Source organism: Corynebacterium sp. CNCTC7651 (assembly GCF_021496665.1).
Taxonomy (GTDB): Bacteria; Actinomycetota; Actinomycetes; order Mycobacteriales; family Mycobacteriaceae; genus Corynebacterium.
In genome coordinates this window covers 567,757-622,839 of the sequence record NZ_CP071246.1, presented here as the reverse complement: position 1 = coordinate 622,839, position 55,083 = coordinate 567,757, and the positions used below count along the sequence as shown (strand labels likewise).

General features: G+C 63.9%; 57 protein-coding genes, 1 tRNA gene and 2 pseudogenes (2 of these 60 cut by a window edge). 21 read left to right on the top strand and 39 right to left on the bottom strand.

All coding sequences use genetic code 11. From position 1 onward, the window contains the following. The 4 genes in view from JZY91_RS03080 to rsmA are tightly spaced (at most 48 nt apart) and all read right to left on the bottom strand, a layout consistent with a single transcriptional unit that may run on beyond the window. On the bottom strand, positions 1-607 hold the 5' portion of the coding sequence (locus tag JZY91_RS03080; RefSeq protein ID WP_234948510.1) for an ABC-F family ATP-binding cassette domain-containing protein. The gene continues 1,205 nt to the left of window position 1, outside the view; only the first 607 of its 1,812 coding nucleotides appear in the window; its start codon is at positions 605-607; its stop codon lies off the left edge, out of view. A 14-nt stretch (positions 608-621) separates the two neighbouring features. After that, positions 622-1,293, bottom strand: coding sequence for an exonuclease domain-containing protein (locus JZY91_RS03075; RefSeq protein ID WP_234948509.1), 672 nt, complete (start codon positions 1,291-1,293; stop codon positions 622-624). 48 nt (positions 1,294-1,341) lie between these two features. Then, positions 1,342-2,319, bottom strand: a complete 978-nt coding sequence (locus tag JZY91_RS03070) for a 4-(cytidine 5'-diphospho)-2-C-methyl-D-erythritol kinase (protein ID WP_234948508.1) — start codon at positions 2,317-2,319, stop codon at positions 1,342-1,344. Continuing rightward, positions 2,312-3,184: a 16S rRNA (adenine(1518)-N(6)/adenine(1519)-N(6))-dimethyltransferase RsmA gene (rsmA, locus tag JZY91_RS03065; protein WP_234948507.1), complete on the bottom strand. Its 873-nt coding sequence runs from the start codon at positions 3,182-3,184 to the stop codon at positions 2,312-2,314. The genes JZY91_RS03070 and rsmA overlap by 8 nt, the downstream gene beginning before the upstream one ends. Positions 3,185-3,457: 273 nt before the next feature. On the opposite strand from rsmA, the gene JZY91_RS03060 reads away from it, so the two are divergent. After that, positions 3,458-4,969: an N-6 DNA methylase gene (locus tag JZY91_RS03060; RefSeq protein WP_370639249.1), complete on the top strand. Its 1,512-nt coding sequence runs from the start codon at positions 3,458-3,460 to the stop codon at positions 4,967-4,969. Positions 4,970-4,985: 16 nt separating this feature from the next. After that, positions 4,986-6,005, top strand: a complete 1,020-nt coding sequence (locus JZY91_RS03055) for a DNA adenine methylase (protein ID WP_370639248.1) — start codon at positions 4,986-4,988, stop codon at positions 6,003-6,005. On the opposite strand, the gene JZY91_RS03050 is transcribed toward JZY91_RS03055, so the two are convergent. The 4 genes from JZY91_RS03050 to JZY91_RS03035 all read right to left on the bottom strand — a co-directional run bounded on the left by JZY91_RS03050 (position 5,992) and on the right by JZY91_RS03035 (position 11,201). Then, entirely contained in the window at positions 5,992-7,176 is a 1,185-nt protein-coding gene (locus JZY91_RS03050; protein ID WP_234948505.1) for an McrC family protein, read from the bottom strand. The genes JZY91_RS03055 and JZY91_RS03050 overlap by 14 nt on opposite strands. 83 nt (positions 7,177-7,259) lie before the next feature. Beyond that, complete coding sequence (locus tag JZY91_RS03045; RefSeq protein WP_234948504.1) at positions 7,260-9,038, bottom strand: AAA family ATPase; 1,779 nt, start codon at positions 9,036-9,038, stop codon at positions 7,260-7,262. A 112-nt stretch (positions 9,039-9,150) separates the two neighbouring features. Beyond that, positions 9,151-10,305 (bottom strand): resuscitation-promoting factor, encoded by a 1,155-nt coding sequence (locus tag JZY91_RS03040; protein ID WP_234948503.1) that lies wholly within the window; start codon positions 10,303-10,305, stop codon positions 9,151-9,153. Positions 10,306-10,367: 62 nt separating this feature from the next. Next, positions 10,368-11,201, bottom strand: a complete 834-nt coding sequence (locus JZY91_RS03035) for a TatD family hydrolase (protein ID WP_234948502.1) — start codon at positions 11,199-11,201, stop codon at positions 10,368-10,370. A gap of 12 nt (positions 11,202-11,213) precedes the next feature. Here JZY91_RS03035 and JZY91_RS03030 point away from each other — a divergent pair, with 12 nt between their 5' ends. Then, positions 11,214-11,594 carry a DUF3806 domain-containing protein gene (locus JZY91_RS03030; protein ID WP_234948501.1) on the top strand — a complete coding sequence of 127 codons (381 nt, stop codon included), beginning with the start codon at positions 11,214-11,216 and terminating at the stop codon, positions 11,592-11,594. Positions 11,595-11,604: 10 nt separating this feature from the next. Here the strand turns inward: JZY91_RS03030 and JZY91_RS03025 are convergent, their stop codons facing one another. From JZY91_RS03025 to rsmI, 9 genes are all read right to left on the bottom strand, one after another. Continuing rightward, the gene (locus JZY91_RS03025) at positions 11,605-12,414 is read right to left on the bottom strand and encodes a MurR/RpiR family transcriptional regulator (RefSeq protein ID WP_234948500.1); all 810 of its coding nucleotides are present in this window, start codon (positions 12,412-12,414) and stop codon (positions 11,605-11,607) included. Beyond that, positions 12,377-13,261, bottom strand: a complete 885-nt coding sequence (gene phnE, locus JZY91_RS03020; RefSeq protein WP_234948499.1) for a phosphonate ABC transporter, permease protein PhnE — start codon at positions 13,259-13,261, stop codon at positions 12,377-12,379. Before phnE (JZY91_RS03020) ends, JZY91_RS03025 begins: the two co-directional genes overlap by 38 nt. Continuing rightward, positions 13,262-14,071: a phosphonate ABC transporter, permease protein PhnE gene (phnE, locus tag JZY91_RS03015; RefSeq protein ID WP_234948498.1), complete on the bottom strand. Its 810-nt coding sequence runs from the start codon at positions 14,069-14,071 to the stop codon at positions 13,262-13,264. Beyond that, positions 14,071-14,892 (bottom strand): phosphonate ABC transporter ATP-binding protein, encoded by an 822-nt coding sequence (phnC, locus tag JZY91_RS03010; protein ID WP_234948497.1) that lies wholly within the window; start codon positions 14,890-14,892, stop codon positions 14,071-14,073. Before phnC ends, phnE (JZY91_RS03015) begins: the two co-directional genes overlap by 1 nt. A 14-nt stretch (positions 14,893-14,906) precedes the next feature. After that, a complete protein-coding gene (gene phnD / locus JZY91_RS03005) occupies positions 14,907-15,941 on the bottom strand; it encodes a phosphate/phosphite/phosphonate ABC transporter substrate-binding protein (protein ID WP_234948496.1) in 1,035 nt (344 codons plus the stop codon). Between the two features lie 28 nt (positions 15,942-15,969). After that, complete coding sequence (locus tag JZY91_RS03000) at positions 15,970-16,641, bottom strand: HAD family hydrolase (RefSeq protein ID WP_234948495.1); 672 nt, start codon at positions 16,639-16,641, stop codon at positions 15,970-15,972. A 95-nt stretch (positions 16,642-16,736) separates the two neighbouring features. After that, positions 16,737-18,572 (bottom strand): methionine--tRNA ligase, encoded by a 1,836-nt coding sequence (metG, locus tag JZY91_RS02995; protein ID WP_370639247.1) that lies wholly within the window; start codon positions 18,570-18,572, stop codon positions 16,737-16,739. Between the two features lie 43 nt (positions 18,573-18,615). Continuing rightward, positions 18,616-20,400, bottom strand: a complete 1,785-nt coding sequence (locus tag JZY91_RS02990) for a BCCT family transporter (protein ID WP_234948493.1) — start codon at positions 20,398-20,400, stop codon at positions 18,616-18,618. Between the two features lie 87 nt (positions 20,401-20,487). Further along, entirely contained in the window at positions 20,488-21,357 is an 870-nt protein-coding gene (gene rsmI / locus JZY91_RS02985) for a 16S rRNA (cytidine(1402)-2'-O)-methyltransferase (protein ID WP_234948492.1), read from the bottom strand. On the opposite strand from rsmI, the gene JZY91_RS02980 reads away from it, so the two are divergent. Beyond that, complete coding sequence (locus tag JZY91_RS02980; protein ID WP_370639246.1) at positions 21,272-22,999, top strand: dolichyl-phosphate-mannose--protein mannosyltransferase; 1,728 nt, start codon at positions 21,272-21,274, stop codon at positions 22,997-22,999. The genes rsmI and JZY91_RS02980 overlap by 86 nt on opposite strands. Here the strand turns inward: JZY91_RS02980 and JZY91_RS02975 are convergent, their stop codons facing one another. Next, on the bottom strand, positions 23,000-23,641 hold the full coding sequence (locus JZY91_RS02975; RefSeq protein ID WP_234948490.1) for a zf-HC2 domain-containing protein: 642 nt from the start codon (positions 23,639-23,641) through the stop codon (positions 23,000-23,002). Next, positions 23,634-24,041, bottom strand: coding sequence for a DoxX family protein (locus JZY91_RS02970; protein WP_234948489.1), 408 nt, complete (start codon positions 24,039-24,041; stop codon positions 23,634-23,636). The genes JZY91_RS02975 and JZY91_RS02970 overlap by 8 nt, the downstream gene beginning before the upstream one ends. 52 nt (positions 24,042-24,093) lie before the next feature. On the opposite strand from JZY91_RS02970, the gene JZY91_RS02965 reads away from it, so the two are divergent. The 3 genes from JZY91_RS02965 to JZY91_RS11800 are packed head-to-tail and all read left to right on the top strand — an operon-like array spanning position 24,094 to position 26,417. Next, positions 24,094-24,714, top strand: a complete 621-nt coding sequence (locus JZY91_RS02965; RefSeq protein ID WP_234948488.1) for a DNA-3-methyladenine glycosylase I — start codon at positions 24,094-24,096, stop codon at positions 24,712-24,714. Positions 24,715-24,747: 33 nt separating this feature from the next. Beyond that, complete coding sequence (locus JZY91_RS11805; protein ID WP_350354601.1) at positions 24,748-25,560, top strand: thiamine pyrophosphate-binding protein; 813 nt, start codon at positions 24,748-24,750, stop codon at positions 25,558-25,560. Further along, entirely contained in the window at positions 25,554-26,417 is an 864-nt protein-coding gene (locus tag JZY91_RS11800; RefSeq protein ID WP_350354602.1) for a thiamine pyrophosphate-dependent enzyme, read from the top strand. The genes JZY91_RS11805 and JZY91_RS11800 overlap by 7 nt, the downstream gene beginning before the upstream one ends. A gap of 16 nt (positions 26,418-26,433) precedes the next feature. Here JZY91_RS11800 and JZY91_RS02955 read toward each other — a convergent pair whose 3' ends face one another. After that, a complete protein-coding gene (locus JZY91_RS02955; RefSeq protein ID WP_234948487.1) occupies positions 26,434-26,790 on the bottom strand; it encodes a cation transporter in 357 nt (118 codons plus the stop codon). 236 nt (positions 26,791-27,026) lie between these two features. Between JZY91_RS02955 and JZY91_RS02950 the strand changes: the two genes are divergently transcribed. Together JZY91_RS02950 and JZY91_RS02945 are read left to right on the top strand one after the other, a co-directional pair. Beyond that, entirely contained in the window at positions 27,027-29,162 is a 2,136-nt protein-coding gene (locus JZY91_RS02950) for a heavy metal translocating P-type ATPase (protein ID WP_370639245.1), read from the top strand. A 12-nt stretch (positions 29,163-29,174) separates the two neighbouring features. After that, complete coding sequence (locus JZY91_RS02945; RefSeq protein ID WP_234948486.1) at positions 29,175-29,471, top strand: metal-sensitive transcriptional regulator; 297 nt, start codon at positions 29,175-29,177, stop codon at positions 29,469-29,471. Between the two features lie 22 nt (positions 29,472-29,493). Here the strand turns inward: JZY91_RS02945 and JZY91_RS02940 are convergent. The 5 genes from JZY91_RS02940 to JZY91_RS02920 form a co-directional block, all read right to left on the bottom strand. After that, positions 29,494-29,566, bottom strand: a tRNA-Ala gene (locus tag JZY91_RS02940). A gap of 78 nt (positions 29,567-29,644) precedes the next feature. Beyond that, a complete protein-coding gene (gene glpR / locus JZY91_RS02935; RefSeq protein ID WP_234948485.1) occupies positions 29,645-30,763 on the bottom strand; it encodes a gephyrin-like molybdotransferase receptor GlpR in 1,119 nt (372 codons plus the stop codon). A gap of 110 nt (positions 30,764-30,873) precedes the next feature. Further along, on the bottom strand, positions 30,874-31,521 hold the full coding sequence (locus JZY91_RS02930) for a GNAT family N-acetyltransferase (protein WP_234948484.1): 648 nt from the start codon (positions 31,519-31,521) through the stop codon (positions 30,874-30,876). An 11-nt stretch (positions 31,522-31,532) separates the two neighbouring features. Further along, the gene (gene glp, locus JZY91_RS02925) at positions 31,533-32,789 is read right to left on the bottom strand and encodes a gephyrin-like molybdotransferase Glp (RefSeq protein WP_234948483.1); all 1,257 of its coding nucleotides are present in this window, start codon (positions 32,787-32,789) and stop codon (positions 31,533-31,535) included. A gap of 20 nt (positions 32,790-32,809) precedes the next feature. Beyond that, a complete protein-coding gene (locus JZY91_RS02920) occupies positions 32,810-33,781 on the bottom strand; it encodes a UTP--glucose-1-phosphate uridylyltransferase (protein ID WP_234948482.1) in 972 nt (323 codons plus the stop codon). Positions 33,782-33,845: 64 nt separating this feature from the next. Here JZY91_RS02920 and JZY91_RS02915 point away from each other — a divergent pair, with 64 nt between their 5' ends. Beyond that, positions 33,846-34,493 (top strand): 5-formyltetrahydrofolate cyclo-ligase, encoded by a 648-nt coding sequence (locus tag JZY91_RS02915; protein ID WP_234948481.1) that lies wholly within the window; start codon positions 33,846-33,848, stop codon positions 34,491-34,493. Continuing rightward, complete coding sequence (locus JZY91_RS02910) at positions 34,477-35,085, top strand: SAF domain-containing protein (RefSeq protein WP_234948480.1); 609 nt, start codon at positions 34,477-34,479, stop codon at positions 35,083-35,085. The genes JZY91_RS02915 and JZY91_RS02910 overlap by 17 nt, the downstream gene beginning before the upstream one ends. Here JZY91_RS02910 and JZY91_RS02905 read toward each other — a convergent pair. The 7 genes and pseudogenes from JZY91_RS02905 to JZY91_RS02875 all read right to left on the bottom strand — a co-directional run bounded on the left by JZY91_RS02905 (position 35,082) and on the right by JZY91_RS02875 (position 39,779). After that, on the bottom strand, positions 35,082-35,303 hold the full coding sequence (locus JZY91_RS02905; RefSeq protein ID WP_234948479.1) for a hypothetical protein: 222 nt from the start codon (positions 35,301-35,303) through the stop codon (positions 35,082-35,084). The genes JZY91_RS02910 and JZY91_RS02905 overlap by 4 nt on opposite strands. A gap of 14 nt (positions 35,304-35,317) precedes the next feature. Next, positions 35,318-35,881, bottom strand: a complete 564-nt coding sequence (locus tag JZY91_RS02900) for a molybdenum cofactor biosynthesis protein B (RefSeq protein ID WP_234948478.1) — start codon at positions 35,879-35,881, stop codon at positions 35,318-35,320. Positions 35,882-35,891: 10 nt separating this feature from the next. Then, a pseudogene (locus JZY91_RS02895) lies at positions 35,892-37,038 on the bottom strand (trypsin-like peptidase domain-containing protein). Between the two features lie 33 nt (positions 37,039-37,071). Beyond that, the gene (locus tag JZY91_RS02890; protein WP_234948477.1) at positions 37,072-38,517 is read right to left on the bottom strand and encodes a HAMP domain-containing sensor histidine kinase; all 1,446 of its coding nucleotides are present in this window, start codon (positions 38,515-38,517) and stop codon (positions 37,072-37,074) included. Continuing rightward, on the bottom strand, positions 38,514-39,209 hold the full coding sequence (locus JZY91_RS02885; protein WP_234948476.1) for a response regulator transcription factor: 696 nt from the start codon (positions 39,207-39,209) through the stop codon (positions 38,514-38,516). The genes JZY91_RS02890 and JZY91_RS02885 overlap by 4 nt, the downstream gene beginning before the upstream one ends. A gap of 102 nt (positions 39,210-39,311) precedes the next feature. Next, complete coding sequence (gene rpmF / locus JZY91_RS02880) at positions 39,312-39,485, bottom strand: 50S ribosomal protein L32 (protein WP_234948475.1); 174 nt, start codon at positions 39,483-39,485, stop codon at positions 39,312-39,314. 21 nt (positions 39,486-39,506) lie between these two features. Further along, positions 39,507-39,779, bottom strand: a complete 273-nt coding sequence (locus JZY91_RS02875) for a type B 50S ribosomal protein L31 (RefSeq protein ID WP_234948474.1) — start codon at positions 39,777-39,779, stop codon at positions 39,507-39,509. Between the two features lie 246 nt (positions 39,780-40,025). On the opposite strand from JZY91_RS02875, the gene mscL reads away from it, so the two are divergent. Then, positions 40,026-40,448, top strand: a complete 423-nt coding sequence (mscL, locus tag JZY91_RS02870) for a large-conductance mechanosensitive channel protein MscL (RefSeq protein ID WP_234948473.1) — start codon at positions 40,026-40,028, stop codon at positions 40,446-40,448. Here mscL and JZY91_RS02865 read toward each other — a convergent pair. Then, positions 40,384-41,679, bottom strand: coding sequence for a DUF418 domain-containing protein (locus JZY91_RS02865; protein WP_234948472.1), 1,296 nt, complete (start codon positions 41,677-41,679; stop codon positions 40,384-40,386). The two genes, mscL and JZY91_RS02865, sit on opposite strands and share 65 nt — an antisense overlap. Positions 41,680-41,889: 210 nt before the next feature. On the opposite strand from JZY91_RS02865, the gene rpmB reads away from it, so the two are divergent. The 4 genes from rpmB to rpsR are packed head-to-tail and all read left to right on the top strand — an operon-like array spanning position 41,890 to position 42,863. Further along, positions 41,890-42,126, top strand: a complete 237-nt coding sequence (gene rpmB, locus JZY91_RS02860; RefSeq protein ID WP_234948471.1) for a 50S ribosomal protein L28 — start codon at positions 41,890-41,892, stop codon at positions 42,124-42,126. Further along, entirely contained in the window at positions 42,126-42,290 is a 165-nt protein-coding gene (gene rpmG, locus JZY91_RS02855) for a 50S ribosomal protein L33 (RefSeq protein WP_006841072.1), read from the top strand. Before rpmB ends, rpmG begins: the two co-directional genes overlap by 1 nt. A 3-nt stretch (positions 42,291-42,293) precedes the next feature. Next, positions 42,294-42,599: a 30S ribosomal protein S14 gene (gene rpsN / locus JZY91_RS02850; RefSeq protein ID WP_234948470.1), complete on the top strand. Its 306-nt coding sequence runs from the start codon at positions 42,294-42,296 to the stop codon at positions 42,597-42,599. A gap of 15 nt (positions 42,600-42,614) precedes the next feature. Next, positions 42,615-42,863, top strand: a complete 249-nt coding sequence (gene rpsR / locus JZY91_RS02845; protein ID WP_234948469.1) for a 30S ribosomal protein S18 — start codon at positions 42,615-42,617, stop codon at positions 42,861-42,863. A gap of 109 nt (positions 42,864-42,972) precedes the next feature. Here the strand turns inward: rpsR and JZY91_RS02840 are convergent, their stop codons facing one another. From JZY91_RS02840 to JZY91_RS02825, 4 genes and pseudogenes are all read right to left on the bottom strand, one after another. Continuing rightward, on the bottom strand, positions 42,973-43,845 hold the full coding sequence (locus JZY91_RS02840) for a hypothetical protein (protein ID WP_234948468.1): 873 nt from the start codon (positions 43,843-43,845) through the stop codon (positions 42,973-42,975). A gap of 14 nt (positions 43,846-43,859) precedes the next feature. Beyond that, positions 43,860-45,443: pseudogene (gene purH, locus JZY91_RS02835) on the bottom strand (bifunctional phosphoribosylaminoimidazolecarboxamide formyltransferase/IMP cyclohydrolase). Further along, positions 45,444-46,010, bottom strand: a complete 567-nt coding sequence (gene purN, locus JZY91_RS02830; RefSeq protein WP_234949025.1) for a phosphoribosylglycinamide formyltransferase — start codon at positions 46,008-46,010, stop codon at positions 45,444-45,446. Between the two features lie 29 nt (positions 46,011-46,039). Beyond that, complete coding sequence (locus tag JZY91_RS02825) at positions 46,040-47,470, bottom strand: DUF6350 family protein (protein WP_234948467.1); 1,431 nt, start codon at positions 47,468-47,470, stop codon at positions 46,040-46,042. 196 nt (positions 47,471-47,666) lie between these two features. On the opposite strand from JZY91_RS02825, the gene JZY91_RS02820 reads away from it, so the two are divergent. Both JZY91_RS02820 and JZY91_RS02815 read left to right on the top strand, forming a co-directional pair. Continuing rightward, positions 47,667-48,413, top strand: a complete 747-nt coding sequence (locus tag JZY91_RS02820) for a M23 family metallopeptidase (RefSeq protein WP_234948466.1) — start codon at positions 47,667-47,669, stop codon at positions 48,411-48,413. 273 nt (positions 48,414-48,686) lie between these two features. Continuing rightward, complete coding sequence (locus tag JZY91_RS02815; protein WP_234948465.1) at positions 48,687-49,412, top strand: M23 family metallopeptidase; 726 nt, start codon at positions 48,687-48,689, stop codon at positions 49,410-49,412. A gap of 7 nt (positions 49,413-49,419) precedes the next feature. Here the strand turns inward: JZY91_RS02815 and pcrA are convergent, their stop codons facing one another. After that, positions 49,420-51,744, bottom strand: a complete 2,325-nt coding sequence (gene pcrA / locus JZY91_RS02810; RefSeq protein ID WP_234948464.1) for a DNA helicase PcrA — start codon at positions 51,742-51,744, stop codon at positions 49,420-49,422. Between the two features lie 72 nt (positions 51,745-51,816). Between pcrA and JZY91_RS02805 the strand changes: the two genes are divergently transcribed. Continuing rightward, complete coding sequence (locus JZY91_RS02805; protein ID WP_234948463.1) at positions 51,817-52,122, top strand: chorismate mutase; 306 nt, start codon at positions 51,817-51,819, stop codon at positions 52,120-52,122. 11 nt (positions 52,123-52,133) lie between these two features. On the opposite strand, the gene JZY91_RS02800 is transcribed toward JZY91_RS02805, so the two are convergent. After that, positions 52,134-52,505 (bottom strand): antibiotic biosynthesis monooxygenase, encoded by a 372-nt coding sequence (locus tag JZY91_RS02800; protein ID WP_234948462.1) that lies wholly within the window; start codon positions 52,503-52,505, stop codon positions 52,134-52,136. 98 nt (positions 52,506-52,603) lie between these two features. Here JZY91_RS02800 and pgi point away from each other — a divergent pair, with 98 nt between their 5' ends. Next, a complete protein-coding gene (gene pgi / locus JZY91_RS02795) occupies positions 52,604-54,241 on the top strand; it encodes a glucose-6-phosphate isomerase (protein WP_234948461.1) in 1,638 nt (545 codons plus the stop codon). An 11-nt stretch (positions 54,242-54,252) separates the two neighbouring features. Next, positions 54,253-55,083, top strand: the 5' portion of a protein-coding gene (locus JZY91_RS02790) for a glutamate-cysteine ligase family protein (protein ID WP_234948460.1). 657 nt of this gene lie beyond the right edge of the window; 831 of the gene's 1,488 nt are visible here — the first part of the coding sequence; the start codon lies at positions 54,253-54,255; its stop codon lies beyond the right edge, outside the window.

The following is a 55,083-nucleotide window of genomic DNA, read 5'->3' as shown; positions in this document are numbered from 1 at the left end:
ACACATCAACCTGCCCGTCGTGCACCTCCCACGTCAGGGTGGCCACGGTGTCCAAGAACCAGCGATCGTGCGTCACCACAACGACAGCAAGCTTGCGGCTCAGCAGATGGTCCGCCAGCCACTGCACGCCCTCCACGTCCAGGTGGTTCGTCGGCTCATCCAACACCACCAGGTCCAGGTCCTGCACCAGGGCGGCGGCAAGGTTGACGCGCCGGCGCTCGCCGCCGGAGAGCTGACCAACTGGCGTATCTAGCCCCAGCGCGGCCACGCCGGTGCCCTGCAGTACCTCGCGCACCTTGGCGTTGGATGCCCACTCAAAGGTTTGCAGCCCCAACGGTTCGACGACGGCTTGGCCCACCGTCAACGTGTCCTCAAGCTCGAAGCGCTGCGTCACCACCGCCATGCGCAGGGAGGAGTTGTGGGACACGCGGCCGGCATCCGGCGGCTCAATGCCAGTCAGCACCTCCAACAGCGTGGTCTTGCCACCGCCGTTGACGCCGACGATGCCGATGCGGTCGCCCGTCTGCACACCGAGGGACACGCCGTCCAGGAGCGTTTTCAGCCCCCAGGTTTTGGAGACATTTTCGAGGTTGATCAGGTTAGACATAGCGGCTGCTCATTCTACGTCCCCGGCGGCAGCAGCGGGTGCAGTGCATGGCTGCGCTGAAACTGGGCCACAATGTGCGCGCACGCCAACGCGTCCGAATCCGCCCGGTGATGCTCCAGCTGGTAGCCCGGCGCGCAATACGCGGTGACAGTGGGCAGCTTGTGATTCGGCAGCTCCGGCATCAGGCGGCGCGCCATCCTGGCGGTGCAATAGAACTCCCGCGGGAAGGTGCCGGTGAAAAAGTAGCGGTCCAGCCCGCGCCACACTGCCGCATCAAACGTGGCGTTGTGCGCGTACACGGGCGCGTCCCCCACAAACTCCACAACATCATCCGCAATGTCGAACCAACTCGGCGCATCCTCCACATCGCCCCGGTAGATGCCGTGGATGTGGCTGAACTCAAACGCAATATGCTCCTCCGGCGGGCGCAGATACGTGCAGAATTGGTCAACCACGTCCCCACCGCGCACCTTCACCATGGCAACTTGGCACGCGGAGGCGCCGCCGACGCGGTTCGCGGTCTCAAAATCAACCGCCACGAACTCGTCGCGCATGAGCCTGGGCAGCGGCGGGATATAGGCGGCCGGCCGTCCGCGGGCGGGTTGCGGGACCACCGGGGCATGCTGCTTATCGACGGTCACCGTGTTGCCGTCCAGATACTGCCTCAGCGCATCGATTAAAGCCATGGGCCAAACGCTAGACGATGGTTCGGAGCCACCGGCACGCTGTTCGAACTAGCGTTCCCCTTCAAGTCGTGCCCCATCGGCCGGGCCCGATGCCATGAGGAGGTCCATGGCCTCTTCGAGCTGCTCCCGGATCGTCTCGGAGGCGCGCTGGGCGTGCTCGCGGTCTTCGCAGAGCACCGCGATGGTCGGGCCCGAGCCGGAAACCAGGGCGTATCCCCCCTCCGCCGCCGCGAGGTCGATGATCTGCTTGATCCGCGGGCGCATTGCTAACGCGGCCGGCTGCAGATCATTGTGCAGCGCGGCCCCGAGCTGCTTCGCGTCTCCCGACGTGAGCGCCTGCGCAACCCTGGTGGTGTCCAGGTGCGGGACAAGCGCGGGGTTGTTGTGGCGCATATCGTCCAGCAAGCCGAACGCCTTGCCGGTGCTGATGGTGGTGCCTGGGTTGATGAACAACCACCAGTATTCCCCGCGGCCCAGCATCGCAACAAGATCGTCGCCGCGACCGGTGCCAAGCGCGTTGCCTCCCATGAGCGCGAAGGGCACATCGGCGCCGAGCTGTCTGGCAAGGGCGAGAAGTTGATCGTCGGCAAGCGAAGCCCCACCGAAGTGCTCAAGGTACGCATTCGCCGCCACCAGCGCCGCGGCGGCGTCTGCGGAGCCGCCCGCCATGCCGCCGGCGACGAAGATAGACTTGGCCACCTCGATGCGGACCGGCGGAAGAGCCGCACCGGGGTGGTCGGACCGGAACGCATCAACGGCAGCGTCCACCGCGCGCCACGCAAGGTTGGCCGGGGTGTCCAAATCCTCATCCAACTGCACGTTCAGCAGCAGCTCGGTCGCCATGCGTGCGACCACACTGCTTTCGCTCGCTCCACCGTCTTCGACGATCAACCTGACCTGGTCGCGCTGGTCCACGGCCTGAAAGACGGTAACTAGGTCGTGGTACCCGTCCGCGCGCTCCTCCCCGACACCAAGGTGCAGGTTCACCTTCGCCGGCGCGCTGGCAGCAAACACGGTCCTAGGCACGCTGCTCACCCAGCCGCACGAAGTCATCCACCGTCAGCGCCTCGCCGCGCAGGCCCGGATCAATCCCGGCGGCGCGCAGTGCCTCCTCTGCGGCGGCGGGCGAGCCGTACACACTAGCCAACGTGGAGCGCAGCGTCTTGCGCCGCTGGGCAAACGCGGCATCCACCAAGGGGAAGACCGCGTTTCGCAGGGAGCGATCGCGCTGATCGGTGACGTCGATACGCACAAGCCCCGATTCAATGTTCGGCGCCGGCCAGAACACATTCTTTCCAATGGTGCCGGCGCGCGACACGTCGCCGTAGAACGCGGCCTTGACGCTGGGCACGCCGTAAATCTTGGAACCCGGCTGGGCGGCGAGGCGGTCCGCGACTTCCTTCTGCACCATCACCAGCACGCGACGGATAGAGGGAAACTCCGCCAGCAAGTGCAGCAGCACCGGCACGGAGACGTTGTACGGCAAGTTAGCCACCAGGGCCGTGGGCTCTACACCAAGATCAGCGCGCGCGACCTTCAGCGCGTCCATGTTGATCACGGTCAGCCGCTCGGCGTACTGCGGGGCACGCGTCTCGACGGTCGCGGCCAGCCGGCCGGCCAGCCGCGGGTCAATCTCCAGGGCAATGACCTGCTGCGCGGTATCGATCAGGCCGAGGGTGAGGGACCCTAGGCCCGGGCCGACCTCGACCACGATGTCTTCCGGAGACAACTCGGCCGCGGCGACGATGCGCCGCACCGTGTTCGGGTCGTGGACAAAGTTCTGGCCGAGCTTCTTCGTCGGCGTGACATCTAGCTCCGTAGCCAGCTCGCGGATCTCAACTGGACCCAGGAGGTGCGAATCACTCCACACCCTCCCCGACCATTCACTCAATGTTTTTTCCTTCCGTTCGCGCCACTCACAACATCCCACCCAACGGCAGTTACGGCATCGCACCCGCCATAGGCGGTCTACCTTCTGCGTTTTGGCCGATCTAGCCAAACTCGATCAACCGTTCGACTCAGTTTACCTGCTCTAAAGGGTTGGTAGTAGAGTTCACTCCAGCTCTAAACCATCCCCTAGAGAAAAGGAACACAACGGGTGAATCTAGTCCAGATTGAAAGACCACCACAATGTTCCGACCGCCCCTTACACGATAGGCAAGCGATGGGCGCGGTTTACACCCCTCCGGCACTTGCGACATGGGTAGCTGAGATGGCTAAAGAGCACAACTCGGCATCTGAACCAAGAATCTACGATCCTGCGTGTGGAGATGGCAGCTTGTTGCGTGCCTGCGCTGCAATCTTTGGGTCAGATTGCGTTCTGCTTGGCAGTGATCTGTCGGATACTGCAGTCGCTCGCGCGAAAGCGTTTCTCGACGGGGAACGCTGCGAAATCCGAACAGGGGACTCTTTACTCTCCAACTACGACCTTGCCCAAAAGGCCGATATTTGTGTAATGAACCCTCCTTGGGGCGCTTCCCTACCTAATCTCGATGAGTTGCACGAGGCTGGGTTTAAGTTAGCTGGTGGTTCTCACGACTCGTGGGAAACGTTTATGGAATGGTCTTTCAAGATGCTGCGCCCCGGTTGCCTTGTGATTGCAATACTTCCGGGTTCACTCACCCAAGGGCAACGGAGAGCGGTACCCAACTTGCTGGAGAAGTCTGCGGAAATTATTGCTGTCGCAGACCTCGGCGAAGGAATTTTCGAAGACGTTTACCGTACTTCATACGTAGTGGTCTTTCGTACTCAAAAAGGAAAGCACCTGCGCGAGACCGTTAACTACCACCTAAATCATCTCAACAGAAAGGCTGTTCGCGACGGATCACAGAGCCTTGGAGAAGCCTTAAAAACAAAGTTGGCTGTACCTCGACCAGCCAGTCTAGAACAGATAACGGCTTCTCAGATCAAATGGTCTGATTTCCTTAAGGTAACTCGCGGGGTTGAACTTGGTGCAAAGGGTAGAGTGGAGCGATGTCTCGATTGCGGGCTGTACAGGCCGGCAACGAAGTCGCGTCAGCGTTGCAGCCGTTGTGGCGGATCATCATTGAAGCCCGAAACGATAGTTTGCCCCCAGCAACAGCCGGGCACGGTGCCACTAATAGTTGGAAGAGATGTCAAACGCTTTAACGCCGAGCCTGCGAATTGGTTAAAAATCGGTTTGGAGGGAATACGCTACAAACCAACTGCACAATATGAGGGTCCCAAACTTCTGATCCGCAAAACAGGACTGGGACTCAACACTGCGGTAGACGAGACCTCTTCCTTTACCAACCAGGTTGTTTTTTCGTATCGACCAAGTCTTGGCGTGCCGGATTGGTGGCTTTACTACTTCTTAGGAGTTCTAGCATCCGACGCGATGCTCGCATACCATGTCTCCAGAACAGGAGACTCAGAGTGGCGCTCGCACCCATATGTGACTCCAGCCAGTCTAAGAAATTACCCTTTACCGGTTCCCGGAGCACATTGCGGGGAAAAAGAAGCTTCGGCTGTGGCTGACGTAGCTAAAATTCTGAATTCTCTTCCCCACAATGCACCTAGGAGCGCATTCCTCGATGAGCTGAACCATCAGGTGGAAACACTCTTAGGTTTTCGCGAAACCGAGAGGACTTGGATTCAGGAAGTGTTGTCAAATACTCAGAACTTAAGTTCCTTTGACAGACGATCTAAACGTTAATGAAAGATTTTGTTGAATGGGATATCGCTATATAGGAAATAAAACCCGTTTAGCGGAAGCAATCTACGCTGTCATGGCTTCTCGGATCTCTGAGGAAACTTTCATAGCCGATCCAATGTGTGGCACAGGCGCGATGTCAGCTACGTTTCGTTCTCATGGTCACCGAGTCATGGCCTCAGATCTGATGACTTATTCTCTCCACCACGCACGGGTCCGACTCCTGCTAGGAGCACCGCCTCCCTTTAAAGGCCTAGGTAAGCCATACCCAGAGGTTCTTTCGGAACTCAACAGTACGGAGCCAGTCCAGGGTCTCTTTTACATGGAATACAGCCCAGCGGGTAAGCCAGTCTCTGGTGCCGAGCCGAGACTCTACTTCACTGCTGAGAATGCGATGCGGATTGATGGGATACTCCGTAGGCTCGAGGAGTGGGCGCCGTTTCTGACTCGTTTGGAAAACTCACTGCTCAGGCACGATTTAATTCTGGCGGTGAACCAAATTTCCAACATTGCGGGCACGTATGGGCACTATCGCTCGACGTTCGGCAAGGGGGCGCTAGCCAGACTATGGTTGACCCCGACGACGTTCTGCAATGGGCGCGTGGACCATGTGGTGACAAAAGGTCCTGCGGAACTTACTTTGCTGGGGTCCGGAACAGAGTGCGTCTATCTCGATCCCCCTTACAAAAAGCGGCAGTATGCAGCCAATTATCACATCCTCGAGACCATCGCTGTAGGTGATAGACCCACCCCGGCGGGTGCGAGTGGCCTACGAAATTGGTGGCCTCAATACTCGAATTTTTGTAGCAAAACAAAGATTAAAGATGCTTTCGACACTGTTTTCCTAAGTTCCGAGGCACCCATCTTCTTTATTTCCTACAGTGAAGATGGTCTTATCTCGGACGACCAGATGCGCGCGATCTTGGAGAACCACGGTCGAGTCGAACGAACTGAAATTTTGAATAACCGTTTTAAGTCGAATTCCGCAGGTAAAGGCGGAACGGTAGTTGAGTATTTGTACTCGGTCAATCGTGGCTAGCTGCATTATCGTTTAGCCACCGTATTAATTGCCTCTTCAAAGTCTCTAGTCCATCAGCACTTCCCATCATCGCGAGATTGTAAGAATAGGTTTCTAAAGTGTCAGGAATTCCGGGAATTCTCAGTTTCCATCGAGCCACTTTCGCCTCGTGATCGGTTCCTGGATAAACGAGGCCTACCCGCTTCGCATCCAGTAATTTTGCTCCCGCGACAACCTGGTAAACGTCAGAGTTCTTAGGACTAGATCCGAGGTTTTTGTATTTGGCGTCAAAAACCATCTTCTGCCCGTTCAGATCTACAACTAGATCGGGAGTGGAGCTGAATGATTCAAACCCGGCTTCACGACTTTCGACGAAGACGTCGCCAAGTGCGTATGACTTTTTCCCCACTTCGCCCCCCATCTCAGCTAACGCCAATTCGAAAAGAAAAAAAGTGAAATCCTCAAACAAAGGTGCGGTCGCCCAGATCAGGTCAGTTCCAATGCCATTCTCGCGAGCGTCCAAGCTCGCCAGTTGTTGGCGGTACAACATTGCCGCGACACTGAGACCTGGCTCAACGTGTTTAAACTGGGGAGCAACCCAGATTCTTTCTAAGTCAGAGGGAAGATTCTGACCAGCCACTCTGGCTAGGCGCCCGATTTGGTAGTCCATACGATGAAGAAGCTGCGAGTTTCGAACTTCGTTCCGGAGCATGTTTAGCGCCCATTTGAGTAGTCGATTCGGAGGAATGTCGGTCGAGAACTCTTGAAACCTCGTGGGCAGTAGCCCTGGGTGTGTCACGCGTTCCCATGAACGCTCAACATCGATACTCCCCCGTAGGAACGGCAGTCGCTCTGAGCGCTCGATGTAACCTCTCGGGTCTCCTAAACGCTCCGACAATTCGAGGGAAGAGACTACGATCGTGGCCGCAATCTCAGGCAGAGAGCCACCGTCGTCACCATTTCCATTCTCCCACCAAGTTGGCAACACTCCGACACAGGAGAGAATGCCAAAAAATGCATCTTTCCATCGGTCTTCACCATAGTTTGCTGATTGAAGGAATTTCGGGAGGACTTCGATCTGAACATCCCCAATCGAGAAAAAGCCAGCGATATCTCTAGCCCATAAGACCATCTGGTTATCAAGTCTTTGGACTTCGAGGGGCAACCGATTCAGGCCTAGATTAGCCTTCAAGTCCTGAGAGTATCGATTCAGAGCTTGGAACGTGGGGGGATCATACGGTATCGCAGTTGGCTTACCGTATTCGCGCAATGTGATCATTGTGGACCGTAGATCAGAAGTTTAAATGCTCGAGATACTTGGTCGTCGGTTAGTTGAGAAAGATTCCGCGCCGGATCTGGGATCCACGGCTTGTCGCTTGCTCGAAGCGGGTAATCCCGGGGCATTGTGGCTAGATCTCTTCTGAGAACACGTGCGATCAGCTCCGGTCGCCCAAGAAAACGGTCCTGTATTTGCGGAAAGATCTGAGTATCCCAAGATCGGGCAAGATCATGCCATGACCAAGCATTCATGAAATAAGAATGACCAAGGGTGGAATCCACATCCAAGAGATCCAGAATCGCGCTGTTCAAGTAAACAAGTAGACCGACGGCAGCAGTTTCAGGTCGCCAAGTTGCCGGAGAAGCTTCCAAAACGTCTCTTTGCAACTCCGCTGAATCAGTTTCTGATTGGTCGAGATTCTCATCCGCATCGACCTCAGGTTCTTCGGAAACAGGGTCCTCCGCTGCGCCGAAAAGCTCATCGACCTCTGACATATCGACCTTGAGGTGCTGTGCCAAAAATTCGAAGTCAGCGAATGCATCCACACGAACAAATCGCCTGCCGATAGCGGAATCGATCGGAGCCACTGACTTGTCCACAGAGTTCATCGTTGCGAGCAGGTAGATCTCCTTTGGAAACTGCCAATTCTCTCCGACTTCGAGTTCACGCTTGAAACTGACTCTGACGGTTTTCAGATCCCCTTCAGGAGTTCGCGCAACAGCTAGTGGCGACGTTATCGCATTGCGCCCTCCTCTCCGATAATCCTCGTCCATAAACGTAATGAAGTCGCCCAATATCCGAGGCACGTTGCCCCTGTTAATCTCGTCTACTACAACGAGCCCTGCCATTTTCTCGCCACTGGATACTTCAAGCGCAACATCCAACAGCGTGCCAGCAACAGTGACAAGCTCGAGTCCGTTACCGGTCGGACGCATCCCCTTCACAAAATCCTCATACCCGTAATCGGGGTGAAAGGTTACCCACTCGCACCTTGCTGGTTCTGGAATCGGCATATCCGCCCCCTCGTATGAGAAAGGGCTATCCACATTCTCCGGATCAAGCACTAAGGCTCTAAGGTCCGCGTTGAACTGCGAAACTGCGCGAACTACCTCCGATACTGCATGAGATTTGCCAGTTCCCGGCGGACCGTACAAGAGAACATTCTTCGAACGTTTGAAATTCTCCAGTATGCGTACGGCCAAGGGGCTCATTTCAATCGAGGATAAGCCGGCTTGGATGCAGCCAGAGTTTTTCCCACTTGCCTCGAACATGGGGGAAAGCTCAGCCGGCCAGCCGTCGTGGCTCGCATTTCCGGTCGTCATTCCAGCGTAATAATCGCCATCCACAGTCCTGACAACATAAATATATACTCCGCCAACATCGCTCAGGGCCTGCCGTGCCTGGCTGGTGTCTTTGGGCGGGTCAGAAAAAGCGGGCCACCCAAATTTTTCTGTCCAAGCCAAGGGTCTCGCACAGTCTGAGCCGCCCCGGTTTTGACGAGGGAAACTCCATCTCACACTCCCTTTTCTTTTGGGACGTTGTGCAAACTCAATGCGATCCACATGTCCTGGATCTCCAATTGTTCTTACATCAATTGGGTAGCTAGCAGCCTCGGATTGAACTGAAACCCCGAGGAACCGCTCCACAGCTTCACTCGGGGCAATATCGATGTGAATTTGCCCCTTCGGTCCGGGCAATAATTCTTTCTCAGAATTGAAAAGGTCTCCTGCCTGAACTTTTCTCCAGAAGATCCTGTCGACAGTAATTGGGCTCACTTGTGACCTCGTTAATCCGCAGCGATATTTCAACTTTTACCTTACGGTGCGGGCCTGGTCAGGGATAGCTATTTCGGATGCCTAGACCCTTTATGGCGAATTCTACGTGTAACTAGCGGATGCCAAGCGCGGACGTGCACGCCGGCCACGCGCCCCAACCCTGCGCGGCCTGGGTGCGCTGCGCGATGGCAATTTGCTGCTCACGCGTTGCCAGGTTAGCGGTGGGCGCGTACTGGGTGCCGCCGTACGCCGCCCACGTAGAGGCGGAGAACTGCAGGCCGCCGTAGTAACCGTTGCCGGTGTTGATGGCCCAGTTGCCGCCCGATTCGCAGGCCGCGATGGCGTCCCACACGGAGCCGCCGGCCACAGCCGGTGCGGACGGCGCGGCCGGCGCGGCGGGTGCGGCCTGCTTGGTGCCACGGGCGATCACGGCAGGCTTGGGCGCGCGGATCTCCTCCTCGCGCAGGGTCTCCTCCGTCTCCACCTTCCCGTTGACGTAGGTGGTGCGGTAGTAAATCACGCTCTCGCCCTGGACACCTTCCTCGCGCACCTCTTCGGCACCGGCGTCCAAGTTCGGGTCCTCGACGTACATCGGGGTGACCTCCACGGCCACGACCTCGGAGGAGCGCTTGACCTCCACGCGGTCAATCACAATCTCCATGTTCGCGGTGACTGGCGCGTCCAGCGGGTGGTTCACGCGGTCATCCGAATCCACCGCCACGCCCAGGGCGGAAAGTAGCGCGCCAACGGTCTTGGCCGGGGCGGTGGTGAAGGTGGTGTTGCCGCCGTCGGTTATAGCCACCACCTTGGGCGTGGTCACGTCCACGCTCAGGCCCTCGGTGACCGGCGCGGTGCGGTCGACGTCGGTGGCAGCATCCGCGTGGATGCCGGCTTCCTCCATGAGGTCGCCCACGGTTGCCGCGGTGGAGGTGAGGCGCTGCGCAACGCCGTCGACCACAACGGCGACTGGCTTTGCGGTGCGGACGGTGACGGTATCGCCGTTTGCCAGCGCGTCGCCCGGAGCCGGGTAAACCAGATCCTGGGCACCCACCTGCACGCCGGCGGCCTGCAGCGCGCCCTCAACGTTGCCGGAGAAGGTCTTGATCTGGGTGGCCTCGCCGTTGACGTCGATGGTGACGTTCTTCTGCGCGGCGAGCGCGGTGCCGGCACCGCCGACAATCACGGCGCCGGCAACGACGCCGGCGGCGACGCGGGAGGTGGTGGACGGGCCGGACGGGTTCAGACGCTTAGCGGTGGCGGCAGACATGCGGGTAACAATACGGTAACGGCCGTATCGCTTTCAAGTAATCGAACGATTTTTGTGGCCGGTCACACGCCGTAGACCTGCGAAAATGTCTCTCCTACCTCACGAGCAACATCGGCCACTTCCATACCGCGGGCTTCGGCGATGACCTTCGCCGTGTGCCCGATGAACGCCGGCTCGTTGCGCGCACCGCGGAACGGCTCCGGCGTCATGTACGGAGCATCCGTCTCAATGAGGTACTGCCCAGCGGGAGCCAGAGCCGCCGCCTCACGCAGCTCCTCGTTGCGCTTGAACGTCACGTTGCCGGCGAAGCTGAGCACGTAGCCCCGGTCCAGCGCCTCGCGCGCGACGTCCAGCGGGGAGGAGAAGCAGTGCAAAATCACGTGCTCCGGGCGCGGCGCGTCGGCGAGGATGCGCATGATCTCTGCGTCCCCCTCACGGTTGTGAATCATCAGCGCCTTGCCGGATGCAACAGCCAGATGGATGTGCCACCGGAACGCCTCCTCCTGCACCTCCAGCGGTGCGGTGCCTTCCGCGTCGTGCTGCAGCCAGTAGGTGTCGATGCCGGTTTCCCCCACCGCCACGCAACGCGGGTCGCCCGCCATCTCGGTAAGGCGCGCGCGGGTGGCGTCGTCAAGCTCGAGCGCCCGCGTGGGGTGGATAGCGCACGCCGCGTAGACCCGCTCGTTGCAGTGCGCGGCGGCGAGCGCGAGTTCCGCCTCCGCCAAGCCGTCGCCGACGGTGCAGATCCGCGCCACTCCCGCATCCGCCGCGCGCGCGACAATGGCGTCCACATCCTCGCATGTGCGGGCCTTGCAGGAGGCCAGGTGCGTGTGGGCATCGACCAATCCGTCGACGCGTTCAGCGGGCACGGGCGTGGGGCGCGACTTTTTGCTCATAGGATCAACCCTATGACATTCACAGATCTCGACTCCGCCACCCGCCGCCAGCTCGAGGCAAACCTCGCCGAAGCCGCCGGCCGCGGCATCGGCGGCGCAATCCAAGACGTTGTCGGCCAATTCGAGGCAGAACTCACCGACTACCTCGCGCTGCCCGCCGACGTCCGCCGCAGCTACCCCCGCGGGGAGACGGCGCGCATCTACGGCACCGCGCTCGGCCAAGCCCTAGTCCGCGAGGGTTTTTCCTGGCAGCTGCTGATCGACGATTACGGCACCGACCTCGTCGTTGTCGGTGCTGAGCAGAAATACGCGGCACCGATTGTGGTCGTGGATCAACGCTTCGAGGACGAGGAGCCCGGCAAACTCACGGCCTTCATCGGGCAGTTCTTGTAACTATTGCGGCTTAGCCCTCGAGCGTTTCGCCGACGAGACCGAGCACCGAGTGCCGCCAGGTTGCGCTGCGTTCCCCGCGCTCGGAGTGGAGCGCCTCGACGAGCTGCTCGGTGAGGACCATCAACGCCGCTCGAGACGTATGGACCAATTCCGCCTGGAACGTCGGATTGACCGGCGGGATAAGCAGCACGGTGTCTGTGATGTCGATTAGCGGCGAGGGCGCGAAGCACGTCGCGGCGATGACCGTGGCGCCACTTTCCCGCGCCTGGGCCACGACCTCGAGGGTCGTGCGGTTCGCCCCGGATCCGGAGAACACGAAGCACACCGACGCTTGGCTGAGCGAGTGCGCGGCAATGCGTTGCGTCATCGCGTCTGCGTGAAACTCAGCTGGGCGGCCAGCCGAGATCAAGCGCTGCGTCAGGTCGAGTCCGAGCGGAACAGACAAACCGTTGGCCACCACCAACACGCGGTCAGCGGTGTCGAGAAGCTGCACCGCGCGGGTGAGCGACGTTTCGTCGAGAGCGGCGAAGGAGGCGTCCAGACGCCTGGAAAACTCGGCAACGCCCTGGCGCACGGTGTCGAGGAGCGAACCACTTTCGGAGGATGCCGCCTCGTGCGGCGCCCCCGCGACTTGCTGGGCGAGCGCCACCCGCAATTGCGGAAAACCGGTGTAGCCAAGGCTTTGAGCGGTGCGGACAACACTGGCGCGGCTGACACCGACGAGGTCGGCCAGCTGCTGCGCCGTCATCTCGACAGCTGCGGCGGGATCTGCGGTGATTGCCTCAGCGACCGCCCGTTCCTTCGGCTGCAATGAGGACATCGCGGCGGCGATCCTCACGCTCGGAATCGTTTCCGGGTTCGGCGGCTGCGGCACGGACGGTGTCTCCTCTCATGATCCGGCGACGAATGGCGCCGGAGATCGCGTCGACAATCATGGTCGCGACGATGATGACGATGAGCGTCATGCCCACCACGTCCCATTGACGGTAGTTGGTGTAATTCGACAGCATGTCACCGATGCCGCCCGCACCCACCATGCCCAGCACGGCGGAGGTGCGGATATTGATCTCGAAACGGTACAGCGCGAAAGAGATCAATGCGGGTGCGGCTTGCGGCCACAACGCCCAGCGCACCGTCTCCGCCGTGGTGCCGCCCGCGGCTCGCACGGCCTCGGCGGGCCCCGGCGGCAGGGACTCGATCGTCTCGTACGCCCACTTCGATTGCTGGCCGATGCCGCAGAGTGCCAGGGCCAGCGCGCCGGTGAACGGGGTCAGTCCAGTTACGGTGAGCAGGATGATCGCTACGACCGCTTCGGGGAATGCGCGGATCACAGCAAACAGTCCCCGCAGAAGAGCGCGAAGCCACGCCGGGCCGACGCCGCGGGCAGCGAGCATACCCAGCGGAATTGCGAGAATCACCGTGCCGATCATGCCGATCCACGCCATCGAGATGGAGCGCCACATCTCCATGAGTGCGCGTGGCAGTCGCGACCAGTCCGGATCTTCGAACATCAACTTTAGGTAATGCCACACCTGGGCGGGCACCTGCGGCAAATCACTCCAGGTGATGCGCAGCGAGGCGAACGAGGCCAGGATGACGAGGCCGATGATGATCGACACCACCGTCTCGTGAGTCTTTCGCGGTTTTTTCGGCAAGCTCATGTCCATCTATACCAGCCTCTTTCGTAGCCAGTTCGACAGCATCTCCACGAGCACCACGACGACGAGGATTTCGAGGATGATGATCGAGACGTCGTCGTAGGCGAAGAAGGAGCGTCGCTCCTCCAAAAGCCTGCCAATGCCGCCCGCGCCGACCAGGCCCAGAATTGCCGATACACGCACGTTGAGCTCGAGCGTGTACAGCCATTGGTTCATGAACAACGGCATGACCTCGGGCAGCGCCATGGTGCGGTTGATTTGGAATTGCGTGCCGCCAGCGGCGCGCCCAGCCTCGATGTAGGCGTGGTCTTCCGAGTCGATTGCTTCAGAGACCAGCTTGACCACAATGCCGAGGTCGAAGAGGAATAGCGTGATAACACCCGGCAGAGCACCGACACCCACCATTGCCACGAGGATGGAGGCGTAGACCAGGTCCGGCACGGAGCGCATGATGTTGATCAGCGTGCGGACAATCGCTCGGCCCACGCTATTCGGGTTCGTCGGGGCCGCCGCCCACAGCGTGAGCGGCACCGAGATGATGACGGAGAGTACGGCACCGACCACGGCCATCTGCACAGTCTCGAGCATCGGGCGCGCGGTGCGCGGCAAGAAAGCGAAGTTCGGCTGCAGCATCTGCAGCAATTTCTCCGCACCGTTGCGCCAGTTTTGCGCGATCGATGCCAAATCGACGTTGATGCCGCCGATCTGCGGGGTCATCGTCAGGGCCGTAAACGCGACAACAGCTGCGACGATCAGCAGCGTGCGTCCCCGATTCGTCGGCTTCTCCGGCAGCGCCGGCCGCGTGGTTGGGGCCGTCATCAGTGCTTCCCCACCGCATCGCCGGGCAGCACGCGGCGCCCATAGATTTGCTCGAAGTCGGCGTCGGTGGCCTCGGCGGTCGGGCCGTCGTAAACAAGCTCGCCTTGGCGTAAGCCGATCAAGCGCGTCGTGTACTGGCGCGCGAGGTCGATGACGTGCAAGTTAACCAGCACAGTCAACCCTTGTTCCTGGTTGATCCTCATCAGATCGGCCATCACCGAGTGCGCGGTCGGCGGGTCAAGGGAGGCCACGGGCTCATCCGCCAGCATCACTGCCGGCTGCTGGGTGAGCGCCCGGGCGATCGCAACGCGCTGCTTCTGGCCGCCGGACAACGCCCCGGCTCGGGCCCACACCTTTTCCAACATGCCCACGGACTCCAGCGAGCGCAGAGCAAGCTCCTGGTCCTCCGGTGTCGGGCGGTCGAGGAGGGTGCGCCACCACGGGTTGCGGGCGAAGCTTCCGACGAGGACGTTGTGGTAGACGTCAGTACGCTCCGCCAAGTTGAATTGCTGGAAGATCATGCCGATCTGCCCCCGCGCTTCACGAAGCTGCTTGCCCTTAAGCTCATTGATCACGTAAGGGCCAGCGCTCACGCGGCCGGCGGTCGGCTCCGCGAGGCCATTGATGGAGCGGATCAGCGTGGACTTGCCCGACCCGGACAGGCCCACAACTGCGACCATCTCCCCTGGTTCAATCGTCAGCGACACATCTTTGAGCGCTTGCGTGCCGTTTGGATAGGTAACTGACACGTGGTCGAGCACGATGGGCCAAGGCTCATGCGCCAAGGCACCGCTCGTGCGACCGGCATGATCTTGCTGCATGGTGTTTTACCTGCTTAGGACTTGAAGCGGGTGTAGATCTCGCCGTAGCGTTCGATCTCTGCCTTGTTGGTCACCTTGGTCCAGTCGGTCAGACCGACCAGATCCTGCATGACCTGCTTCGCCTCCTCGGAGGAGTCTACGTAGGTGTCCATCAGGTCGGCCAGCTTGGCCTTCAGATCGGCGGGCAGGTCCTTAGTGACAACGACGCCACCGTTCGGGATCATCTCGGTGTAGGCGAATGCGACCATGTCAGTTGCAGCCTCCGGGGCCTCCTTGATGATGGATGCGCGCGCATCCCAGTAGCCGAAACCGACCTCAGCGTCGCCCTTAAGCACTGCAAGCATGGCGTTGTTGTTGCCCTGTACAGGCACCTGGGTGAGCTTGTCCACGTCAACGCCCTCGTCCTCGAGGGTGACAACCGGGTACTGGTAGCCAGCCGGGGACGTCGCCGCCTGCATTGCGACCTTGGTGCCCGGCTCAATCTTCTTCAGCGCGTCGGTCGCTGCCGGGCCCTGGCCGGACGCCGTCTCGCCGGCCTTCTCAATGCCGTTGCAGTACTTGAACTCAGTCTTGGAGGCCTCATAGGTCGCCATGACCGGCTCGTCCTTGCAGTACTTGTCCGGGTTGTTGGTGTATGCCACGGACGCGTAGGAGGTGGCGCCGAAACGAACGTCGCGAAGCAGCAGCTCAGCGTCGTACTGCTTCATTGCGTTATACAGAGAGCCGGCGTCGGTAATTGCAACCTGCGCCTGGTTTGCGCCGATGGCCTCCACGGTGGCGGCGTAGTCGTTGGCCACCACACCGTTGACCTCGATGCCGAGGTTGTCGGAGAGGTAAGTGGTCAGTGGCTTGAGGGCCTCTGCGAGGTTCTCGCCCTCGGTCGCCGGGACAAGGGAGATGGTGATGGACTTCGGCCAGTTGGCCCCATCGGCGGCTGCACTGGTGGCGTTCGTCGCGTTGGTGTTGCCGTTGGAATCGGAGGAGCAGCCGGTGAGGGAAAGCGCCGCGGTGGTGAGCAGCGCACCGAAGGCGAGGACAGACTTGCGCATGGGAATGACCTTTCGGGGTGGGCGTGGTCTAGGAGGGTTCCTGGGTTGGTGGTTGGGTGGCCCAACTGACAAGCTCGCCGCGAAGGTCGTTGAGGGTTTGCCCGCGCATTGTCACGGCGACATCCGACCCCGCCGCAGTCGCCCCGACCAGCGCGGTATCCGCGCCGAGGTCGATAGCGGGCTGCAGGTCGAACTCGACAATGTCGCCCACTGCGAGCACGCGGCCGCGCTCTAGCGCCTGGCACAGGATTGGGTAGAGCCCATCCGGCTTGCCGACGCTAAAGTGCAGGTGGTCGAAGTACGGGCGCACGCCCCAGGAGTCAAGGACCTGTTCGACCCCTGTTCCCGGTGCGTTTGTAGCGAGATGCAGCTCCGCGTGCTGGCTGAGCTCGGCCAAGAGGTCGGCGAGCCCAACGGGAGCGTTTACGGGTGCTGCATTCGTTCCCAAGATCTCACGGCTGGCCTGGTAGGCCTGGTTCATCGTCCCGGAAGAAACCCCGTCCTGCGCCGCCAACTCCCCGACGACGTGGTAGCCGTCGCGGTAGGTGGAGTCGCCGGCGTCGAAAGTGCGCAGCGCTTCCTCAACTCGCGCGACGTAGTGCTCGCCTGCGTACGGGGCGACGGCGTTGGCGTACGCCAACACCGGCCCGTGCCCGATGGCGAGCGTCCCGTCGAAGTCGAAGATCACACTGCAAGCCACTATCACGGTCTCCCTCAAAAATGGACGATGCGTTCACCGTATCCAGGAAAGGTGAACACATCGTCCATTCGATGTGAACTTTGCGTGAAATGAGGCTACTGCACCGGCGCCCACTCCGGGCCGGTCTCGCCCAGCTCCGGATCCAGCTTGGCAATCAGCGGCTGAGGCTTGGACAGCTCAGTGCCGGGGACAACGTCCACGCGGCCCCAGGTTGCCTGCTCCGCACCGTAGTCGCCGGTGATGGTCAGGTAGGTCTGCCCCTGCTCCGGCAGGCCCACGCCCACGAGGTCGAAGTCCGCGTCATCCACTACCTCCTCAACGCGCGGCTCTGCAGCCCATACGCCGGTGCGGCCCAATGTCTCGTGGACGCGCTGCGCGGTGTGCGGGAGGAACGGGGTGAGCATGGTGTTGCAGTCGGAGACCACCTGCAGCGCCGTCCACAGCACGGTGGCCAAGCGTTCGCGCTGGGAGTCGTCCTTCGCCAGCTTCCACGGCTCCATCTCCGCGATGTAGGCGTTGGCTTCGCCGACAACGTGCATGATTTTGGTGATGGCATTCTTAAAGTGCGCGGCGGCCAACTCCGCACCAGCGGAGGCAAAGGTCTCTTCCGCCAGGGCGAGGATGCGGGTATCCGCTTCCTCCAGCGGACCCGGTGCAGGGACCTGGCCGAAGTTCTTGTGGGCCATAGAAACCGTGCGGTTGACCAGGTTGCCCCAGCCGTTCGCCAGCTCATTGTTCACGCGGCGGACAAATTCGTCCCACGTAAAGTCGGTGTCGTTGTTCTCCGGTCCGGCCACGGCGATGAAGTAGCGCAGCGGATCCGGGCCGAACTCCGCCAGGAAGTCCTTGACGTAGATCACCACACCCTTGGAGGAGGAGAACTTGGAGCCGGACATGGTGAGAAACTCGCTGGAAACAACCTCCGTCGGCAGGTTCAGGCGCCCAAGGGAGCCCTCTTCCCCGCCCTTGGAGCCGAGGCCTGCGTAGCCCAGCAGCTCAGCGGGCCAGATCTGGGAGTGGAACGTGATGTTGTCCTTGCCCATGAAGTAGTAGCCCTCAGTGGCCGGGTCCTGCCAGAAATCCTTCCACGCGTCCGGGTTGCCGGAGCGCTGCGCCCACTCGATGGAGGCAGACAGGTAACCCACCACGGCATCGAACCAGACGTAGAGCTTCTTGCCCGGGTTGTCTTCCCAGCCCTCGACCGGAACCGGAATGCCCCAGTCGATGTCGCGCGTCATGGCGCGCGGGCGCATGTCCTCCAGCAGGTTGAGGGAGAACTTCAGCACGTTCGGGCGCCAGTCCTCGCGGCCGCGCAGCCACTCCTCCAACGCATCGTGCAGCGCGGGCAGGTCAAGGAGGAAGTGCTCCGTCTCCACGAACTTCGGCGTCTCACCGTTAATCTTGCTCACCGGGTTGATCAGGTCGGCCGGGTCGAGCTGGTTGCCGCAGGTGTCGCACTGGTCACCACGGGCATCGGTGGCGCCGCAGATCGGGCAGGTACCCTCGATGTAGCGGTCCGGAAGAGTGCGGCCGGTGGACGGCGAAATGGCACCCTGCGTGGTCTCTTTCACCATGTAGCCGTTGGCGTAAAGGCCCCGGAAGAGTTCCTGCACCACGGCGTAGTGGTTGCGGGTGGTGGTGCGGGTGAACAGGTCGTAGCTCAGGCCCAAGCCGGCGAGGTCCTGCACGATCTGGGCGTTGTAGCGGTCCGCCAACTCCTTGACGGTCACACCTTCTTTATCCGCCTGCACCAGAAGCGGCGTGCCGTGCTCATCGGTACCGGACACCATGAGCACATTCTTGCCGCTCATCCGCTGGTAACGGGCGAACACATCGGACGGGACACCGAAGCCGGCGACGTGACCGATGTGGCGCGGGCCGTTCGCATACGGCCACGCGACGCAGACAAGAACGTTTTGGGATGCACTCATGGCATCCAGCATAAGTTATCGGGGCTCTGGCGCTTATCGACGCCTAAGACCGGCCCCGCGGCTTCAGCATCCGCGCCATCTGCTTGCGGCGTGCATCGAACTCAAGCTGGTCGCGGTGCGCGCGGCGTTCGATGGCCAGCTGGCGCGCGAAGCGCTCCTGCTCCTTCTGCGCCAGGTACAGCGAGTCGTTGGACACGTCCCTGACAATCGCGAACATCAGCGCGACCAGGATGATCAGGAACGGCGACGCTGCCACGATGGTCACGTTCTGCAGCGCGTTCAGGCTGTCAGCGCCACCCATGAGCAGCATGGTCAGGCCGACGGCGGCGGTGGCGATGCCCCAGATGGCAGCGAGCCACGGCTTCGCGCTGGTCTGGCCGTTCTGGGACATAGAAGCCATCACGGTGGACGCGGAGTCTGCTGAGGTGATGAAAAACGTGCCCAGGAGGATCACGGCGAAGATACCCATGAAGTAGCCGCCCGGCATGGTGTGCAGCAGGTTGAACAGCTGCTCCTCATTGCTTGCGCCGGCGATGGAGCTGCCCTCCTGCTCCAGCTTGATGGCGGTGCCGCCGAAGATTGCGAACCACACGGTGGACAGGCCGGACGGGACAAGCAGCACTCCGAGGCAGAACTCACGGATGGTGCGGCCGCGGGAGATGCGGGCGAGGAAGGTGCCCACGAACGGGGACCAGGATGCCCACCACGCCCAGTAGAAGATGGTCCAGCCGGAGAGGAAGCCGCCGGCCTCGCCGTCGGCTGACTCGGCGGTGCGGCCCGCCATCTCGAAGAACTGCTGCAGGTACATACCGATGGAGGTGGGCAGCAGGTTGAGGATGGACACGGTGGGGCCGAGCACGAAGACGAATATCGCCAGCAGGGCTGCGACCACCATGTTGAAGTTGGATAGCCACTGGATGCCCTTGCCCACGCCGGACATGGCCGAGAGCAGGAACGCGAGGGTGAGCACGGTGACGATGCCGATGATCAGCTTGTCCGAGGGGTTATCCACAAACCCGCTGGCCTCCAGACCCGAGGAGATCTGGATGGCACCGAGGCCCAGGGAGCAGGCGGTGCCGAAGATCGTGGCAAAGATGGCGAAGCCGTCGATGAGCTTGCCCAACCAGCCGTCGGCACGCTCTTGCCCGATAAGCGGGACGAACGCGGAGGAAAGCAGCTGCTTGCGGCCGAGGCGGAAGGTGGAGTACGCGATTGCGAGGCCGACGATGGCGTAGAGCGCCCACGGGTGCAGTGTCCAGTGGAACATGGTCTGCGCCATGGCGGTGCCCACCTCGTTGGGCTCGTGGCCGGGCACGCCGTCGGTGTAGAAGGCCAGCGGCTCGGATGCGCCGAAGAACATCAGGCCGATGCCCATGCCGGCGGCGAACATCATGGCGATCCATGAGGAGGTGCGGAATTCCGGCTGCTCATCGTTCGCGCCGAGGCGGATGGTTCCGAACTTGGAGAACGCGACCACCAGCACGAAGATCACGAACGCGGTGCCGAAGAAGATGAAGGCCCAGCCGACGTTTTCCATCACCCAGGTGAAGGCGTCGCTGGCGAAGTCGGTGAAGCCGGATGGGGAGGCAAGGGCCCACCCGACCACTGCGATGACCACGGCGACAAGTGGAAGGACGATGGCGAGGTCAATCGGCGCGTTGTCCGCCTCCGACTGCATTTCCACGTTGTCTTCAGGCAACGTGGCTTCAGCAAGGTCGCCGCGCTGGTCGGCGGCGATGAGCGAGGCAAGCTCTCCAGTTGCGGATTGGTCCGGGGTTACCGGCTGGTCAGACGCTATCGGTTTTTCGGTTGCATCACGTTGGGACATGAAGTTTCCTCGAAACATATAGGGATGATCAATGACCCCCGCAGGGTACCTGACTTGATACGCCCCCACGAATCGAGGAAAAGTGTGCTACCCGCGCTGCGCCAGCACCGCGTCGTACAATTCCCCGCCCTTCACGCCGTGTTCCTTCGCCACTTCCTTGGCGGCATCCTTCATCCGCTGGCCCGCGTCGACGCGGCGCAGCACCTCCGCGACCAAGTCTTCCGGATCCGCCGCTTCCGCTTCCCCACCTTCGATGACCACGGTGATTTCCCCGCGTACCCCACCAGCTGCCCACTCGGCTAACTCGCCCAGCGGGGCGCGCTTGACCTCTTCATACGTCTTGGTCAGCTCACGGCACACCGCGGCGCGGCGGCCGTCGCCGAGCACCCGCGCCGCGTCTAACAATGTCGCCTCGATGCGGTGGGGCGACTCAAAGAAGCACACCGCCCGCCGCTCTCCTTTGAGTGACTCCAGCCACGCCTCGCGGGCACCGGCTTTGCGCGGGGCGAAACCGTCGAAAATAAAGTGCCCCACGTTCAACCCGGAGAGCGCAAGCGCAGTGGTCACCGCGGATGGGCCGGGGATGCACGTGACCGGCACGCCCGCGTCGTGCGCGGCGGCTACCAGCGCCAGCCCCGGGTCGGAGACGATGGGCATGCCGGCATCCGTCACCACCAGCACTATCCCGTTACGCGCTTCCCGCAGCAGCTCCTCGCGCCGCTGCTCTTCGTTGTGGTCGAAGTTGGAGACCACCCTGCCCTTGGGCTCCACGCCCAACGCGGCGGCGAGGGCGCGCGCACGTCGGGTGTCCTCCGCAGCAATCACGTCCGCGTGCTCCAGCGCGGCGCGGAGACGGTCCGACGCGTCCCCGATGTTGCCCAGTGGCGTAGCCGCCAACACCACGCCGGTGGTGGGCAGCGCGGTGGTCGCATCGGCATCGTGTGCTGGGGAGGCCATAGGCCGAAAGTGTACGCGGGGGCAGCTACTATTCATCTGCGTGAGTACCGTCGCCCCCGCGTCCGCCCAGCCCACCGCCCCTGCACGGCGCCCGAAGCGTCCAGCTCCCGGCGCGCCCGTGACCGTGCCGTGGACGCGGCGCGACACCACCGCCGCAGCCGTCATCGGCGCGCTGGCGCTGTTTACCCGCTTCTTGGGCCTGACGCAGCCCACCAGCTCCGGCACCCCGGTGTTCGATGAGAAGCACTATGTGCCGCAGGGCTGGGACATGGTGCGCTCCTCCTTCAACCCGATCTTGGGCGGCATCGAATCCAACCCGGGCTACGGCCTTGTGGTGCACCCGCCGTTGGGTAAGCAGCTGCTTGCGGCGGGCGAGACCATCTTCGGCTACACCCCGCTGGGCTGGCGCATTATGACGGCGCTGTTCGGCGCGGCCGTCGTGGTCTTTGTGTTCCTCCTGGCCCGGCGCGTGAGCCAGTCCACCACCATCGGCATCTTCGCTGGCACGATTGCGCTTTTCGACGGCGTCCTGCTCGTCGCCGCCAAGTTCGGCATGCTCGACATTTTCCAGGTGCTGTTCATCGTAATCGCGGCGTGGACCCTGGCCGGCGATATGCGCCAAATCCACCACCGCTGGCATGAGGCGTGGCTGAACGGCGACGTGGCCGCCGCAGGTCCCCTCGGCCCGCGCATGGGTTTCCGCTGGTGGCGCTTTGCCACCGGCGTGCTGCTGGGTCTTGCCATGAGCGTGAAGTGGTCCGGCCTGTATTACATCGCGTTCTTCGGCCTCCTCGGCTCCTTCTGGGACTTGTGGCTGCGCAAGCGCTACGGCGTGCAGAAGCCGCTGGCTGGCGCGCTGCTACGGGACGTCCCGCCGGCGCTGGCTTCCATCGTGCTCGTGCCGGCGCTGCTCTACATCTGGTCCTGGCGCGCCTGGTTCGCCTCCGAGACCTCGGTGTACAGGCACTCGCTGTCGGACGGCACTATCGCCGGGTCTGACTGGCCGTGGCTGACCAACCTGCCGGAGCCGGTTGCCGGCTGGCTGTACTACCACTTCTCCGTCCTGGAGTTCCACGGCTCCCTCACCAGCTCTTCCGGCCATTCCCACCCGTGGGATTCCAAGCCGTGGGCCTGGTTGGTCGGCGCCCGCCCGATCCTCTACTACTCCGCCACCGACATTTCGTGCGGCAACGGCGGCACCTGCCGGGAGATGATCTACCTCTTTGGCACCCCGGCTATCTGGTGGCTGACCGTGCCGGTGCTGCTCTGGGCGCTCTGGGTGTGGGTCACGCGGCGGGATGCCCGTGTGATTGTCCCGTTCATCGCCTGGATGGCTGGCTTCCTGCCCTGGCTGATCGCGTTTGATCGCCAGATGTACTTCTTCTACGCCACCGCCCTGGTGCCGTTCACCGCTGTCCTGATTGCGTTAGCCCTTGGCAACATCGCCCAGAAGGGCAAGCCCGTGACGTGGCCGTTGGTACAAAAGCTCGCGGGCGAGCAGGTCACCTCCGGACAGCTCGCGGCGCTCGGCTACCTGGCCATAGTTGCGGCTTCCTTCATTTACTGGGGCCCGATCCTGTACGGGCTGATGGTGCCGGAGAGTTACTACCAGTCCATCATGTGGCTGCCCAGCTGGCGCTAGCTAGCTCGCCGGGTCGGCGCTCAACAGCGACCACGCTCGGCGGACCTCTATGCCGCGGTCCGCAACCCAGGTCCACACAAGGGCCACCAGTGTGAGCAGCGGGACAATCACCAGCCCCATGGGGTACTCACCCGCGCTCAAGACAGCGTCCCGCAGCGCAAAACCCGCCGTGAAGGTGAACATCGTGCCCACCACCAGCAGCACGCCCGGAATCTGGCGGGGCCGCCACGCGCACAGCCCAAGGGCCAATGCCACGCCGAAGCGCACAGCAGCGAACGATGTTGCGGCCGGCTCCGCCGCCGCAGGGCCGACCAAGAGCCGCACCGCCCATACGGCCCACACCACAGCCATGGCTACAAGGGCCACTTGGCCCACCGCCAACGTCACCATCCGGCGCTGCGCCATCTTGCGCCACGGGTCGCTCACGCCCGCCAGGATCACCTCGGACAGGTCCGGCGGCACCAGTTCGCCGCCGCCTTCCGCGCGTTTAAGCTGCTGCGACAGCGCCACGGAGCGCTCCCAGAAACGGCGGCATTCGTCGCACTCGGCGACGTGGGCGTCCACCACGGCATCGTCAAGCAAGCCCTGCTCCCCGTCAAGCCGCGCGGAGAGTGCGGCCTGGATCTGCTCGTGCTCAATCACGCGTGAGCACTCCGTCCAAGCTCGCGCGGCCGGTGCCAAACACCACGATCATGAACAGCGCGGCCGCCAGCACCAGCGGGTACTCCACTCCCCCGTTTTCCGCGAAGAAGCCGTGCTCAATGTGCACGAAATACCCCGCCGCAAGTGTGAGCAGCAGAAGCAGGGAGGCTGCGATAGTGGTCAGCAGCCCGATGATTAAGAAGGTGCCCGCCAAAAGCTCCACCGTGCCGGCGAGGTACGCACTCAGCTGCGGCTGGGGCACGCCGGCCGCGGCAAGCTCTTGGCCGGAGGCGCGCATGCCCACCCCAAACCAGTGCTGGTAGCCTCGCGCCACAAACACCACACCGAGCACAACGCGCAACAGCAGGAGTGCGAAGTCGCGCACGGCGGGCCTATTCATGCGACTAAGACTACTCATGGAACCAAACCGCCTCGAGCGGAGTCCAATACTTATGACTACACCGCAACCCTCATCCCAACGTTCATCCCAGTACCCCATCACCGGACCGGACGGCCTCGCGCGGCCGCCCTGGGCCGCCACCGACCCGCTATTGCGCGACTATTACGACACCGAATGGGGCATGCCCGTACGCGACGAAGCCGGCATGTTCGAGCGCCTCTGCCTCGAGGGCTTCCAGGTCGGCCTGTCCTGGCGCCTCATCCTGACCAAACGCGACGCACTGCGCACCGCGTTCCACGGCTTCGACCCGGACAAGGTCGCCGCCATGGAGGGCATTGAGCACTTGCTTGACGACGATTCTTTGATACGCAACCGCAGAAAACTCGCCGCCCCGCTGATCAACGCCAAAGCCACCCTGGCCTTGCGCGAAGAAGGTACCGACCTCGCGGAATTCATCTGGTCCTACCAGCCCGACGCCACCCCTGTGCCTGCGAGCATGGAGGACGTACCCAGCCAGTCCCCGGAGTCTGTCGCGTTGGCGAAAGACCTCAAAACCCGTGGTTTTACGTTCGTCGGACCCGTGACCATGTATGCGCTGATGGAGTCCACCGGCATTGTGGATACCAACCTGGTGGGAACGTGGCGCCGCGGGGCATCCGGGGTGTGGGTGTAGCGAGCTTGCCGTTTCATCTGCATCCTGGGTGCCATGACCTCACAGCAGATGCATGTCGGCGAAGCCATTGTGAAAACCCTGGAGACCCACGGCGTGGACCACGCTTTCTTAGTCCCCGGCGAGAGCTTCCTCGCCGTGTTGGATGGGCTGCACGATTCTCCCGTTAAGGCCATTGTGTGCCGCCACGAAGGCGGCGCGTCCTTCGCCGCGGAGGCCCACGGCAAGGCCACTGGCCAGGCTGGGGTGTGCATGGTGACCCGCGGTCCCGGCGCGGCGAACGCCAAAATCGGCCTTTACACAGCGTGGCAGGACGAGACGCCGATGGTGCTGTTCATCGGCCTGGTGCCTACCGAGGACCGGTACCGCGAATCCTTCCAGGAGTTCGACGCGAACGCATGGTTCGGGGACATCACCAAAGGCGTGTACGTGATTGACGCACCGGAGCGCGCCTCCCGGATTGTCGCCGCCGCGTTCCACCTCGCCATGTCCGGCCGCCGCGGGCCGGTGGTGGTGGGCCTTCCGGAGGACATTATTGAGGAGCCGTTTGCAGGCACCATCGCGCAGCCGCACACGCGGGCGGCAGGCGCGGTGTCGCCAGCAGATCTCGAAGCCGTCGGGGCTGCGTTGCGCACCGCGAAGCGGCCCCTGATCTTTGAGGGCGGCCAGGGCTGGACCCAAGACGCGGCGGATGCGTGGCAGCGTTTCGCGGAAGAGCACCAGATCCCCGTGCTCAACGACATGCGATCCAGCGACAAGATCCACTTCGACTCCCCGCGAACGCGGGCTGGCTGGGCACTGCCCGCAACGAGGACACGGCGGCGCTGCTTGAGCAGGCGGACGTGCTGATCCAGGTCGGCGCCAAGCTGTGGGATAAGCCCAGCGACAACTTCTCGCTGCGCCAGGAGCTGGACCGCGTGAATGTGGTGATTAGCGCGGACCCGGACCAGATTGCCAACAGCGGCGCCATCACCCACCACGTGTTGGCGGACCCGGCGACGTTCGCGGAGGCGCTGGGCAGCGTCAACCTGGACGGCAAGCCAGACACCGCCGAGTGGTTCGCAGAGGCTCGCGAGATCCACGAGGCATTCAGCACCATCCCGCCGGCCGGGGAGCGGTTCCCGAACTTGCCGGAGGGCGCGGTGGATATGTACGGGGTGATGGAAGCGATCGTCGAAAAGCTGGATGCGCGAGCGCTGTGCACCTACGGTGCCGGGAACCACTGCTTCTGGCCGCAGCGCTTCTTCCCCACCAGGGCCTACCCTTCGATGCTGGCGACGCGGCTGGGCGCGATGGGGTATTCGGTGGCGTCCGCGATGGCGGCGAAACTGGCGGATCCGGAGCGCACCGTGGTGGCGTTTACTGGCGACGGCGAGTTGATGATGAACGGCCAAGAGCTGATCACCGCGGTGCGGTATGAGACCCCGATGCTGGTGGTTGTGGTGGATAACCAGCAGTACGGCACAATCCGGGCGAACCAGGAGAAGCACTACCCTGGACGTGTGGAGGGGACGCAGCTGGTCAACCCGGAGTTCACGCTGTGGGCGCAGTCCATGGGCGCGTGGGCCGAAAAGGTTGAGGTGGACGACGAGGTCCGGGGTGCCGTCGACCGCGCTTTCGAGCAGGTCGAGGCAGGCCGCGTAGCGCTATTGCACGTGGTGGTGGACCAGGATCACGCCACGCCGGAGGGCAGCGCGGAGGCGTAGCTATAGTCCTTAGCCCCTAGTCGCAGTCCATTTCGGCGAAGGCTTCCTCCAGGGAGTCGTGTTCCTCGCGGGACTCCTCCCACACCTCCTGGAAGGCGAAGAGGTTCACCGCGCCGATGATCAGGCCGGCGATGATGTCGAACCACGCGGTGGCCCACACAAAGGTGAGCAGGCCGGCGACGATGATGAGGATATTGGCCAAAGCATCGTTGCGGGCGGCGAGCCACGCGCCGGTGGTCAGGGAGGAGCCGGCGTCGCGCACCCGCAGCAGGATCACGGCGCAGATGAGGTTCACCACCAGCGCACCAACCGCCGTGGCAGTCAACCCCTCGGGCGACGGTGCAACCGGGTTGAGCAGCTTGTGCACCACCATGGCGAAGGCCGCGATGGCGGGGATGAGGATAAGGAACGCGAGGACGCCGCCAACCGCACGACGCGGAGCCGATGTTCACCGCCACCGCGAACTCGACAAAGAAGTAGGCCAAGTTGAGCAGGGCCACAACGAGAACGGCCCGCCGGATCCGTTGGGGAGACATAAACGGGGACGCTACCCCTTTCGTGAGGCAGGCACTATTGCGTCATACCCCCTGGGGGTATATCGTCGACACTATGAGCCACCACGACACCCACGAACACCACCACGAACACCACCACGACCACGGCGGGCACGGGGACCACGGCGGGCACGGGGACCACGGCGGGCACGGGGACCACGGCGGGCACGGGGACCACGGCGGGCACGGGGACCACGGCGGGCACGGGGACCACGTTGCCCAGTTCCGCCGCCTCTTCTGGATCATGCTCGCCCTGTCCATTCCGGTCGTCGGCTTCAACGCGATGTTCGCCGACTTGATCGGCTACTCCCTCCCTGACATCTCCTGGGTGCCGTGGGTTTCCCCGGTGTTGGGCACGGTTATTTACTTCTGGGGCGGGTGGCCATTCCTCACAGGAGCGGTGGCTGAGATCCGCCAGCGTCAACCCGGCATGATGCTTTTGATCGGGCTCGCCATCACCGTCGCGTTTGTTGCGTCATGGCTCTCCAGCCTCGGGGTGCTGCCGCACACCTTGAACTTCTGGTGGGAGCTCGCCCTGCTTGTGGTGATCATGCTGCTGGGGCACTGGATTGAGATGCGCTCGCTGGCGCAGACCACCTCGGCATTGGACTCGCTCGCCGCGCTCCTTCCGGACGAAGCGGAAAAGGTCGACGGCGACGATGTCATCAAGGTCGCGCCGGCAGAACTTGAAGTTGGCGACGTGGTCATCGTGCGTCCCGGTTCGTCGGTGCCGGCCGATGGCGAGATTATCGACGGCAGCGCCGCAATGGACGAGTCCATGGTCACCGGCGAGTCGAAAACGGTGCGCCGCGAGACCGGTGAGCACGTTGTGGCTGGCACGATCGCGACCGATTCTGGCCTCCGGGTGAAGGTCACCGCGACTGGCAAAGACACCGCACTCGCTGGAATTCAGCAGCTGGTCGCGGATGCGCAGGCATCGTCGTCACGCGCTCAGCGCGTCGCCGACACCGCCGCAGGCTGGCTGTTCTGGTTCACTATCGGTGCCGCGGTGATTACGGCGGTGGTGTGGAGCTTCCTCGGCCAGCCTGACTCGGCGGTGGAGCGCACCATTACCGTCTTGGTCATTGCCTGCCCGCACGCGCTTGGCCTCGCCATTCCGCTCGTGGTTTCGATAGCCACGGAGCCCGCTGCTCGCGCTGGTGTCCTAATCAAGGACCGCCTCGCGCTGGAATCGATGCGCAACGTCGACGCGGTGCTGTTTGACAAGACCGGCACTCTTACTCAGGGTGAACCAACTGTCACAGGTGTGGAGGCCGTCGAGGGTTACAGCAAAAACGAGCTGCTGGCGCTCGCCGCCGCGGCAGAGTCGGACAGTGAGCACCCCCTAGCTCGCGCAATCGTCGGCGCCGCGGAGGAACAGCAGCTTGAGATTCCCCGCGCCAGCGACTTCTCTTCCTCCCCGGCGGTCGGCGTTAAGGCCACGGTAGACGGCACCGTCATCGAGGTAGGCGGCCCCTATCTTCTCGACGAGCACGGTGCTGACGAGCTCGACGTGGCCGACACCTGGCGCAAGGAGGGGGCAATTATCCTGCACGTGCTTGCGGGCGGCCGCGTCATCGGTGCCCTCCGCCTCGCCGACAAGATCCGCGACGAATCCTTCGACGCGGTCAAGGCGCTCCACGCAGCGGATGTGCAGGTTGTGATGATCACCGGCGATGCCGAAGCCGTTGCCCAGAGCGTCGCGGAAGAGCTAGGCATCGACCGCGTCTACGCGGGTGTGCGCCCGGAGGACAAGGCCGCGAAGGTGAAAGAGCTGCAGCACGAGGGACGAACGGTAGCCATGGTTGGTGATGGCGTGAACGACGCACCGTCCCTGGCGCAAGCCGATGTTGGCATCGCGATCGGCGCGGGCACCGATGTGGCCATCGGATCCGCTGGCGTCATCCTGGCATCATCCGACCCGCGCTCGGTGCTTTCAATCATCGATCTATCGCGCGAGGCTTACAAGAAAATGCGGCAGAACTTGTGGTGGGCGGCAGGTTACAACTTGGCCGCCGTGCCGCTCGCGGCCGGCGTGCTCGCACCCATTGGGTTTATCATGCCGATGAGCGTGGGGGCCATCCTCATGTCGGCTTCTACCGTAATTGTGGCCCTGAACGCCCAGCTGCTGCGCCGCCTCGATCTCACTTCAGAAGCCAGCACTGCCCGACTTCTCGATTCCGCACAGTAAAGGCACCCCACCATGTCATCTGAACCCACCCACTGCGCCTACATGAGCGACAAAGACCGCTACATAGCCAGACTCAAGCGCATCGAGGGGCAGACACGGGGCCTCCAGCGCATGATCGAGGAGGAAAAGTACTGCATCGACATTCTCACTCAGATCAGCGCGGTCAACTCAGCCCTGGAAACGGTCGCGGTGTCGCTGCTCCGAGACCACCTCAGGCATTGCGTCACCGAGGCAGTGAAAAATGACGAAGGCATCGAGGAGAAAATTGCCGAAGCGACCGCGGCCATCACCAGGATGCTTAAATCCTAAAGCGCGCGGACGAGGGACTTTGTGGAGCTAAGGGGAATCGAACCCCTGACCTTCGCATTGCGAACGCGACGCTCTACCAACTGAGCTATAGCCCCGCACAGCGAGCAAGGTTACTCCCCACGTTTCGGGAACCGAAATCGCCTGCGTGTGCGGGTTCAAGTCCGAAATTCAGGTTAGGCCACGCGCTCGTCGCGGAAGTGGCCGCGCTCCGGCTCCGGCTGGCGGTAACGCGGCAGGTGGTCGAAATCCGGGCTCTCATCGTCCAAGTTCAGGATGACGGATCCCGCGCGGCGACGCTCCCCCGCGGCCGGCGCAGGGCGCTCCACCGTATCCACCCCCAAGCGTGCGCGGCGCAGCTGGCGCATCCGGCGTGCGCGGAGTGCCCGCTCCTGCTTGACCACGCGACGCAGCGCAACCATGAACCACACTGTGAGCGCGACAGAGATCGCAGGCAGCACCCACACCCAGCCGCCGGCAACAACGGCCGCGACAAGGGTGATGACGCAGGCGATGATCAAGCCGAGCAACGTGCGCTGGCGGCGCTTCAGGCGGTCCGCGCGAATGCGCTCGTCCCGCTTCGGGTCCCAGCCGCCGCGGCCCTTGTGCGCCTCCGCGTAGGCAATGTCATCCTCGTTGGCTTCAACGGGTGCATCGGCCCCATCGGCTGCCTCGATATCTTCAGCGTTAACGGTGTCGTCCGCGGCATCGGCCTCGGTGTCCTCGTTGCCCGCGGCTGCCTGCTCGTCCGCGTAACCGAAATCGGACGGCGCAAGGTAGGTCTCGTCGAGCTCGTAGATGGAGGAGCCAGCCTCTGCATCCTCGTCGTCCTCGTGGTCCGCCGCTTTGATCACGGAGTACGCGGTGGAGCCGCCAGCAGGGGTCTCCTCGGTCTCGGCATCCGCCGCCTCGGTCTCCTCAACCTGCTCGGTCTCCGCAACCTCAGCCTCAGCAATGGGCTCGATCACGGCTACGCGCGAGCTGCCTGCGCGCTTGGGAAAGAGGGGGCGCAGTGCTCCCTTGGTGTCGTCGATAAGCACCTGCTCCTCATCGGCCACGGCCTCTACGACCTCGTAGTCGTCGGAGGACGTGTCGTGGCGGTGCACGTCAGCGGCGGTGAGCTTGGGGCGGCGGCGGGTGGCGACGGGCGCGGTGCCGCCTTCCAGCAGCACGCGAGTTTCCTCGTAGCCCTCGCCGGAGCGGCGAATCGGCTTGTTGTTTCCCAGCGCCAGTGGCGCCAAGACGATCACCCACACGACAATGATCAGCACAATGATCAGGCTCGGGCTGCCCATGCGGCGTGCCACCTTTCGTTCACGTCACCCACGATTGCTTCCCTCCCAAGCTATCGGCGGAACCCGCCGATACTCCCCCGGCGCGCCGAAGAACCGCCACCCAATTCGGGCTAACGGATGCGCCCGGCATCCCGCAGCCGGCGCACTGCTGTTGTTGGGTAGTCCTCCACGTTCAAAGCGACGAAGTGGTGGTCGCGCCACTGGCCGTCGATGTGCAGGTTGCGGCGCATGAACCCCTCCTCACGGTAGCCGCACGCTTTGAGCACTCGGCCAGACGCCGGGTTGTACGGCAGGTAGGTCGCCGTCACGCGGTGCATGCCCACGCGGCCGAACGCGTGGTCCGTGCCCAACGCGCACGCGGCCGTAGCCACCCCGCGGCCCATGTAGGGGGAAAAGACCCAGTAGCCAATCCAGCACTCGCTTACCGCCCCGTGCTGGATGTTGCCCAGAGTGACTTGGCCGGCGAACTGGCCGTCCACCTCAATGACAAATGGGACCACCACGCCATCGCCCGCCAGGCGCCTCAGGTTCAGGTAGGTGTTGCGCCAGGCGGCGGCGGAGTGGGCCTCCCGCCACGTCCCGTGGGTGGTGGGCTCGACGGGTTTCAGCCAGTCTTCGTCGTGGGTTCGCATGTGCATCCACGCTTCGCCGTCGCGTGAGGTCAAGGGCCTGAGGGCGAGGGAGGAGCCGTCGTTAAGCGTGAGCCCCGGAGTGCGCTCGGGCCAGCCTGGAGTGGGGGCGCGGAAGGGCGCCAGCATGCGGTCGAACACTAGGACCGCTGCTGGAGGAACTCGACGTCGACGATGTCGCCCGGGCGGACATAAGTCACGCCCTCCGGGAGGCAGATCATGGCGTTGGCCTCGGCGAAACCGGCCAGCAGGTGCGCGGCACCCCCGCTCGGCTTGCCCAGGCTCTCCACCAGGTAATCGCCCGTATCGGCATCGCGCATCAGGCGGGCGCGGATGTAGCCGCGGCGGCCACCGACGGACTCGATGGCGCGCAGGGAACGCGCGCGGACCGGGCGGCGCGCCGTGGATGTCTTGCCTAGGGAGGTACGAATCACCGGACGGATGATCGTCTCCGCGATGATCAGTGCGCTGACCGGGTTGGACGGCAGCAAGAAGGTGGGAATGCGCTCCTCCCCCAGGAGCCCGAAGCCCTGCACGGAACCCGGGTGCATGGCCACGCGAGTGGTGTCAACCTCCCCCAGCTCGCGCACAATGTCCTGCACCGCGCCTGCGCCGGAGCCGCCGACCGCACCACAGATAATCACCAGCTCGCTGCGTGCCACGTGGCCCGCAATCACCTCGCGCAGCTGGCGCGGCTCTGCGTTGATAATGCCGGCGCGGTGCACATCCGCCCCAGCTTCTTCCGCGGCAGCCGCCACCACGTAGGAGGCGACGTCAAACACCTGGCCCAGACCAGGATCGCGGTCCACGTCCACAAGTTCCAGGCCGTAGCTCATCACCGTCACCCGCGGGCGCGGATACACCAGCACTTTGTCGCGCCCCGCGGCAGCGACAAGGCCGATCTGCGCTGGCCCCAGCACTGCACCTTGGCGCACTGCGACGTCGCCGGGCTGAATGTCGTCGCCAGGGCGGCGCACGAAGTCCCCGCTACCGACGGGGCGCTCCGGGGATACGCGCTTCGTGCCACGGTCGGTCCACTCCAGCGGCAGAACGGCATCTGCAAGCGTGGGCAGCGGGGCGCCGGTGGCCACCCGCACCGCCTGGCGCGGCTGCAAGCGCAGCGGTTTTTGGGATCCCGCAGCAACCTCACCCACTACGGGGAGGGCGGCCTCGCGGGGCTGGTCACTGGCGGCACCCAGACCAACTGCGCCGCCCACGTCCACCGCGCGGACCGCGTAGCCGTCCACGGCTGCTTGGCTAAACCCCGGCAGTGGTTTCGTGGCGCTGACCTCTTCGGCGCACATTAACCCGAGCGCATCCGCGATGCTCACACGCACCGGTTCCGGTTTCACCGCTGCGTCGACCACCATTGCCAGCTGGTCTTCAACACTGCGCATAGGGTTTGCCCTCGCTTTACCTAAGCCTGCTCAGCGCGGCGCACCACCTCAGGGTGTTCCGCTTCAAAGTCGGCGATGATCTGGGTGATCGCGGTGTAGAGCGCCGGGCCGTACTTCGGGTCCCGCAGGCCGAAGTCCACATTCGCCGGGATGTAGCCGCCCGGGTTACCCAGGTCGTGGCGCTTCCCGTCGTGCACCACCACATGCACCGGGTGGCCTTCCTGGATCATGAGTTCAATCGCATCCGTGAGCTGCAACTCGCCGCCTTTACCCGGGGTAATCCGACGAAGCGCGTCAAACACCGCACGATCCAACAAGTAGCGCCCAGTAGCCACCAGCGTCGACGGGGCTTCCTCCTTCGCAGGCTTTTCCACCATGCCGCGCACCTTGAGCACTTCAACGCCGTCAACGGTGCTGTCAGCGGGTTCCACATCGAACACGCCGTAGTTGAACACCTCATCCGGCGTCACATTGAACGCGCACAACACAGACCCACCGAACGCTTCGCGCGCGGCGACCATCTTCTCCATCACGCCGGTGGGCAGCACCAGGTCATCCGGCAGCATAACTGCCACCACGTCTTCTTCCGCATCCAGCGCGGTCTCAGCGCACCCCACAGCGTGACCAAGCCCCAAAGGCTCATCCTGCGTCACTGCAACAGCGTGGATCAGCCCGTTGGCGCGGGAAACCTTCTCCGCCTGCTCGTCCTTGCCCCGCTCCAGCAGGCGGTTGCGCAGGGTGGAGAATTCGCCGAAGTGGCGCATGATCTCCTGCTTGTCCGGGGCAACCACAATGGCCAGACGCTCGGCGCCGAGTGCCGCGGCTTCTTCGGCGATGAGTTCAATACCTGGGGTGTCGACTACCGGCAGGAGTTCCTTCGGCACCGTTTTGGTGGCCGGGAGGAACCTCGTGCCCATCCCCGCCGCCGGCACAACCACCGTGCGCACCGCCGCGCGGGAAGGATCCTGAACCTGACCGATAGACTTCTGCATAAAGAGGAAGCTTACCCGCCGCAACGGGCGAAATTGTGTCCGACCCGGCGAGGAAAGGATGCTGATGCAGGAGCTGAAGAGCGACGTTGCCGCGCAAAAACAGCGCCTCCGCAAGACCGCGCAGGAGCACCGAGCCCAACTGCGCCGCGACCCGGACCGCAAGGCAGCGCTCGACCACGCGTGCGTGGAGAACATCCTTGCCTACATCGAGCATTTGGGCGCGGCGGGCCGCCCCATCACGGCCTACGCGCCGCTGCCGTCTGAGCCCGGGCCCGCCGACCTCGCCTCCCGCCTTGCCGCTGCCGGCCACCCCGTATGGCTCCCGATCTCTCTGCCGGACGGCGTGCTCGCATGGGCGCGCGCAGACGCAGGCACTCGCCCCGGAGCGCTGGGCATCGCGGAACCGGCAGGGCCGCGGTTCAATTCGAATGTCCTGCGCTCCTGCGCGCTTGTCATCGCGCCGGCGCTTGCCGTGGACGCTAGCGGCATGCGCCTGGGCAAAGGCGCGGGGTACTACGACAGAGCACTGGCTGGGCTGCACGTCCCCGTCGCTGCGCTGATCTACGACGGAGAGCTCACCGCCGCCGTCCCCCACAGCCCCCACGACATGCCCGTCAACGCCGTGATCACCCCCTCCGGCTTCCGCGAATTCGCGCCCGATGGAACCGGGGACGCCCGGCACACGTCTAATACGAATGGAGACATTCACTGACCGCTTGCACACACTCGCGCTCCCAGGGCATCACCGCAGCACCGCGATCCGCCGGGCGCTCGCCGCTGGCTTGGTGCTGGCCGCCGTGTGCAGTTTGCTTTTCGACGTTCAATCGACCGACCCCACAGTCACCACCTTTGCCAGGCACGTTCCCGCGGGCGCGGTGTTGATCGCGGATGATCTGGCACGGATACGCCTACCTGCCGAGGTCGTGCCTGAAGGCGCGCTGGCAGACCCTGATGAGGCAGTGGGGGCCATCCTCGCCGCGGGTGCAGCACCCGGCGAGGTGGTGACAAAAACGCGGCTGGTGGGCCCCGACTTGGTCAGCGCGTTGGTGGCGGATGAGCCGCCGGGCGAGGACTTCACCATGGTGCCCCTCCCGCTGGCGGAGCCGGACATTATCCCGATGTTGCACCACGGCGCGCGGGTGGATGTGATCGGCCAAGGCCCCCGCGTGATCGCTACCGGCGGGCGCATTGTCACCGTCGGTGAAGAAGGTACCGTCTTGGTGCTACTGCGACGCTCCCAGGCGGCAGAAGTAGCGGCGGCATCGCTCAGCGACCCGCTGACGGTGGTGCTCGCCAGCTCCTAGCCGTGGTGCGGCGGGCGCTCGTTCTCGTAGAAGTCCTTGCCGCTCAGCTCTTCGGAGGCGAACTCATCCAGCTGCACGACGCGTTCTGCGTCACCCTCGTGCTCCGCACCGAAGGCGCTTGCGCCGGGGCGGTCCGCCGTGCGGTCATATTCAACGTCTGCCTTACGCCGCGCGCGGCGGCGCTGACGGGGTTCACTCCCCCGGGGTTCACTCGCCATATGTTCTCGGGGTCCTAGTAGGCGCTGTGCTCGTTGAGCTCTGCAATGAGGTGGTGCACCAGCGGGCCGATCGTAGCCACGCCGTCGCGGATTGCCTGGCGGCTGGGGGCCAAGTTCACCACCACGGTGGAACCGGAAACACCGCAGATGCCGCGGGACGTGCAAGCATCTACCGCGCCGCACGCCTGGCCGGAGGATCGAATGGCTTGGCCAACGCCGGGCACCATCTTGTCAATCACCGCGCGGGTGGCCTCAGGGGTCTTGTCGCGCGCACCCACGCCGGTGCCGCCGATGGTGAGGACCAGGTCCACACCGCCTACCACACCGGTTTCGATGACCTTGCGGATCTCAGACTTCTTGGACTTCGCGCGCACCACAGCGTCCACCTGGAACCCCATTTCGGTGAGCAGTTCGGAGACAAGCTTGTGCGTGTCATCTCCCGGTCCCTCGAAGCGGCGGTCCCCCACCAGGACAATCAGGGCGCAAGGTGTGCCCGGAGCGTTGTTCTCCAACTCTGCTGCGCGCAGGAAATCCTCGTCCGGCTCGAGGAAGTCGAGCGAATCCTGGGAGGTAGCCATGCGTGGGATGTTACTCGGTACTCAGTGTCACATCTACCGTTCTCGGTGGAGTTATCCGGAGAGCGCACTTCAAGCTTCACCGTCTCCCCAAATTCTCGGGAGCGGGTGGCGGCAATCAGGGCGTCCGCGGAGTCAATCACCCGGTCGTTGAGACGGGTGACTGTCTCCCCCGCCTTGAGCCCGGCCGCCTCGGCTGGGCTATCTGGCTGCACCTCTGCGATCAGCGCGCCGTCCGTCCCGCTTTCGTACACACTCACCTGCACGCCAAGCATGGGCTGCTTCGCTTCGCCGGTATCAATGAGCTGTTGCGCAACCCGCTTTGCAAAGTTGGAGGGGATGGCAAAGCCCAAGCCAATCGACCCGCCGGAGCCGGAGCCGCCGAACCCTCCCGACGACAGGGACGCGATCACGGAGTTCATGCCGATCAGCCGTCCCTCCATATCCACCAGCGGGCCGCCGGAGTTGCCGGGGTTGATCGCCGCGTCGGTCTGAATGCCGTCCATGAGGGAGCTTTCTCCCCCGCCCTGCCCAGCGCGCACCGGGCGGTTGAGTGCGGAGACAATGCCGCTGGTCACCGTCGCGGAAAGCCCCAGTGGAGACCCCACAGCCACTACCTCTTGGCCCACGCGCAGCGCGTCCGAGTCACCGAACTGGATGACGGGAAGGTCCTGCACGCCCTCGATCTTCAGTACGCCGATGTCCGTGTTCACATCCGAGGCCACGAACGTTGCGGGGTGCCTACTGCCGTCGTTCAGCGTCACGGTGATCTTGGATCCTGCCGCCGCTGCCCCCTCGATCACGTGGTGGTTTGTCAGCACATACCCGTCGGAGGAGATGATGGAGCCGGACCCTTCGGCGAGGCTTCGCGTGCCCTGCACCTCGATAGACACCACCGCCGGCAACACCGTGGCCGCGACCTTCTCCACCGAACCCGCCGGTGCATGTTCAATGCTCTCCCGCACCGGCTCCTCCAAAGCGTTCTGCGTCACAGACGTGCTCTTGCCCGCCGATCCCGCCACGTACCCCGCGCCGCCTCCCACTAGCAGCGACGTGACAACTGCCGCGGCCACCGCGGGCCACACGCTCGGACGCTGCCGCTTTTCGACGATCGCCTGCGGCGCCGGCGCCCATACTTGCTGATCAACCATGCGCGACATTGTGCCGTAGTGCGCTGAACCTACGCTGTGCGTTTACTGACGGTTGTCCGGCTTGTGCCCGGGAAAAATCACCCTGAAGCGCGCACCGCCCTGGTCTGACTCTTCGACGAACACTCGAGCGTCGTGACGCTCCAGCACCTGCTTTGTAATCGCAAGCCCCAGCCCGGAGCCGGGAGTGGAACGAGTCTCAGTTGCCCGGTAGAAGCGCTCGAACACGCGCTCGCGCTGGTCCGGAGGAATGCCGGGGCCGGCGTCATCCACAGTGAGGATGGCGCGGCCGGGTTTGGCGACAAGTCTGACCTTTACCTCGCCGTTGGGCGGCGACCACTTCGCGGCGTTGTCCATGATGTTCACGGGTGCGCGCAGCATCGCTTCGGGGTCCCCGGTCATCACCCAGGGATCAAAGTGGGTGGCAAACACCACGTCGGCGCGGCGGCGCTCGCTCCGGCTCACCGCCTCGCGCAGCAGCTCGTCCAGGCGGAACTCCTCCTCGGGAGCCCCCGGGGCATCCTCCCGCGCGAGATCCACAAGGTCGCTGATCAGGGCGGTCACCGCATCCATCTGATCGATGACGTCCCTGCCCAGCTCCTTAAGATCCAGCTCCGTCTCGCGCCCCGTTTCGCGGGCCATGATCAGCAGCTCGATATTGGTACGCAGCGAGGTGAGCGGTGTTTTCAACTCGTGCCCGGCATCTGCCACCACCTGGGACTGCCGCGCGCGCGAGTCCATGAGTGTTTGCACCATCTTGTTGAAGGAGCGGTTGACTTCTGCCATCTCATCTTCGCCCTCAACCGGAACCGCATGCGCCTGCTCCGTGCGCGACACGTCCTCCGACGCACGCTGCAAAATACGCAGAGGGCGCACGGCGACTGCTGGAACCGCGCTGGCCACCACCAGCGTGAGCAACCCGCCGAGAATAAGAATCATCAGCAACGTGCCGCCGAAACTGCCGGCAATTCTCCCCTCCGGATCCACCACCTGCGCAAGCGCAACGACATCGCCCTCCACAGTGCGGAGGGCAACAACGCGCTCGCCTTGGATCGTGCGCCCCGAACCATCGCCGGGGCCGCCGACGGGCACCGGATCTCCAAACCACGCATCCGACCAGGCCGGGGTAACAGCGACGCGCACATGCGGGTTGTTCACCTTGAACGAATCCACGATCTGCCGCACCTGGTCCTGCCCCGCCGCGGCGGAGCAATCCTCCAGCTGCTGGGCCAGCGCGTCCGCCCGGGCGACAAGTTCCGCATCCAGCGTCCCGATCCTTGTCGCAGTAGCAGCTCTGTACCCCACCCCGCCGGCAACTACAACAGTGATCACCACCATCGCCCCGGTGATCAGGGCGAGCTTGCGTTTGAGGGACAGCCCTCTGGCAGCAACCTCGGAGGCGCGAAATACAGGAGCGTTCCGACGTGCGCGCGGCAGCGCGGATCCCGTGACACCGCGAGCGTAGACCTCGGCCGACTGCCGCAGAATCACTCGGCGTTCTCCCGCAGCACGTACCCAATGCCCCGCACCGTCTGAATCAAGCGCGGCTCGCCCCCTGCCTCCGTCTTCTTTCGCAGGTAGCCGATGTAGACCTCGAGGGCGTTGCCGGACGTCGGAAAATCGTAGCCCCAGACCTCCGCCAAGATCTGCTGGCGCGCAAGCACCTTCCGCGCGTTGCGCATAAGGAGCTCCAGCAGCGAGAATTCCGTGCGGGTGAGGCCGATCTGTCGATCGCCGCGGCGGACCTCGCGGGTCTCGGTGTTCAGCGAAAGGTCCTGGAACCGGAGCGTTGAGGCGTGCAACGCGCCCTGATCGCCCGCATCCTGCAAACGGCGCTGCAGCGAACGCAACCTGGCCAACAGCTCCGCCGTTGCAAACGGCTTCGGCAAATAGTCATCCGCCCCCGCGTCAAGGCCCAGTACCCGGTACGACACTTCCGAGCGCGCCGTGAGCATCAGCACCGGCGTGGCATCGCCCTCTTCGCGCAGGATACGGCACACATCCATCCCGTCGAGCTTGGGCAGCATGACATCCAGGATGATGAGATCCGGGCGCTGCGCGCGGACTACCTCCAGCGCTTCTTTACCATCCAGCGCTTCTATCACCTCATAGCCGTGGAAGTGCAGGAGGCGCCTGAGGGAATCGCGCACGTCCTGATCATCTTCGACGACAAGGATTTTCATACCGCCGATCTTAAAGGCAAGCGCGAACCTGTACCCGCTACGCGCAAAGCAAAAACCGGACCCCTGGTCGAGGGATCCGGTTACAGCGATTCGTCGAAAAGCTTAGAACTGCTGAACGTCGATGAGGCCAGCCTGAGCGGCCTTCACCAGGCGACGCGGAATGCGAACCTCCTGGCCGTCAATCTTGACGGTCTGCAGGTCCGGGTTATCAGCCTTCCACTGCGCGCGACGCATGCGGGTGTTCGCGCGGGACATCCTGAACTTCGGGGTTGCCATGTCTGTTGCTCCTTTCCGGTCTTAGTTCGCGGTCTTCTTCTTGCGGCGAGCCATGCCGCCGAAGCGCTGGTTGAACTTCTCGACGCGGCCAGCGGTGTCCATGAGACGCTGCGCGCCGGTCCAGAACGGGTGCGACTCAGCCGTGACATCGACGACGACGAGCGGGTACTCGTTGCCGTCCTCCCACTGCTCAGTACGGTCGGACTTCAGGGTGGAGCGCGTCAGGAACTTGTGGCCCGTGTTCGCGTCCTGGAAGATCACCGGGTGGTAATCCGGGTGAATATCGTTCCTCATTGAAAGTGTCTCCCTCAGGATTGATACTTCAGGTCGGTTCCTGCCCTTGGATGTACCGGGCGGGATCGTGCCTGAGTTGGGTGCGACATATGGTCTTTTCGCCCGACGGTAGCCGGACAACCCGCAACATATTACTGATCAGGGGCCGGTTTTCCTAATCGCCCGCGCCTCGAGCTGCGCGGTACCGGGATATGTGTTGTAGATTGTGCAGCCGGCAATCATCTGACCATATATAAGGGAGTAACTATGCTTCAGGGTTTCAAAGATTTCATCATGCGCGGCAACGTCATCGACCTGGCAGTCGGTGTTGTGATCGGTGCTGCGTTTACCGCAGTTGTGACCGCATTCTCGGACAACATCATCAACCCGCTGATCGCTTCCCTGGGCGGCGCGGACTTCTCCCCCCTCGGCGTGCACATCATCCCGGGCAACGAGGCCACCTTCGTTGACTTCGGCGCGCTGATCACGGCCGTGATCAACTTCCTGCTCATCGCCGCTGTGATCTACTTCATCTTCGTTGCGCCGATGAACAAGCTGGACGAGATTCAGAAGCGCCACAAGGGCATCGACCCGGAGGCTGAAGCCCCGACCGAGACCGAGCTGCTCACCGAGATTCGCGACCTGCTCTCTGCCCAGCGCGGGCAGGCACCTCGTACGCCCAATGCATAACTAGCTCCACGGGCCCCCGCGGGAAGAAGCGCAGCCAGACGATGCTGAACGCGATGAGCACCGCGCACAACCCGAGGTAGATCAGCGTGACCCAGAGGCTCTGCCATGCACCGGCGGTTGCCCGGGCCGCGCCGAGGCCGAAGTCGTAGAACACGATCGAGGCCAAGATGTTCTGCAGGAGATAGCACGTCAGTGCCATCCTGCCCACAGCCGCCAACGCGCTCCCCACAGCGCCGAGGCGGTTTTCATGTCGGACGTAAAAGCCGGCGATGAGGGCGAGGACGCCGAAGGCGACAACGGTGGAGCTGACGTAGCGGGTGAACGAGGCCGCCGCGCCGGTGGCGAAGAGTCGCAGGCCCCAGTCGAGAGGAAGGCCGATGCCGAGGCAGATGAGCATGACGTTCCGTCGTAAAGCATGAGCCCCGGGTTGGAAAATGCCGGCGCGGTAGAGGCGGGCGGCGAGGATGAACACGCCCAAGCCCATGAGCACCATGATGGGAATCTCGAAGCGGCCGCTGAAGAAGAACTCCAAGCGGGTGCGCACCATGTCGAGGTAGCTGTCCGTCTGGGTGTAGAGGGCGAGGCCAAGGGCATCTTCCTCCGCCTCTTCGACGGTGAGTTCAGCTTCGGCCCATTGCTCATCCACCCAGTTGGCCAACCAGAGGGAGCCCGCCGAGATGACTGCCATGAAGAGGACGTGGAGCGAAAGGCCGATCCACATCCAGATCTTCTGCACCTTCTCTGTGCGCGCCAAGATTGGGGCGACGGCGAGCGCGGTGAGGCCGTAGCCCATCAGCACGTCGAACTCGAAGATGAAAATGTAATTGAGTAGGCCCTCTATGACCAGGATGGTCGCGCGCCAGTAGTAGCGCCCGGGCCAACGCTGCCCGCGTTTTATGGCGGATTGCCGCTGAATCTCTAGACCTATACCGAACATGATGGTGAGCAGGCCCAAGAATTTGCCGTCTGTTATGAGGTAGAGCAGGGCGTTGTAGAGGGCGTCGGCTGCCGCGAGGGAGGAGCCACTGCTCATTGCCGCCCCGACCTCGCTTGCCACTGCGTAGTTCGGGTCCAGGGCCGCCTCAAAGGCCTCATCCCCCATGTGCCACGACGCGAAGATCCAGATGTTTGTGGCAAGCGTGCCTAGAATGGCAAGACCGCGCGCCACGTCGAGTGCGACGATGCGCTTGTAGGTGGTGAATTCCGCCCGCTCGCGGACCGTCTGCTGCATGGCCCGGATGGTAACAAAAGCGATTAGGAATCCGCCCGGCCAGCATGTAGAGTTGTCTCTCGCTGTTGTCGAAGTACACGTTTACGCCTGCGTCAACCGATTGCACCTGCACCGACGTCGTGGCCGCGGACCCTCACTCTGCGCGCTCGTACCGGTGCTTTCCTCACTTGCGATCAGTGCGTGGGCGGCAGAAGTAAAGGAAGTCAACCCATGTCGGCACATTGCCAGGTCACGGGACGGAAGCCGCAGTTCGGCAAGACCGTCTCGCACTCGCACCGCCGCCACTCGCGCCGTTGGAACCCCAACGTGCAGAAGCGGAAGTTTTACCTGCCCTCCGAGGGCCGTACCATCACGCTGAACGTCTCTACCAAGGGTCTGAAGATCATCGACCGCGACGGCATCGAGTCCGTGGTCGCACAGATCCGTGCACGAGGTGAGAAGATCTAATGGCACGTAACGATATTCGCCCGATTATCAAGCTCAAGAGCACCGCGGGCACTGGTTTTACCTACGTCACCCGCAAGAACAAGCGCAACAACCCGGACCGCATCACGCTGAAGAAGTACGACCCGGTTGTGCGCAAGCACGTCGAATTCCGCGAGGAGCGATAATCAATGGCAAAGAAGTCCAAGATCGCTAAGAACGAGCAGCGCAAGGAGATCGTGGCACGTTACGCAGAGCGCCGTAACGAGCTGAAGGCGATCATCCGCAACCCGGAGACGTCCGACGAGGACCGTCTCGAGGCTCAGTTTGAGCTCAACCGCCAGCCGCGCGACGCCTCCCCGGTTCGCGTGCGCAACCGCGACTCGCGCGACGGCCGCCCCCGCGGCTACCTGCGCAAGTTCGGTGTTTCCCGTGTCCGTATGCGCGAGATGGCTCACCGCGGTGAGCTGCCTGGCGTCCGTAAGTCTTCGTGGTAAGGAGGAACGCACACTATGAAGCGCAATAACTCCCGCAAGCCGCGCATGGAGCAGTCCCGCCGCCCGAAGAAGAACCCGCTGAAGGCAAAGGGCATCGAGACCGTGGACTACAAGGATGTTGAGACCCTGCGTCTTTTCATCTCTGACCGCCACAAGATCCGCTCCCGCCGCGTCACCGGCCTGACCCCGCAGCAGCAGCGTCAGGTTGCCACCGCCGTGAAGAACGCGCGCGAGATGGCTCTTCTGCCGTTCACCAGCCGCTAAGCCTTAGCGGTTTCGACGTCAGCAGCGTAGCCTTCGGCTAAACCAACACCCGCTCTCCCCCAGTTCGTTGGGGTTGAGAGCGGGTGTTGTTGTTTTCGGGTTCTTGGTGTCAGCACCTCGCCCGCGGCAGGTCCCCGCTCTGGCGCGCGATGCCGTCTGCGAGCTCGTTGAGCGTGGCGACGCTCGCTTGATACCCACCGCGATTCACGGCGGTGATTGCCACCGCCACATCACCGTGCGGCCCCGGGATCAGGCCGAATTGGCGGGCAACGAAACCGTCGGGTGAATCGGCCCAGCCGCCCTTGAACCGCGCGCCCGGGATGCGCCCGAGACCCCACCGCTGGTCCGGCACAATCTCACCCATCATGGCAAGCACCGGTTCGTGCCCCGGAACGCAACGCACACCAGAGGCGAACTGCGCCTGGTCGGCGGTGGTCCACAGCGTGTCCATGCGCCACCCGGCGCTATTGGTGGTCCGGGACCCAGCTTGCGCAATCACATCGGCAAGGTCGCGCCCGCTCACCACGTTGTTGAGGCGGTGCGCGGCATCGTTATCTGAACGCGTTACGGCAGCGCGCGCATCCGGGTACGTCCCGGGATCCTTGCGCAACGCCGCGATGGCGCTTGGCACCTTCATGGTGGAGTACGCGCCCACCGGCCGGTTGTCGCCGGCAGTCAGGTGCCCCTCCACACCTGCGACCGAGATGGAAGCCCGGCCGCCGTGGCGTGCCTCAACCGCGCGGACGAGTTGGTCGAGTTCCGCCTGGCTGATCAGCTGACGCGCAGCAGGATCACCACCAGCCTGCTCCTGCTGGTGCGGTCTTGGCGGGGCCGGCAGGCGGTGGCGCAGTTGCTCCGGCGCGCCGTGGTACGCCTGGACAAGGACAGGGCCGACCACCGGCAGCTCATACACCGTCGGAATGCCGGGAAACGAGATGCCGAAAGCCAGCAGCGCGGCAGTGATCCGGCTAGACAGGGCCATCTGTGCGCCCGGGTCTAGTGCGCGAAGTGGCGGGTGCCGGTGGGTACATGGTCACGCCAGCCTCGTTGGCCGCGGCGATGACCTCCTCATCGCGGATGGAGCCGCCCGGCTGCACCACGGCCTTGACGCCGGAATCCGCAAGGATTTGGAACCCATCGGCGAACGGGAAGAATGCATCGGAGGCCGCCACTGCCCCATTGGTGCGATTCTTGCCGTCGTCAAGCGTGTTTGCCCTGTCCACCGCAAGCTTCGCGGAGTCGACGCGGTTGACCTGGCCCATGCCAATGCCCACGGAAGCGCCGTCGGCGGCGATGAGGATGGCGTTGGACTTCACGCAGCGCACGGCGCGCCACGCGAACTCCAGATCCGCCAGCGTCGCCGCATCCGCGGCCTCGCCTGCAGCCAGGGTCCAGTTCTCCGCGCGGTCTCCATCAGCCTGGTAGGTATCGCGCTCCTGGACCAGCCAGCCGCCGGCGATCTGGTGGCGCTCCTCATCAGCGCTGCCCGGCTCGACCTCGAGGATGCGCAGGTTCTTCTTCTCCTGCAGCTTCTCCAAAGCATCGGGCGCGTAGGACGGGGCGATGATCACTTCGGTGAAGATCGGCGCGACCTGCTCAGCCAGCTTCAGGGTGACCTCGCGGTTGCAGGCAATCACGCCGCCGTACGCGGAAACCGGGTCGCACGCGTGCGCCTTGGCGTGCGCATCCGCGATCGAGGTCTCCGAGACGGCCAAGCCGCAGGGGTTCGCGTGCTTGATGATGGCGACGCACGGCTTCTTGTGATCCCACGCCGCGCGCCCACGCTGCGTCCGCGTCCTGGTAGTTGTTGTAGCTCATCTCCTTGCCGCCGTGCTGCTTTGCGGCCGCAAGGCCCCAGCCCTCAGATTCCAGTCGGGCGGCCTGGTGCGGGTTCTCGCCGTAACGCAGGTGGCCGGCATCGCTTCCGTCGGCACCCTCTGCCGGCACTGCTCCCGCTGCGTCCGCCTCGGACACTGCATCCTCGAGCTCCGCCGCCAGCTGGCCGGCGAGCCAGGTGGACACGGCTGCGTCATACTGTGCCGTGTGGGTGAACGCCTCGAGCGCGAGGGACTTGCGCTGGTCCAGGGAGAAGCCGCCACCCTTGACGGCCTCGATCACGTCGGCGTACCGGTCAGGCGAGGTCACCACAGCCACGGACGGGTGGTTCTTCGCGGCCGCGCGCACCATGGACGGGCCGCCGATGTCGATCTGCTCCACGCACTCGTCGTACCCAGCGCCGGAAGCAACCGTCTCCTCGAACGGGTAGAGGTTCACCACCACCAGCTGGAACGGCTCGATACCCAGCTCAGTCAACTGGTCCACGTGGGAGTCCTTGCGCAAGTCCGCGAGGATGCCGGAGTGCACGCGCGGGTGCAGGGTTTTCACGCGGCCGTCCAGAACCTCGGGGAAGCCAGTGAGCTCTGCAACCTCGGTGACGGCTACGCCAGCGTCCGCAATGCGCTGTGCCGTGGAGCCGGTGGAGACGATCTCAACGCCCGCCTCACCCAACGCGCGGGCCAGGTCCTCCAGGCCCGTCTTGTCGTACACGCTGATGAGCGCACGCTTGATCTCAATACCCATTTAGAAGGTCACCTTTCCGTTCTGTTCAGTCTTCGCCTGGTTGAGCAACGCCACGATTTGCTCGCGCTCCGCCTGCTTGATGCGTTCGTGGAGGTCATCCTGAGTCTCACCGGGACGCACCTCAACGGCACGCTGGGAGATGATCTCCCCGGTGTCCATGCCCGCGTCCACGTAATGCACCGTGCAGCCGGTTACCTTAACGCCATATGCCAACGCGTCCGCCACCGCGTGCGCCCCAGGGAATGCGGGCAGCAGCGAGGGGTGAGTATTAATGGTGCGACCCACAAACGCGTCCAGGAATTCTGCGCCGAGGATGCGCATGAATCCTGCAGACACCACCAGCTCCGGCTCCCCGCCGGCCACCACGCGGGCAAGCTCTGCGTTCCACGCCGCGCGGTCCGCCTGCATGGGAACTACTTGGGTAGGTACGCCAGCGCGCTCTGCCCGTTTAATGGCGGGGCATTCCTTATCCGCCGCCACGAGGGTGACGCGATAGTTGTCGCTTTGGTTATCAAGGATCGCCTGCAGCAGCGTGCCCGAACCGGACACGAGCACGACGACTGGCATCGCAGCTTTACAACTCACGCTTCCGCAGTCTAGTCCGCTGGTCGCGGTTCGCCGTCTTGGCCGTTCTCACCGTCGGCGCTGTCCACTTCCGCGTCATTCACTTCCGCGTCATCCACTGCCGGATCATCCACTGCCGCGCCGTCCTTTGCATCGTCGGCAAGCTCGGGCTCCGGCTCCGGAGCATCCTCAGGCTCGGCCTCGGCTTCTGCCTCAGCCTCAGCGCGCTCTCCCATGCCGCGCGCCATCGCCACCAGCCACGCAATCAATCCGCATCCGGCGGCCCAGGCGAAGAGGAGGGCGGCCAGCACCCACGGCCACGGCCCGATGTCCCCGTATGCGCCCGCGGTGCGCGTCACGTACGCCCCGAGGACCAGGCCGATGATGGCGGACCATGTGGCGGTTAGGGCGGCGTCGGCAAGCGTGAAGCTCCTGCTGATGATGAAGCAGACGGCCACGGCCGCCGGAACCAGCATGAGTACAGGCGCCCAGGCGGGCACGGTGGACGGAACCGCGGCGAAGACGGGCAGCGGGGGAAGTGCGACGGCGGTGGCGTCGAAAAGGGAGAGCGACGCGCCCGCGTAGTTGAAGCTGCCGCCCAAAAGCACCGTGAGCGTGGCCACCGCGGCGTTGGGCAGGTACGCAATGGTCAGGGCCGCGAGCGCAAGCGCGCCGGACCAGCCGTACGGCGGGTAGGCCGCTGCGATCTCCGCCACTCGCCCGTGGCCCAAAACCAGCAGCACCACGTACACCGCCAGCGCCGCCCAGAGCAGGTCCCGGGTGAACTCCCACGCCGCGCGCAGCGTATCGACGATCACCGGAGGCGCACCAACTCGACGCGCCAGCGCGCGCCAGATCACGGGCCTGACACCGAAGATGAACCCGGCGAGGTGCAGGCCAAGCGGTGCGAGCAGCGCGATTGCGGGGCGCGGGGGCGCGATGGCGAAGACGTGCGACGCGTCCGAGACCATGAACAATGCAATGCCGCTGAGCGTGAGCGAGGTGAGCACCGTAAGCGCCAGGATCGCCGCGAGGTCGAGCACGCTGACTCGCATGCGCGTCGCCGCGCGGACTCGGGAGGCGATCAGTGCCACGATGCCCACCGCGGGGAGCAGCGGCACGGCGCCGAGATGCACGCCATCAATAGTTAATGGTGCCGCGTTGAGCGTGAGCCACGTCTGGCCGATGGCCGCCGGCAGGTACGCAAGCCGCCACCCGCCGATCAAGATTGTGCCGAAGCACACAGCAATAACCGCCAGCGCAAGCACGGCGAGCGGCCCGACGGCGGCAGGCGCGTAGTAGCGGAAGCGCTGCGCCCACGTCTGCGGCGGCGCGGCCTCAGGTTTCGCGCGCTTTGCTCCAGGCACGTTGCCGCGTACCGGGCGACGGCGGGCGCCGGGCGCGGAGGTGCCGGATTCGGCGCGGCGCGAGGCGGCGGGGCGGGGTGCGGGGGTGTTGCTCATCGCCGATTACTCTGCCACCCGCCACCCCAAATTCGTCCCAAGGACACTCAGCTGTCACACGAATCCCTCTACGTGGGTCATGTAACATACCGGGCCGAAAGAGCGAATAACTTAAGGTCCAAAGCGGGTTGCCGAGTCGAAACCAATTCGTTACAGTTACACCGTCTGAATAACGAGATGGTTACGAAGAGGGCATATGTTTACTTCGACTCGCAGTGGCGGCAAGCACCGCAAGCAGACCCCGAACAAGGGTCGCGTCGCAATGGTTGCCGTTACCACCGGTGCCGTCTCTACCGCCGGCTTCACAGGCGCAGCCGCAGCTGAGCTGACTGCGAACAAGAGCGAGAACCAGCACACCCAGCGCGGTGAGCTGAACGGCATCGCCCTCGCCGCGAACACCAACCCGCTCGAGGCCATCTCCACCCCTGAGGTTGATGCGGCACCGCAGATCCTCGCCATCGCCGAGTACAAGCCGGTGGAGAACCTGGCGGAGCAGCTGACCAAGGCCGTGCAGCACTCCGTAGAGGTTGCCGCAGCGGACCTGGCCGCCCGCCTCCCCGAGGTGGTCAAGCCGGCAGAGGGCGCGTACACCTCCGGCTTTGGCCCGCGCTGGGGCACGTTCCACTACGGCATCGACATCGCGAACGCACCAGGCACCCCGATCCTGGCCGTCGAGGACGGCACCGTGATCGACTCCGGCCCGGCGCAGGGCTACGGCAACTGGATCCGCATCCTCCACGACGATGGCGCGGTTTCCCTGTACGGCCACATGCAGTCCCTGGATGTTGTTGTGGGCCAGCGCGTCTCTGCAGGCCAGAGGATCGCCGGCATGGGCAGCATGGGCTTCTCAACCGGTTCCCACCTGCACTTTGAAATTCACCCGGACGGCAACACGCCGGCCGATCCGGCTTCCTGGCTGGCTGCCCGGGGCATCTTCCTCTAGGCCGCGCCCCTTCCGCCGCTACCCCGCCACGGGGTGGCGGCTTTTTGCTTTGCGACGTTCATTTACCCCCGCCCGTCCCCCTCCCCACCAATCACTTTCGTCACAATTTTCACATCCGTAACATGGTGTTGTGCTGCGAAAACACCGGATTTTGGCGCGGCACGGGGCGGAAACTGCACGTCAGAGCGTTGCTTGCGGGGGTCTGGGCGGATAGATTCAACGGCGGTATTGCCCTTGCCCTGCCGTCTCCCGCACGAAAAGGTTGCTCCGTTGATGAATCGCCGTCTGCTTACCGCCGCTGCCGTCGCCGCCGCCCTTGTTGGTGGCGCGCTCGCCGTCCCGTCCGCGACCGCCGCGCCGGCAGTTCCTGCGATCAACGTCGAGCTCAACGGCGCCCAGATTGAGTCCGCGAAGGAAGCCCTGACGGCGCTTGCGGGTGTTGCAGCCGCTGTCGCGGGTGAAAACGGCGCCGCCTCCAGCGTGGGCGACTACACCATCGTGCTGGACCCGCGTTCCCTCGGCGAAGAAATTGCTACCGCATTCGCGCCGGTGATCACCCAGAGCACGGACCCGAATCGCGTGGTATACCAGCGCGGCCGCACCGCTGATGGCCGCGTGGTGGTCACCCCGTCCGTGGGCCGCTTCACCTCCGGCTTCGGCCCGCGTTGGGGCCGCATGCACCAGGGCATCGACATTGCCAACGACATTGGCACCCCGATCTACGCCGTGATGGACGGCACCGTGATCAAGGCCGGCCCGGCGCAGGGCTTTGGCAACTGGGTGGTTATCCAGCACGACCGCGGCGAGGTCTCCGTCTACGGCCACATGCGCGACTACAACGTTTCGGTGGGCCAGCGTGTGACCGCCGGCCAGCAGATTGCCAAGATTGGCAATGAGGGCCAGTCCACCGGCCCGCACCTCCACTTCGAGATCAAGCCGGACGGCACCAACCAGGTGGATCCGCGCCCCTGGTTCGCCCAGCAAGGCATCACCATCTAGCGAACTGCTAGAGCTTCTCCATCGGCACGCCGCCGATGAGCATGAGGCGCACGGTGCCGGAGGAACCGAAATCCACAGTGACGGTCTCGCGCACGCCAGTGCCTTCCACGGTGAGCACCTTGCCCAGGCCGTACTTGGCATGATTCACCCGGTCCCCCGGTGCAAGGTTGAGTTCCTTGTTCACCGGCACGGAGCTCTGCTGGCCCCGTCCGCGACGCGGGCGCATGGCGCGCTGCGGCACCGGCGCGGGCGAACCCCACGCGCTTGAGGTCATGGAGGGCTCCGGCGCGGTGCGGCGCCAATCCACCAGATCATCCGGCACTTCCGCCAGGAAACGGCTTGCCGGGTTGGTCACCGGCGCGCCCCAGGAGGCTCGGAGCATTGCGCGGGTGAGGTACAGCCGCTCCTTCGCGCGGGTGATGCCCACGTACGCCAGACGACGTTCCTCCGCGAGCTCGGCCGGGTCCCCCAGCGACCGCAGGTGCGGGAACTGCCCGTCCTCCCATCCCGTGACAAACACGGTGGGAAACTCCAGGCCCTTCGCCGTGTGCAGCGTCATCATTGTGACCACGCCCTGGGTGTTATCCGGCAGCTGGTCCGCGTCCGCCACCAGCGAGACCTTCTCCAAAAACGCCTGCAAGCTGCCCGGCGCGGGTTCGCCCTCCTGCATGACCTCGTCCAGCTCCTCCTGGCTCATGTACGCCACCTGGTTGGCAGCCTCCGAGGAGAATTCGCGGGCCACCGACACAAGCTCGTTGAGGTTGTCCAGCCGCGCGGCATCTTGCGGATCGTTGGACGCCTCCAGTTCGGCCTTGTAACCGGTGACCTCCAGTACCCGCGCGACAAGTTGCCCCAGGTCCGGCATGCCGGTGACCTCGTTGCGCATTGCAGGGATTTCGTCGCGCAAAGACTGCATCATGTCCACGAAGCCTTTGATAGCGTTGCGTGCGCGCGAGGCAATCATGTCGACGTTGCCCGAAGCGGCGTCCACAAGCGCCTGCCCAAAGCTCACCCCGGTGGTGTCCGCGTGGAGCGCAACCATGGCCTGCGCTTTGTCCCCGATGGCGCGTTTGGGCACGTTCACGATGCGGCGCAGGCTCACCGTGTCATCCGGGTTCTCCAGGACCTTGAGGTAAGCGACGATGTCGCGGATCTCGCGGCGCTCATAGAAGCGCGTGCCGCCGACCACCTTGTAGGGGATGCCGGAGCGGATGAAGATGTCCTCCATCGCGCGGGAGGCGTTGTTGGTGCGGTACATGATGGCCATGTCGCTGTACGGCACACCGGCGTCCGAGAGGGCATCGATTTCCGACGCAATAAAGCGGGCCTCATCATGCTCGTTATCCGCCACGTAGCCCACGATCTTCTCGCCCGCGCCGTGGTCCGTCCAAAGCTTCTTGGGGCGGCGGTCCGCGTTCTGCGCGATCACGGCATTCGCCGCGCTGAGGATGTTCTGCGTGGAGCGGTAGTTCTGCTCCAGCACGATGGTGGTGGCATCCGGGTAGTCGCGCTCAAACTCCTCGATGCTGCGGATCGTCGCGCCGCGGAAGGCGTAAATGGACTGGTCGCTATCGCCCACCACGGCCAGCTCCGGCGCGTCCGGCCCGTCGCCCACAAGGGTGTGGATGAGCTCGTACTGCGCGTGGTTGGTGTCCTGATACTCATCCACCAGCACGTGGCGGAAACGGCGGCGGTAGTACTCCGTGACCTGCGGGTGCTCCTTGAAAATGCGCACGACCTCGCCGATCAGGTCGTCGAAATCCAGCGAGTTGGCCATGCGAAGACGGCGCTGGTACTCCGCGTACACCTTGGCCACGGTGGTCTCGAACGGGTTGTGCGTGCGCTCCGCCTGGGCAAGTGCCTCCTGCGGGCCGATCAGCTCATTCTTCAGGTTGGAGATTGCGTTGGCCAGTGTGCGGGGCGTGAACTTCTTCAGATCCAGGTTGAAGTCCTTGGCAATCATGCCCAGGAGGCGGCGGGAGTCGTCCGAGTCGTAGATGGTGAAGTTAGTGTTCAGCCCCTCCACCAGTTGCGCCTGCTGGCGCAGGATGCGCACGCACACGGAGTGGAACGTGGCCACCCACATGCGCTCCGCTTGCTCCCCGACGAGCGCCGCCACGCGCTCCCGCATCTCCGCGGCCGCCTTGTTGGTGAACGTGATGGCCAGAATCTGCCACGGGGCCACGCCTCGATCCTGCATAAGGTGAGCGATGCGCCTGGTCAGCACCGCTGTTTTGCCCGACCCAGCGCCGGCCACGATCAGCAGCGGGCCACCCGTGTGCGTCACGGCGGCCTGCTGTTGCGGATTAAGCCCCAAAGTCAGATCTGTCATGTGTTGTAACCCTACAGATTGGCTCCCACACGTCCCGCGGGCGTTCGAACTGACGTGGCATAATCAACCCCCATGAGCGAGACCACGGGCGATTTCGAGATCCGCACCCCCTCCGGCACGGACGATCCTTTGTCGGACGCGGAGATCCGGGAGTACCGCAAAGAGATCGACCGGTTGGACCGCGCAATCCTCGACGCGGTGAAGCGCCGCACCGAGATCTCCCAGGCCATCGGCAAAACCCGCATGGGCTCGGGCGGCACCAAACTGGTGCACACCCGCGAGGTGGCAATTATCAACCAGTTCCGCGACGAACTCGGGGAGGAAGGCCCGGGCCTGGCCCAGATCCTCTTGCGCCTGGGCCGCGGGAAGCTGGGGTAACTAGTCCTGCGCTAGTCCTGCTCTAGGGAGTCGAGGACGACCTCGAACTCCAGCAGCTCCGCCTTCTCGGAGACCGGCGCGCGGCCCCCGGTGTGCTCGCCGCCGTGGCCGTGCTCGCCGCCGTGGCCGTGGCCCTCCACAGTGTCGCCGGACTTTGCGTGGCCTGACCGGCCCTCGCCCTCCCACCAGGCGTTGTAAGACTCTTCGTCGGCCCAGCGGGTGACCACAAAGTAGCGCTCCTCGCCCTTGACCGGGCGCAGCAGCTGGAAGCCCTCGAAACCCGGCTGCGCATCAATGGCGTGCTTGCGGGCGGCGAAGCGGCGCTCCAGCTCCTCGCCGGCGCCTTCCGGGACGGTGATGGCGTTGATCTTCACAATTGTCATGGCCGCCATTATGCATAGATCACGCAGCCGGCCGGGTGGTTTTTGGTTACCGTGGTGGTCAGAACCCTAATCAGCGATCACGGAGGACACCGGACACCATGGGCGACATCACCACTACCCAAGCATGGGGCAACCTGGAGAAGCTGCGCGCGGAGAAAGCCAAGACCACGCTGCGCGACCTCTTCGCGGCGGATGAGCACCGCGCCGAGACCTTTACCATCGACGCTGCTGGCCTCCACGTGGATCTGTCGAAGAATTTGGTGGACGCGGACGTCGTCAAGCAATTGCTCCAGCTCGCGGAGGAGACCGGCCTGCGCAGCAAGATCGACGCGATGTTCGGCGGCGAGCACATCAACAACACCGAGGACCGCGCCGTGCTGCACACCGCGCTGCGCATCCCCGCTGAGAAGAACCTCGAGGTGGACGGCCAGGACATCGCGGCGGACGTGCACGAGGTACTGGGCCGCATGCGCGATTTCGCGTCTGCGCTGCGCTCCGGCGAGTGGCAGGGCCACACTGGCCACACCATTAAGAAGGTTGTGAACATCGGCATCGGCGGCTCCGACCTCGGCCCGGCGATGGCCACGAAGGCGCTGCGCGCGTACGCCACCGCGGGCATCACCGCGGAGTTCGTCTCCAATGTGGACCCGGCAGACATGGCCGCGGTGCTGGACCGCTGCAACGCGGAGGAGACGCTGTTCATCATCGCGTCCAAGACCTTCACCACCCAGGAGACGCTGACCAACGCGCACGCCGCGAAGCGCTGGCTGCTGGAGCAGTTCGGCGGGGACGAGTCCGCGATTGCGAAGCACTTCGTGGCCGTGTCGACGAACGCGGAGAAGGTGGCCGAGTTCGGCATTGACACCGTCAACATGTTCGGCTTCTGGGACTGGGTCGGCGGGCGCTACTCCATGGACTCCGCAATCGGTCTGAGCCTGATGGCCGTGATCGGGCCGATGGACTTCATGCGCATGCTGGAGGGCTTCCACGAGATGGATGAGCACTTCCGCACCGCACCGTTCGAGCAGAACGTGCCAGCGCTGATGGGTCTGCTCAATGTCTGGTACCGCAACTTCCTGGGTGCCGCGACCCACGCGGTGCTCCCCTACTCAGAGGATCTGTCCCGCTTCCCGGCGTACCTGCAGCAGCTGACCATGGAGTCCAACGGCAAGTCCGTGTGCAAGGACGGCACCCGCGTCACGTACGACACGGGCGAGGTCTTCTGGGGCGAGCCGGGCACCAACGGCCAGCACGCGTTCTTCCAGCTCATCCACCAGGGCACCAGCCTGATTCCAGCGGACTTCATCGGTTTTGCCAAGCCGAAGGAGGACTTCCCCACCGCGGACGGCACCGGCAGCATGCACGACCTGCTGATGGGCAACTTCTTCGCGCAGACCAAGGTGCTGGCGTTCGGCAAGACCCAGGAGGAGATTGAGGCTGAGGGCGTTGCGCACGAGCTGGCCCCGCACAAGGTCATGCCGGGCAACCGCCCCACCACCACCATCCTGGCGGAGGAGCTCACCCCGCGTACCCTTGGCGCGCTGATTGCGCTGTACGAGCACATCACGTTCACCGAGGGCGCGATCTGGGACATCAACTCCTTCGACCAGTGGGGCGTGGAGCTGGGCAAGCAGCAGGCGAACGACCTCGCCGCGGCCGTGGCCGGCAAGGAGGAGCCCGCAACTGGCGACGGTTCCACGGACACGTTGATCGCCTGGTACCGCGCTAACCGCTAAAATTTCCGCCCATGGGCGAGCAAGTTTCTGCGCAGTCGTACACTCCCCGCCAGCGCACGGTGTACCGCCGTCAGCTGGAGGAGGAGCTGGAGGCCTTCGACCGCCATCTCCAGGAGGCGGAGTTCGTAGACCACGGCACGATCGGGCTCGAGCTGGAGCTCAACCTCGTGGACGATGCAATGCAGCCCCACGCCAACAACCAGGCTGTCCTTGCGAACTTGCCCGACGAGTACCAGTCCGAGGTGGGCCAGTTCAACGTGGAGCTGAACCACCCGCCGCTTGACATCCACGGCGACGGTCTGCGGCAGTTGGAGGCGGGGCTGCAGGAGAGGCTTGACGACGTTCGCCGGGCCGCTCGCGACGCTGGGTCCAGCGCGCTAATGATCGGCACCCTGCCGACCTTGTCCACCAGGTTCCTCGAGGACCCGAACTGGATGACCCCGGAAAACCGCTACGCGGGCCTGAACAAGTCCGTGATGGAATCCCGCGGCGAGCTGGTGCAGATGAGCTTGTGGCGGGAGGAGAACTACCACCACGATTTCGACAGCATCTCGCCCGAATCCGCCTGCACCTCGATGCAGCTGCACCTGCAGGTGGCGCCGAACATGTTCGCCAACGCCTGGAATGCGTCGCAGGCCATCGCTGGTGCCCAGGTGGCGTTGAGCGCGAACTCGCCGCTGTTTCTGGGTCACCGTCTTTGGCACGAGTCCCGCATCCCGGTGTTCAAGCAGGCGGTGGATACGCGCACGAAGGAGCTGATCAACCAGGGTGTCCGCCCGCGCGTGTGGTTCGGGGAGCGGTGGATCACCTCCGTCTTCGACCTGTTCGAGGAAAACGTGCGC

Bases quoted from the DNA above. Each gene is read 5' to 3' on its own strand.
- JZY91_RS03075 (WP_234948509.1), bottom strand. From the start codon at position 1,293: ATGGCTTTAATCGATGCGCTGAGGCAGTATCTGGACGGCAACACGGTG.
- JZY91_RS03060 (WP_370639249.1), top strand. From the start codon at position 3,458: ATGGGCGCGGTTTACACCCCTCCGGCACTTGCGACATGGGTAGCTGAG.
- JZY91_RS03055 (WP_370639248.1), top strand. From the start codon at position 4,986: ATGGGATATCGCTATATAGGAAATAAAACCCGTTTAGCGGAAGCAATC.
- JZY91_RS03040 (WP_234948503.1), bottom strand. From the start codon at position 10,305: ATGTCTGCCGCCACCGCTAAGCGTCTGAACCCGTCCGGCCCGTCCACC.
- JZY91_RS03035 (WP_234948502.1), bottom strand. From the start codon at position 11,201: ATGAGCAAAAAGTCGCGCCCCACGCCCGTGCCCGCTGAACGCGTCGAC.
- JZY91_RS03030 (WP_234948501.1), top strand. From the start codon at position 11,214: ATGACATTCACAGATCTCGACTCCGCCACCCGCCGCCAGCTCGAGGCA.
- JZY91_RS03025 (WP_234948500.1), bottom strand. From the start codon at position 12,414: ATGTCCTCATTGCAGCCGAAGGAACGGGCGGTCGCTGAGGCAATCACC.
- phnE (WP_234948499.1), bottom strand. From the start codon at position 13,261: ATGGACATGAGCTTGCCGAAAAAACCGCGAAAGACTCACGAGACGGTG.
- phnE (WP_234948498.1), bottom strand. From the start codon at position 14,071: ATGACGGCCCCAACCACGCGGCCGGCGCTGCCGGAGAAGCCGACGAAT.
- phnC (WP_234948497.1), bottom strand. From the start codon at position 14,892: ATGCAGCAAGATCATGCCGGTCGCACGAGCGGTGCCTTGGCGCATGAG.
- phnD (WP_234948496.1), bottom strand. From the start codon at position 15,941: ATGCGCAAGTCTGTCCTCGCCTTCGGTGCGCTGCTCACCACCGCGGCG.
- metG (WP_370639247.1), bottom strand. From the start codon at position 18,572: ATGAGTGCATCCCAAAACGTTCTTGTCTGCGTCGCGTGGCCGTATGCG.
- JZY91_RS02990 (WP_234948493.1), bottom strand. From the start codon at position 20,400: ATGTCCCAACGTGATGCAACCGAAAAACCGATAGCGTCTGACCAGCCG.
- JZY91_RS02980 (WP_370639246.1), top strand. From the start codon at position 21,272: ATGTTGCCCAGTGGCGTAGCCGCCAACACCACGCCGGTGGTGGGCAGC.
- rsmI (WP_234948492.1), bottom strand. From the start codon at position 21,357: ATGGCCTCCCCAGCACACGATGCCGATGCGACCACCGCGCTGCCCACC.
- JZY91_RS02970 (WP_234948489.1), bottom strand. From the start codon at position 24,041: ATGAATAGGCCCGCCGTGCGCGACTTCGCACTCCTGCTGTTGCGCGTT.
- JZY91_RS02965 (WP_234948488.1), top strand. From the start codon at position 24,094: ATGACTACACCGCAACCCTCATCCCAACGTTCATCCCAGTACCCCATC.
- JZY91_RS11805 (WP_350354601.1), top strand. From the start codon at position 24,748: ATGACCTCACAGCAGATGCATGTCGGCGAAGCCATTGTGAAAACCCTG.
- JZY91_RS02955 (WP_234948487.1), bottom strand. From the start codon at position 26,790: ATGGTGGTGCACAAGCTGCTCAACCCGGTTGCACCGTCGCCCGAGGGG.
- JZY91_RS02950 (WP_370639245.1), top strand. From the start codon at position 27,027: ATGAGCCACCACGACACCCACGAACACCACCACGAACACCACCACGAC.
- JZY91_RS02945 (WP_234948486.1), top strand. From the start codon at position 29,175: ATGTCATCTGAACCCACCCACTGCGCCTACATGAGCGACAAAGACCGC.
- glpR (WP_234948485.1), bottom strand. From the start codon at position 30,763: ATGGGCAGCCCGAGCCTGATCATTGTGCTGATCATTGTCGTGTGGGTG.
- JZY91_RS02930 (WP_234948484.1), bottom strand. From the start codon at position 31,521: ATGCTGGCGCCCTTCCGCGCCCCCACTCCAGGCTGGCCCGAGCGCACT.
- glp (WP_234948483.1), bottom strand. From the start codon at position 32,789: ATGCGCAGTGTTGAAGACCAGCTGGCAATGGTGGTCGACGCAGCGGTG.
- JZY91_RS02920 (WP_234948482.1), bottom strand. From the start codon at position 33,781: ATGCAGAAGTCTATCGGTCAGGTTCAGGATCCTTCCCGCGCGGCGGTG.
- JZY91_RS02915 (WP_234948481.1), top strand. From the start codon at position 33,846: ATGCAGGAGCTGAAGAGCGACGTTGCCGCGCAAAAACAGCGCCTCCGC.
- JZY91_RS02910 (WP_234948480.1), top strand. From the start codon at position 34,477: ATGGAGACATTCACTGACCGCTTGCACACACTCGCGCTCCCAGGGCAT.
- JZY91_RS02905 (WP_234948479.1), bottom strand. From the start codon at position 35,303: ATGGCGAGTGAACCCCGGGGGAGTGAACCCCGTCAGCGCCGCCGCGCG.
- JZY91_RS02900 (WP_234948478.1), bottom strand. From the start codon at position 35,881: ATGGCTACCTCCCAGGATTCGCTCGACTTCCTCGAGCCGGACGAGGAT.
- JZY91_RS02885 (WP_234948476.1), bottom strand. From the start codon at position 39,209: ATGAAAATCCTTGTCGTCGAAGATGATCAGGACGTGCGCGATTCCCTC.
- rpmF (WP_234948475.1), bottom strand. From the start codon at position 39,485: ATGGCAACCCCGAAGTTCAGGATGTCCCGCGCGAACACCCGCATGCGT.
- JZY91_RS02875 (WP_234948474.1), bottom strand. From the start codon at position 39,779: ATGAGGAACGATATTCACCCGGATTACCACCCGGTGATCTTCCAGGAC.
- mscL (WP_234948473.1), top strand. From the start codon at position 40,026: ATGCTTCAGGGTTTCAAAGATTTCATCATGCGCGGCAACGTCATCGAC.
- JZY91_RS02865 (WP_234948472.1), bottom strand. From the start codon at position 41,679: ATGCAGCAGACGGTCCGCGAGCGGGCGGAATTCACCACCTACAAGCGC.
- rpmB (WP_234948471.1), top strand. From the start codon at position 41,890: ATGTCGGCACATTGCCAGGTCACGGGACGGAAGCCGCAGTTCGGCAAG.
- rpmG (WP_006841072.1), top strand. From the start codon at position 42,126: ATGGCACGTAACGATATTCGCCCGATTATCAAGCTCAAGAGCACCGCG.
- rpsN (WP_234948470.1), top strand. From the start codon at position 42,294: ATGGCAAAGAAGTCCAAGATCGCTAAGAACGAGCAGCGCAAGGAGATC.
- rpsR (WP_234948469.1), top strand. From the start codon at position 42,615: ATGAAGCGCAATAACTCCCGCAAGCCGCGCATGGAGCAGTCCCGCCGC.
- JZY91_RS02840 (WP_234948468.1), bottom strand. From the start codon at position 43,845: ATGGCCCTGTCTAGCCGGATCACTGCCGCGCTGCTGGCTTTCGGCATC.
- purN (WP_234949025.1), bottom strand. From the start codon at position 46,010: ATGCCAGTCGTCGTGCTCGTGTCCGGTTCGGGCACGCTGCTGCAGGCG.
- JZY91_RS02825 (WP_234948467.1), bottom strand. From the start codon at position 47,470: ATGAGCAACACCCCCGCACCCCGCCCCGCCGCCTCGCGCCGCGCCGAA.
- JZY91_RS02820 (WP_234948466.1), top strand. From the start codon at position 47,667: ATGTTTACTTCGACTCGCAGTGGCGGCAAGCACCGCAAGCAGACCCCG.
- JZY91_RS02815 (WP_234948465.1), top strand. From the start codon at position 48,687: ATGAATCGCCGTCTGCTTACCGCCGCTGCCGTCGCCGCCGCCCTTGTT.
- pcrA (WP_234948464.1), bottom strand. From the start codon at position 51,744: ATGACAGATCTGACTTTGGGGCTTAATCCGCAACAGCAGGCCGCCGTG.
- JZY91_RS02805 (WP_234948463.1), top strand. From the start codon at position 51,817: ATGAGCGAGACCACGGGCGATTTCGAGATCCGCACCCCCTCCGGCACG.
- JZY91_RS02800 (WP_234948462.1), bottom strand. From the start codon at position 52,505: ATGACAATTGTGAAGATCAACGCCATCACCGTCCCGGAAGGCGCCGGC.
- pgi (WP_234948461.1), top strand. From the start codon at position 52,604: ATGGGCGACATCACCACTACCCAAGCATGGGGCAACCTGGAGAAGCTG.